This is a genomic window from Algoriphagus aquimarinus, assembly GCF_900112005.1.
Taxonomy (GTDB): Bacteria; Bacteroidota; Bacteroidia; order Cytophagales; family Cyclobacteriaceae; genus Algoriphagus; species Algoriphagus aquimarinus.
The window spans coordinates 307,311-364,981 of record NZ_FOKK01000004.1 but is presented as its reverse complement, the minus strand read 5'-3'; the positions used below and the strand labels follow the sequence as shown (position 1 = coordinate 364,981).

Sequence of the window (57,671 nt, the reverse complement as noted above, 5' to 3'; positions counted from 1 at the left end):
GCTAAGGCATAGCCGAAGAGAATTGAGGTTACTAACATGATCACTACAACCTGGAAGTAATACTGTTCATATTTCTGCTCTACTATCATCATATATAGTACAGCCATTTGCAGTAAGCTACCTACAGCGGAAAGTAAGAGAGTTACTAAAGCAGGCTTATACTCTTTATAATTAAAATACTTTGACAGAATGGCTACTCCAGCAAAATAGATGACATTTAGAAGTATTAGCCAGGGAATGAAAAAGTCTTGGAAAAATATGCGGTTCCCAAGCACCAAGTAAACTGTACCCTGAAAAAGACCTGAAATCACGGATAAAACCATGATAAACACAGCAAAATTATAGTCGCTTTTATTCATCGCTTTTTGGCTTTATCGGAATCCAAAATTCCTCTTCAGAATCCGGGTCATTGTTTTTATACTTTTCTCCCATCAATGCAAAATGTGGCCTAAGGTCAAGTTCATAAGAGGAGCTGGGAATCCAGCTTCCAATGATATACTGATACATCGCGGGAGCTTCATTATCAGTTCCAGTAAAAGTGAAAACGGCATAAAGGCCAGATGGAATGATGAGCTTTTCCATTCCATCTGGAATAGTTTCCAGATCAGTCACTTTTACTGCCGCCCATTTATCGAAAACAGTTGCAGGGTTAAAAGAATCGAAATAGGAGAGGGAATCATAAACTTCCACTGAATACAAGTCATTCACAATGCTATTTAGTATTTCCTTTTTCCTTGGCATAAAAGACTTCCAAAGCTGCTGAACCTGGTTGTTCAGGAAATTCATTCTCACTTTTTTGCCAATGAGTTTAGTTTCTGGAAGGGACGTTATGCTTGGAGTCATGGTGTTTTTATTGATTATTAAAGTAGGCCATTGTGTTCTGGGAGGATAACACAGAGAGCGCAGTGTTTAATCTGTAGTAGCTTGTGTAACCTGGCAAATCATCCACGTGATCAGTTTCCACTTCGAATCAAATCATTCTTAAAAAACAAAAACTCATTGAAAAGAAATGGGGGTAGGGGATTTAAACTTGTTCTCCTTATTAATTTCTTCTTCGTTAATTTTCACCCCTAGATTCCTATCTCTACTCCATGCCTAGGCTCTTTTCAAGAAAGCTATTTATGGCTTCACTAAGCTTCTTGTACCCGTCTGCTGAGTAATGAACGTCATTTGATCCTTTACCGTAATCCTTATGAATTTTCACAGACTCTTCGTAGATATCATTTACTAGGACTTTGTGTTTTTCCATAATTGCCTTTGCAGCCTCATTGTACTTTTGCACATCATCTGTGAATCTACCTTCTTCCTCAGGTGGTACATAGGTAGTGGTCACAAAGATTAATTTGGCATCAGTTTTTGCCTTGATAGCAGTTACTAATAAGTCTAGGTTTGCAGCGTACTCATCCACTGTATAGGTCACCTTTCCATTTACTTTATCTCGCATTCCGTATGCTTTGGCATCTGGATGTCTGTAGGCCAGATCCCATAGCCCCCAATTAAATTGAACTACATCCCAATCTTTATTGCCGAGCCATTTATCAATTTGCTTGAGCCCAGTGCCTGTATGTTGGGCATTGCTAGGATTGTGTTTTACCTGTGCTTTACCTTCAAAATGATCTTTGACGAAGGGTGTATAGCCGATCGATATGGAATCGCCTATTATCAATATCCGCGGTTCTCTCAGGCTAAAAGCGCTTGAGAATAAGAATAAAAGCAATACTAAGCCTAAAATAGTCTTGTTCATTCTTGAAGATAATTAGCTGAATTGGTCTTTCCCAATTGCAGTAGAGAGCTTTTGATTCATTTGAAAAATATCAAAATAACTCGTGTTTATGTCTTGGAAATCCCAACTATTTGTGTTTCTGTACAAATCGGGGCTATATTTGGGCTGGCGTAAAAGTTAGCGCCTGCTTTTTACAATACTTCACTCACCACATTTTGGACTTCTCATCATTTAATTTCGAAACCTCGCTTCAGGAAGGACTGGACGCAATGGGTTTTGAAAAACCAACTCCAATCCAAGAAAAGGCCATTCCGGTCATCATGGAAAATAAGGATCTTATCGCTTGTGCCCAGACGGGAACAGGTAAGACCGCCGCTTTTATACTTCCTATACTTAATAAAATAAGCAAGAACGGAACGAGCACTTTGAATACACTTATTCTGGCGCCAACCCGGGAACTTGCTATTCAGATTGATCAACAAATCCAGGGTTTTGCCTATTTCTTAGGTATTAGCTCTATTCCAATTTATGGAGGAGGAGATGGGATCGTCTGGGAGCAACAAAAGAAAGCCCTGGAAACAGGTGCTGAAATCATCGTTGCTACACCGGGACGTCTGATCGCTTTGCTAGCAGGTGGTAAAATCGATCTTTCTACGCTAGAACATTTGATTCTAGATGAGGCTGATCGTATGATGGATATGGGATTCTCGGATGATATTCTTAAAATCGTCAATTACCTTCCTAAGAATCGTCAGACAGTTCTTTTCTCAGCTACCATGCCTCCTAAAATCAGGCAGTTTAGCATGAAGTTTCTCAATAATCCAGCTGAAATATCCATCGCTTTGGGTAAGACTGCTAAAGGAGTAACTCAAGCCATGTATTCTGTGTACGATACGCAGAAGGAAGAATTGGTTAGAAATATACTTTCTCAGAAAGCTTACGAGGCTGTTATCATTTTTGCTTCTACGAAGGATAAAGTGAAATCCCTTTTCAAGGTGTTGAGAAAGCAATTCGATATTGAAGCTTTTCACTCAGATTTGGAGCAAGTAGAGCGTGAGAAGATTATGTCTGCTTTCAAAAATAAATCAGTGAAAATCCTGATAGGTACAGATATCATTTCACGTGGTATAGATGTAGTGGGTATAGAATTGGTAATCAATTATGATACGCCATCTGACCCGGAAGATTATGTCCACAGAGTTGGTCGTACAGCACGTGCAGATGCAAAGGGTGAAGCGATTACTTTCGTGAATCCTAAGGATCAGTATAAGTTTGATAATATAGAGAAGTTGATCGGGATGAAAATCACCCAGAATCCACTTCCAGAAGGTTTTGAAACAGGCCCTACTTACACTGGAACTGCAGAGAAAGGCAAGTCCGACTACGGGTCAAAAAAGAAGCCTTCATTCAATAAGAACAAGAAGCCAAGTTCAGGAGGTAATAGAAAGCCTTTCCCTAAAAGAGAGAATTCTGGAAATGAAGCTCCTAAAGAGGTTCAACAAAAGCCAGTTGAGGTTAAGAAACCTACTGAGGTTAAAGCTCAGTCTGAGCCTAGGGAGGTTAAGCCTAGCAAATATGGTATGCGAAAAAATGTCGTTGATCCTGATTAATTGATCAACTAAGAAATTGCTATTACGAAGTACTTCAATTACATTGAAGTACTTTTTATTTTTAAACCTTTTTAGCAATGCAATACATAAAACTCAGATCAAGAGGTTCATCTGTTTCATTTTTACAGGAACTTCTTGGAAAACTAGGTTACGAAACTCCGTCTTCAGGCTATTTTGGAGTTGAAACCGATGTGGCAGTTAAAGACTTCCAATCGAAAAATCAGCTTGTCGTAGATGGAGAGGTAGGAATTAAAACTTGGACTTTGCTTTTTGACAAAACCAAGCCAGCGGATGTGCTTGGTGATGTGTTTCTCGGTGAGCAAGATCTCATTGATTTTGCCAAAAGGTATCAATTGGACCTTGTTGCGGTAAAAGCAGTAAATGAGGTAGAAAGCTCCGGTAAAGGTTTTTTGATTGATGGAAGACCTAAGATTTTATTTGAAGGCCATGTATTTTGGAGACAATTAAAAGCTAGAGGGATAAATCCTGAGGATTTTTCCAATCCTTCCAATGAAACTGTTTTATACAAGCAATTCAATAAAAAGCACTATTTAGGCGGGACGAGGGAATATGATCGTTTGGAGCAAGCAGCTTCTATCTCTTCCGATCCCAAATTCAGAGAAGCCGCGCTATCCTCAGCTTCTTGGGGAAGCTATCAGGTAATGGGTTTTCATGCAATTCCATTGGGGTATCCCTCTGTACAGCAATTTGTAGAGGAAATGTACAAGCATGAGAGAAATCACTTAGAAGTATTTGGGAGATACATTCTGAAAAACGGTTGTTTAGCCTATTTACAAGCTAAAAACTGGGCAAAATTTGCAGAATGCTACAATGGATCAGGATATGCACAGAATAAGTATGACCAGAAAATGGCTAAAGCTTATTTAAAGTTTTTAAATAATATCGAGTTATGATACTTAATGATTTAATAAGACTTTTTGAAAGGGATATGAAGCGAATGAAAGTGGAGATTGATGCTTATTCCAAAGAACAGAATTTGTGGAAAGTGGATCAAAAAATCACTAATTCAGCAGGGAATTTATGTTTACATCTGATCGGAAACATGTCCCACTTTGTAGGAAAAGAAATAGGCGGGTTTCACTATGTTAGAGATAGGGATTTTGAATTTGCTGGCAAAAATGTGCCCAAGGCTACATTGATTGAAATGATAGAAAAGCTGGAAAATGTGATCACAGCTAGTTTGGAAGGGTTAGATGAGGGTATGCTTGAAAAAGATTATCCTTTAGAGGTTTTTGGTGGCAAGATGTCCCACAATTACTTTCTAATCCATCTCTTGGGTCACTTCAGCTATCATCTAGGGCAAATAAATTACCACAGAAGATTGCTGGATAAATAAAGAAGTACTAAATTATTAGATAAAAATTCTGTGGACTACTTTTCCAGAGACAGGCTTTGTTTAGTCTTTTGGATTGCCCCTATGTTCTTAAGAATCTGTGTGATGTAGGCGAACCAACTATTGAATATTAGGCTCCTTTATCTTGCCGTATCTCTAATTTCTATTATCTAGAATTCCTTTCAATCATGAAAAACTCAGCTGTTTTTGTTTCCTTTTTATTAGCTGTTTTTTCATGTGCTCCTAAGAGCAATACCACTTCAATGGAACTTAATGAAAAGATTACTTTAGAAAAGTTGGACAGTGTTCAAATTAATCATCTAGGTAAGTATCAAGTGCATGATCTAGATCCGGTGTCTCAAACTGTTGTGTTCGTAGATCACTTTGACGTTAGTTCAGAGGATATTTTACTGGCAAAATTCGATGGGTCAATAATCAATTCATTTTCCAAATTAGGTGATGTACCTGATGGTTATGGGGTCTTAATGAGTTCAATAAGGCTTACAGGTGAAAATCAAATTATGGTATTTGGAGGTAAAGGCTTTATAACGTACGATTTTGATGGAAACCTAATAATGCGTGTGAAGGCAATAGATTTCCAACCGCTTAATTCTAAACCATTTGGTATGGGGCTAGGTATTGAAAAAATAGGACAGCGGTATTTATATGTGAATCAAGATCTTCCTGATAATAGGAGTTTTTCGGATAAGGAGATTTATGATGAAATGTATTTATTGAAGTGGTGGTCTCCAACTACAGGAGAGCAAGAGTCCTTTGCCCAATTTCCGGAAAGTAGTATTTACAGAAGTGGAAAATACTTTTACCCCAATTCTTGGGCTCCTGCGTACAGCATTTCTGATGATAAGATCTATGCGGCATTTGGATTGGAACCAGTAATCAATGTTTTCGATACCAATCCACCTTATTCTCTACTTTCCAGTATTCCACTTGATCTTCCAGAATACCGCTACTTTGAAGGGAGGGATAAGTATTCAAGAGACTTAAATTTTTTCTTTTTAAGCGTAGTTACTTCAGGAAGAATATTAAACATTAAGAAAGTTGATGGGTACTTCTTGGTGGCTTATATCCAAGGATATAGCTCTGCAGATATAGAAATGCGAATGGCAAAAAAATCTGAAGAGGAAACTATAGATTTCAATAACAGAATGGATGAGAATTATCCAGTACACCTTGCTATTCTCGATTCACTCGGCAAATTAGTAAATGATATTGTTCCTAATGGTTTAGAGGCTCAAAGTATGTTAATAAGAAATGGCGAACTTTGGATGCAAGAAACTCCAGATAAAGAAGTGGAGCAGGATTACTTTAGACTTTTTCGGGTGGGGTTGAAATTAGATTAAAAAGGTGCTTTAGGTCATTCAATTCTTAATGAACCAAAAAAGTCCCGCATCAACGGGACTTTTTTGGTTCTAGGAATTCTTAATTCCTAATAAAGTACTCTAAAGCGGATAGTGCCTGGAATGTGTTTCAATGCATCAATTGCTTCAGGTGAATATGCTTTATCTATATCAGTGATCACATATCCAATTTTCTCGTTGGTCTTGAGATATTGCCCTACGATGTTGATCTCGAAGTTGGCTAAAATCTGATTAATTTTTGCTAATACTCCAGGTTCATTCATGTGAATGTGAATGAGTCTATGTGCATTCTGCAAGAATGGCAACTGAATATTCGGGAAGTTTACAGAGTTGTAGGTATTGCCTGTATTGATGTATTCCATGATTTTACCAGGAACAAATCGTGCAATGTTCTCTTGTGCTTCGGAGGTGCTACCACCGATATGAGGAGTCAGAATCGTATTTGGAAGTCCAATAAGTTCAGATTCCAAGGGCTCGGTATTGTTCTTCGGTTCTTCAGGAAACACATCCACAGCACAGCCGGCAAGATGTCCGGAAAGGATGGCGTCTCTTAGGGCTGGGATCTCCACCACATGGCCACGGCTTAGATTGAGCAGAATTGCCCCCTTTTTCATCAAGGCAATTTTCGATCTGTCTAATATGTTTTCGTTCTCTTTCCTACCATCCACATGAAGAGTGATGACATCGCAAGTGCTTAGCAGCTCATCCAAACTGTCGATTTTTGTTGCATTTCCAAGTGCCAGACGCTCAATTACATCATAATAGAAAACGTTCATTCCCATGTTTTCAGCAAGAACTGAAAGCTGAGCACCTATATTTCCATATCCAATAATTCCCAATTTTTTGCCTCTGATTTCAAAGCTTCCGCTTGCAGATTTGTCCCATTTGCTCTGGTGCAATGCGGCAGTTTTATCTGCAAAACCTCTCATCAGGAAAATGATCTCAGCGATAGCCATTTCCACCACAGATCTTGTGTTGCTGAAAGGCGCATTGAATACTGCAATGCCTTTTTCCTGACAAGCTTCCAAATCGATCTGATTGGTTCCGATACAAAATGCACCTACCGCGATCAGTCTATTGGCATTATCCAATACCTTCTTAGTGACATTGGTTTTCGAACGAATTCCTAGAATGGAAACAGTTTTGATTTTCTCGCAGAGTTCCTCTTCTGACATGGCAGAGCTTACGACTTCTACTTCGTAGCCTTCTTCATTGAGTAGATCGACACCGATTTGGTGGACGTTTTCAAGGAGCAATACCTTGATTCTGCTTTTCGGGTAAGAGAATTTCGTGTTCAAATTATTGACGTATAGGATTTCATCCAAACTTGGCGCAATATGATCTGCCTCTTTGGTTACTTTAGGACGGTTTACATTTTCAGTAAATGCATAAAACTTATTGGCTAGGCCTGACTTCTTGATTTCATAATCTGTGTAGCCGTCGCCGATCACATAGATTTCGCCTTCAAGATTGATTTTTTTAATTGTTTCCGCTTTGCCATTATTCTGAGAAAGTGGGTTGTCATGATTGAAATCTACAATATTATCCGACTCATCGTACACAAATTCATTTGCAAAGACATTGTGATGATGAATACCATAATCCGCTACGATAGGAATGATGAAATCCTTAAAACCATTGGAGACGATGTAAATATTATCCGCATTGTCTTGAAGGAATTCTTTGTTCCGTTCGAAAGACTTGGAAACTTTTTGCTTCAATGCAGCAATCAGATCAGTAATCTGTCCTTTATTGGCTTTTAGGATAGCTATTCGTTGGATCAAACTGTCACGAAAGGTCACATTGCCTTCCATGCCCTTATCAGTAATATCCTTGATGGCTTTTAATTTTAAGTCTCTTTCTGGATCATTGAGAAGACTGATTTCACCCAGAATATCGAGGGCTTCTACTTGAGTGAACGTACTGTCAAAATCAATAATGAACTTAGTCGGATGAGGCATGTGCAGGGTCAATAGGTTAATTCTTCTGTAAAATTACAGGATTGTTAAAAAAATCGAAGTTTTATTGAAAAAATTGTTTCAATTCTTTTTCGCAATCGATCTTTTCGCAATAAATAGGGGAAATAGGCAGGAATTTCGAATTAGTATAAGTTTGCCAAACATTCAGGGTTTTCTTTTACTCTCCGATTCAAAAGCGTATTTTTGGGCATAAATCTTCATATTCTATGAAAAATTCTCATTTAGTTATACTTGCTCTTGGTGTTGCACTAACTACTGCCTGCCAAAATCAGAAGTCTGAAACAGTTCTGGCAGAAGTAGGAACAGAAGTAAGTGCTTCCGATTCTATTCCTGGTGGTTACGGTGCTAGTCTAGACGTGTCAGGGGTAGTTTCTCCAGCCGAAATGGTTCTTGTGGTAGAGAAGGAAGGGAATTTTGAAGGAAAGATTTCTGGAGAGATTAAAGAAGTATGTACAAAAAAAGGCTGTTGGTTAACCATGGAGCTCCCTAATGGAGAGAACATGCGAGTGACTTTCAAGGATTATGAATTTTTCGTTCCCACGACTTCGCAGGGATATCCTATTATTTTGGAAGGAATAGCTGTTTTGACAGAAACGGATGTAGAAACTCTGAGACATTATGCTGAGGACGGTGGAATGAGCAAAGAGGAAGTTGCTAAAATCACTGAGCCTAAACGAGAGATTACTTTTGAAGCAGTTGGTGTGGTTATTAAAGATAAAGCCTAATATGCCGATAGCGCTTGACAACCTTCGGATAGGGAGAAAATATCAGTTGGTCAACATGGGTGAAATCAGACAGGTGGAGATTATCGACCGTTTGAGAGGTTCCAATTTCAAAGTAAAGGATCTTGATACCCTTGAATTCTACACCATTGAGGAGCTACTTCAGTGGGGCAAAGGCAAGGATTACGATATCGATGAGATTTTTCGATAGAAGTTAAACTCCTACCATTCACTTTTTTTAGGTGCCGTCGTATCCTAGAATTTATTCCTATAAACTAGACGAAATGAGTAATAAAAGTACAGTTAAGGCTATTCTTGGAGCAAAATGTCCTCAGTGTCATGAAGGAGATTTATTTTCAGTTCCTGTAAATAGCTATCGCAAATTATCCGATGTCAATAAATCTTGCTCTGAATGTGGAGCTAATTTTCATGCAGAACCGGATTTCTTCTATGGAGCAATGTACGTCAGCTATGGTTTTTCGGTAGCCTTAGTTATTACGACCATGGTGGCTTTGAATGTGTTGATGGAAAAGCCTGAACTTTGGATGTACCTTACTACTGTAGCGTTGTCGAATATTCTCTTAATGCCTTTGATGCTTCGGTATTCTAAAGTATTGTATCTCTATAATGTGGGCAAATTGAAATATCGAGGTTATTGATTTTTCAAATATTTTTTAGGTGAAATAAGTAGTAAAAGAAGGCATACTGATACTAGAAGTAAGAAAAATAAAGCTGGTAAACCGCCTATTACAGAAAGAATCCGCACCCCATCGATTCCTGAGTAAGTGATCATTATCCAAGAAAGAAAACCGATCAGCACGCCCCAAATTACTTTCAAATTGGTGTCTGAGCGAAAAGGATCTCCATCTTGCTTTTTCATGCTTATGCTTGCCAGCGCATCTGTGCTGGAATCTGCTGCTGTCACATAGGATAAGAAAATGCCAAGAATGAATAGCTGGGCAAATACCTTGAAGTATCCCATATCGTCAAAAACCTTGTAAATAATGGATTCTGGGCCTGAATTTAGAAAAAGGTCTTTGTAGCTATCAGGATTAACTGAGGCAAAATCTAGGGTAGTTCCTCCAAAAATCCCCATCCAAACCAGACAAAAAAGTGCAGGTAAAAACCAGTTTACCAAGAGAAATTCCCGTACTGTTCTGCCCACAGCAATTTTGCCAAGAAACAAGGCCGTCATTGGCGCCCAAGCCATCCACATCGCGAAATTGAATGTAGACCAATCGTAAGTCCAGCTGTTACCTGCACCACTTAGTTGCAGGCTTAGATCTGTGAAATTTGAAAAGTATTGATTGAAACCAGTCAGTATAGAGTCGAGTATTTTCCCTTTTTCTCCTAGTATCACAAATAGAAATGCAATCAGAAAGAAGAAGCCTAGATTGAAAAGTGAGAGATTTTTGATTCCTTTTTCTATTCCCGTAGAAGCTGAGATAATGAAGGTGACCAAGATGCCAAGCGTGATCAATCCTGTGAGAAATGTTGGATTTATATCGGGAAAGAAAGCCAGAAACCCACCAGAAAGACTCAAAATTCCTGCTCCAAGTGCTGCAGCCATACCAGTCACCAAAGCGAAGAGGCTAAACATGTCCAAGCCTGTTTCCCAAAAGCGATGAGGTGTATTGCCTATCATCGGTCTGAGCATGATTCCAAGGCTAAAACGACTTTTTCCAGAATAGTACATCAACGCAAAAACTAAGGCTGGTACGGCATAAATGGCATAAGGAGTAAATCCCCAGTGGAAGTATAGTGCGCCTAAAGCAAAGGACTTAGCCTGCTCTGAATTGGATTCAAAGCCTTTGAATTCTGGAGGAAATAGAAAATGGGAGAGTGGCTCAGCGCTTCCCCAAAACAAGATGCCAACTGCGATAGTTGTACAAAGAACAATCGCAAACCAGCTGATTCTATTTAATCTAGGGAGAGCTGATTCGCCACCGATTCTATAATTACCTAAGGGAGAAAAGAAAACTGCAATAGTAAGCAGGGTCATAGCAAATGACAGCCAGCTAAAGCCAATTGAGAAGTTGGTAAGTATGCTCTGCTGTATATCTCTAATAAAATCTATAAAGGAATCAGGAAAGAAAATACTGCTAAATACAGCTAAAATTAGAAGTATAAATGGTGGCCAGAATACCCAGGGGCGAACATTAAATCTGAAGAATGCAGTGTTTTTTGCCATGGAATGAGTAAGATACCGGAATTTAAAGTTCTTCAAAAGTAGCATTGAAACTCTTTCAAAATATGACTCATACGACCAAGTGATGAAAAAACTTAAAATAGTTGGGCTTTACTTTATGTCAGCATTATACATCCTTGCTGGTATAAATCATTTCATAAGCCCAGAGGGATATCTCCGCCTCATTCCAGAATACTTTCCTGCGCACGAGCTAATAAATATTTTGGCAGGAATTTGCGAAGTAGCATTTGGAATCGCCTTGCTATTTCCAAAGACTAGAGGATTGGCATCATGGGGCATTATATTGATGTTACTAGCTTTTATCCCAGCCCATATTTACTTTATCCAGCTCAATTCTTGCATTGAAAATGGAATTTGTCTACCTCCTTGGACAGGTTGGTTTCGATTGCTAATCATTCATCCAGTTTTGATTGCTTGGGCTTATCTATACACACGTGAAATTTAATTGAAGTATATGCGTGTAGGCCAGAATTATATACTTCTTACTTTCTGTTAGTAATACTAACTATTTGAAGGATTTGTTAACATTTCACTGACTTATGCGTTTCAAAGGAGGTTACAAGACTCTTTTATGGAAAACTTAGTGAATAATATGAAGATGGAGGTGCATGACAACCTTTATCTAAAAGAACCTTTCAGCTCAGAGTTGGGTAGCTCCATAGTACAGAATGGAGCTGTGCTCATTCAGGATTTAGGTATGGAGAATTTTACCTTTAAGAAGCTAGCTGTAACAGTGGGAGTGACTGAAGCGGCAGTTTACCGCTACTTTGAAAACAAACATATGTTATTACTTTATCTTACAGCTTGGTATTGGGCGTGGATGGAAGTAAATTATGTTTATTCTACTGCAAATCTTGAAAGCAGCAAAGCGCGCTTATCCATTGCAATGAGACTCATTGTAAATGGACCAGTATTCACCAAGAATGTTCATATAAGTCCCTCAGATTTGCGAAACATAGTAGTGAATGAATCATTGAAAGGATACCTGACCAAAACCGTAGATACAGAACATAAAAACGGAATTTTTGCTCAAGTATATAGTTTTGGAGAGCGAATTTCTGATTTGATATTTGAAATAAACCCTACTTATCCTTATCCAAAAACCTTGGCATATACTATCATGGAGTCCAGTTTACTTCATGCATTTAATGCTAAGCATCTACCAGATATGACCGAACAATCGCTAGACTCGGAAAATCGTCTCGTCTTTTTCGAAGATCTCATAATAAAGGCAATCTCAAATGCATAATTCCAAGACAATTACTCCAATGAAGCGATTTTTCAATCTGCTGAAAGAGGAAAAGGATCAGGTGTATTCAATCTACTTTTATGCCATTTTAAATGGTTTGGTAGCGTTGTCTCTACCTCTGGGAATACAGGCTATTTTGAATTTCGTCCTAGGAGGTAGGATTACCACTTCTTGGGTGGTTTTAGTTATTATAGTCGCTGCAGGTATTGCTTTTGGTGGTTTTCTTCAGATCTCCCAGTTGCAAATCACAGAAAAACTACAGCAAAGGATATTTGCCAAGGCTGGACTTTCTTTAGCCTACAGACTTCCGAAAATTAAATCTGAGCTATTTCACGGGACCTATGCACCAGAGATTGTCAACCGGTTTTTCGATACTGTAAATCTTCAAAAGGGGGTTTCAAAGATTTTGGTGGAGTACTCCACTGCATTGATTCAGGTGATTTTCGGTTTGATTCTTTTGTCGTTTTATCATGCGACTTTTATCCTCTTTGGGATAGTTCTGGTGCTTATACTAGTGACGATATTCTATTTCACCAGTCCCAAAGGCATGTCCACTGCGATGAAAGAATCTACGCATAAATACGAGACAGCATATTGGTTAGAAGAGATTGGACGTACCATAAATACCTTTAAACTGGTTGGAGGGAATTCAAAACTGCCAATTCTGCGTGTAGACAAACTTCTCACACGCTATGTGGAATTTAGAACACACCACTTTTCAGTACTAGTTTTTCAGTATAAAGTCTTGATTGGCTTTAAGGTATTAATTGTGACCAGTCTTTTGATTGCAGGCAGTTTACTACTGATCAATGGACAAATCAGTATTGGTCAATTTGTAGCTGCAGAAGTAATTATCGTGATGGTGGTGAATGCTGTGGAAAAATTGATCATCTCATTGGAAACTGTATATGATACGCTGGTGGCTTCTGAGAAACTTGGTCAGATCATGGATATGGAGCTTGAGGATCACAATGAATCCGAAAAGGATATCACTAATCAGCAAAAGGGAATTAAACTGGCAATGGAAAATGTCATTTTTCAGCCTAGGGATGTCAGTAAGCCTATTTTGAAAGGAGTGACTCTAACTATTGAACCTGGTTCCAAAGCAGTAATCACAGGGAAAAGTGGAAGTGGGAAAAGTGCTATTCTAGCCCTTTTTTCAGGTTTATATGAAACCTATCAGGGCAAGGTAAAGATCAATGATCTCTCTTTGGAGATGATACACTTGGACAAGTACAGAAGTTCAATAGGGGATTGCATGGAGTTGCAACAGATCTTCCATGGAACCATAGGTGAGAATATTTTGGTGGGTAGAGACATAGAGCCCAAACAAATGGAGTTTCTCCTTGAATTGGTAGGACTCAAGGACTTTGTGTATCAGTTACCGGAGGATTTGAATACCATACTTCTGCCCGAAGGTAGAGGACTTTCAAGAAAGATGGCTCAGGCGATTATGTTGGCCAGAGCTTTTGTGGGTGAACCTCAGGCCATGATCCTAGAGAATTCGCTTCAACACCTTGATAAGGAGATAAAAGATCGAGTTAAGAATTATTTGTTTGGTGGAAAGTGGACACTAGCGATGGTGACTCAAGATGTAGAAGTGATCAAGCAAGCTAGTCAGGTAATCGTGATGGATAATGGCGAGCTTATTTTCCAAGGAGATCAGGCAGGATATCAGAAATTTTTAACGCTCAACTCATAAGACTATGTTAAACATCTCTGAAAATAAAATCAAAGATAGAAGGCCATTTGAGCAATCAGAAAGTCTTAAAATGACCTTGGCGAGTGAGCAGAAGAAAAGACGGGTAAGAATCCTTTTTGTGTCCTGCTGCATTTTATTTTTAATGCTTTTTCTTCCTTGGACACAGTATATACGATCTCAGGGCTATGTCACTATGCTTCAGCCTCAGCACAGAGCACAGACTATTCATTCTGTAATAGCTGGAAGAATTGATAAATGGTATGTGAATGAAGGAGCTTTTGTAAGCAAGGGAGACACTATAGTCAGCATCACAGAAGTGAAAGATGAATACTTTGATTCATTACTGCTTCCAAGAACTCAGCTTCAAGTAGATGCAAAGAATCTATCCGCACTTTCCTACAAGGAAAAAGTAAAGGCCCTGGATAGTCAGATAGCTGCGCTGAAACGAAACAATATCCTGCGGAAGGAGCAAGCTAGAAACAAGCTCCAAATGGCTGAATTGCAGGTTCAGTCTGATAGTATACGATTTGAGCAAGCTAAAGTCAATTATGAAATTGGGATCAAGCAACTCGGAAGAGCAGAAAAGCTCTACGAAGAAGGCTTGCGATCGCTCACCGATTTGGAAACGAGAAGATTAAAGTTTCAAGAGGTACAGGCTAGCGTTATTGGCGCGGAGAATGGCTTGTTGAGTAGTAAAAATTCCTTCGTTTCTGCTCAATTGGAGTTAGATGCGATAGATAATGATTTCAAAGATAAGTTGGCTAAAGCCGAATCGGACATGTACACGGCTCAATCCAGCCAATACGATGCGGAAGGTTCTGCTTCGAAACTTGAGAATCAATACTCCAACTATGAAGCACGAACTGGGTTTAGGCATATTTTGGCTCCACAGGATGGATACATAGCTGAGGCAATTCAAGTAGGATTGGGTGAGACTATCAAGGAAGGTGATCAAATCGTAAATATCGTTCCGTCCAATGGTGAACTGGCTGTAGAGATGTATATCTCACCAGTAGATCTGCCTTTGATGGAAGTAGGCAAAAAGGTTCGATTCATCTTTGATGGATGGCCTGCAATTGTATTCTCAGGTTGGCCAAAGCTATCCAATGGTACATTTGGTGGCGTTATTGTCGCGATCGATCAATTCGCTGGCAAGAGTAATCAATTCAGAGTTTTAGTGGCTGAGGATCCAGAAGAGGCAGCCTGGCCAGAGGTTTTGCGTGTAGGATCTGGAGCTGATGGAATAGCCTTGCTGAATGACGTTCCTGTTTGGTATGAAATCTGGCGTCAGCTGAATGGATTCCCTGCAGATTACTACACTAGGATTCAGAAAGAAGACATAGCAAAAAGTAAGAAATGAAAAGAACTCTCTTTACACTCTTATTAATAGCGAGCGGTCTGAACCTTCAGGCTCAGGTACCAGATACCCTGTCATTTGAGACATATCTGGAATGGGTGAAAGCATATCATCCACTTTCTGCCCAGGCGGATATTATGCTTACCATGGGTGATATGGAAGTTCGCACGGCACGAGGTGGTTTTGATCCCTTACTTTATGGGAATTTGGACAAGAAAAGCTACGATGAAAAGACGTATTACGATAAGCGGGAAGCTGGAATCTCTATCCCAACATGGGCGGGAATCGAACTTAATGGAGCATTTGAGCAGAACTCAGGACAATATCTAAATCCTGAAAACTCGGTGCCATCAGGAGGTCTATTGTCAGCAGGAGCATCTATAAACTTGGGGCAAGGACTGATTTTGGATGATAGAAGAGCAGGACTACGTAAAGCACAGATTTATCAGCAGTCCACGGAATCGGAGCGAAAAAGCATGCTGAATGAATTGTATCTACAGGCAACTGACGCTTATTGGAATTGGTCCCTAGCATATGAAAACAAGTCTCTTTTAGTGGAAGGTGTACTCCTGGCAAAAATGAGATTTCAAGGAGTGAAAACCAGTTACGAGCAAGGAGATTTTCCAGCTATAGATACGGTGGAAGCAGCTTCACAACTGTTAAATAGGGAATACAATCTTCAGAAAGCCGAAAATGAGTTGTTTATTAGAACTCAGAATCTCAACAATTTTCTCTGGGATGAGTCAGGCAATCCTATTGCTTTGAATCAGGAGACTATTCCTGAAAAGTTATACACTGAACAAGCATTGATATTGAATGAGGAAGAATTGAGGGTATTGGTGGGGGGTCATCCTGAGTTAATGTTGGCAGATTATGAATTAGCCAGTCTCAATGTAGACAGGAGGCTCAAGGCTCAGCAGATTATCCCTGTCGTAAAACTCAAGTATAATTTCCTAACTGAGAATCTTAACCAATTTGATCAGGCAAGCTTCTTTGAGAATAATTACAAATGGGGGCTTACCGTTTATACTCCACTGATGTGGCGAAAAGCCAGAGGTGGGATGCGTTTGGCTGAAGCCAAAATTGATTTTAAGCAGAATTCCAGAGATTTGAAGGAACTTCAGCTTCGCACTAAGCTCGAAAATGAATTAAATGGCTGGAGTGCGGTAAATTCTCAGATCAATACGTATACACGAAATGTAGCCGCATTAGAAATGTTGCTACAAGGAGAAATAAGGAAATTTGAAATAGGAGAAAGTAGTTTGTTTTTAGTCAACAGTAGAGAGGTTTCTGTCTTCAGTTCCAAAATCACTTTGAATGAATTGCTTTCTAAGAGAAAGGTTTCCTTTGCCAAAACGAGATTTGCAGCCGGAGTTGGGTTTGATTGATCTCATATTTGATGTAAATTTATCTGTAACCAAAACTAGATTTTATGCCAGCTTTTGTAATAATAGAAGTAGATATCACAGATCAAGAAAAGTACAACGCTTACAAGGAACTGACTCCTGCGACAGTTTCAGCTTATGGCGGTAAGTTCGTGCTGAGAGGTAATCCTGTGAAAGTACTCGAAGGAGAATGGGATCATGAGCGCTTGGTAATGTTGAAATTTCCGACGAAGGAGAAAGCTGAGGCATGGTATAATTCGGAAGGATATCAGCATGCTAAGTCTGTGAGAGGGGGAGCTGCGAAAGCAAAGTTTCTATTGATTGAATCGTAACTAGTTTTAAAAATAGTTCATAAAAAAGGCTTCCAAGTGGAAGCCTTTTTTGATTGGATGTCAGCTAATTATAAATCTGGCTGTGGAGTCATCCTTAAGTATGGTTTGATCACCTTATGCCCTTTAGGGAATTTGGCCGCAATATCCTCTGTCTTGATTCCAGGAGATACGACTACATCTTCACCTTGCTTCCAGTTGGCTGGAGTGGCTACTGAATAATTTGCCGTCAATTGAAGTGAGTCTATTACTCTGAGCAACTCATCAAAGTTCCTTCCTGTGCTTGCTGGATAGGATATAATGAGTTTCACTTTCTTATCATTTCCAATAATAAACACAGAACGAACAGTGAAATTTTCGCTAGAATTAGGATGGATCATATCGTACAATTCTGATACTTTTCTGTCCTCATCACCGATTATTGGGAAATTCACCGTAGTGCCTTGTGTCTCATTGATGTCAGAGATCCAGCCTCTATGGTTTTCTACTCCATCTACACTGAGTGCAAGTACTTTCGTGTTGCGCTTAGCAAATTCATTCTTAAGCTTTGCTACAGCTCCTAGTTCTGTCGTACATACCGGAGTATAATCTGCTGGGTGGGAGAATAGAACTCCCCAGCCATCTCCTAAATACTCGTAAAAATCAATTTTACCTTCTGTGGTGTCGGCCGTAAAATTTGGGGCCGTGTCGCCTAGTCGTAATGCCATCTTGTTAATTGTTTAAAAGTTACTTTTTCAATACGTTGAATATAACGCTCAGCTATCCTTTCCGTTCGTGTTTTTCAAAATCTTTGTAAAAAAAATATGTAACCCAAACTCATCTTGGATAAGTGGAGTTGTAAGTCCATCGATAACTTTTACTTCGTACATAGACTAAAACCAAAGCTCCCATGAAAACATACTATAATCCAGAAGATCTTAAAAACTTCGGAAAGATCGCTGAATTTCAAAAACCACTTGCTGACAAGTTTTTTGATTATTACGGAGAAGTCTTTGCCGAAGGCGCACTTACAGCAAGGGAAAAATCCCTAATAGCCCTTGCAGTAGCCCATACGATTCAATGCCCATATTGCATAGATGCTTATACCACAGATACAATGGAGAAAGGTTGCGATGAGGAGCAGATGATGGAGGCCGTTCATGTGGCAGCTGCTATCAGAGGAGGTGCATCGCTGGTGCATGCTACTCAGATGATGAATAAAGCCAAAGAAATATCCATGTGATGAAATCACTAAAAGCGCAACATCATCGATTATCAAGTGCAAAAGAAGAAATTGGCATCTTAGAAAACCCAATACCTGGTTCAAAAGGGGATGGCTTTTCTACTTATCTAGATGAAATTGGTCTTTTTCCCCTGAAACCAACCCAATTGGACATTCTCCAGCTTAATCTGGGTAAAATGTGTAATCAGGTGTGTCAGCACTGCCATGTGGACGCTGGCCCAGATCGTAAGGAGATTATGACCAGAGATATCATGCAGCTATGTCTTGAGGTCATTAGGAATCATGAAATCAAGACTGTTGATCTGACAGGCGGAGCACCTGAAATGAACCCAGATTTCCGCTGGTTTGTAGAAGAGATACGCTCTATTGATCCTGAAGTGACTATTATCGTGCGTTGCAACCTCACTATTATTTTGGCTAATCCTAAGTACCATGATTTGCCAGAGTTTTTCAAAAAGCATAGAATTGAAATAGCATCCTCTTTACCGTACTTCACATCAGCGAAAACTGATTCTCAGCGTGGAGATGGAGTTTTTGACAAATCAATCAAAGCCCTGAAGTTGCTTAACGAACAGGGATATGGAATGGAGGGATCTGGCTTAATTTTAAACTTAGTATATAATCCATCGGGTGCTTTTATGCCCGCAGCCCAAAGTGGTTTAGAATTGGAGTTTAAAAAGCGGCTTGCTGATAAATTTGGGATTACTTTCAATTCCTTGTTCACCATTACCAATCTTCCGATTAGTCGATTCCTTGAGTACTTGCTGAGAAGTGATAATTATGAAGCGTACATGGAAAAGCTGATCGCCAGTTTCAATCCTGTGGCAGCTGCCGGTGTAATGTGTAGAAACACGATATCTGTTGGATGGGATGGGTATTTATATGATTGTGATTTCAATCAAATGTTGGAACTAAAGGTGGCCACAAAAGATTCTCAGCATATTAAAGATTGGAATAAGGCTTCGCTACTGGGCAGAGAGATCATAGTGAAAAATCATTGCTTTGGTTGCACTGCAGGAGCTGGATCAAGTTGCGGAGGTACTACTATATAACATGAAATTCGGAATACTAATTTTTCAGAAAAATGCTGAGCTAGGTAAGGTAAAAACCAGACTTGCAGCTACTATTGGTGATCAAGGTGCTTTTGAGGCATATCAGCTATTGGTGAATTACACCCATAAAGTAGTGTCCCAATCGCCTTTTGAGAAAATCCTTTTTTATTCAAATCATCTCGAAGAAGATCGAGCTAAATATCCTGAAAACTATAGGTTTGAATTACAGTCAGGGGATGGTTTGGGTGATAAAATGGGCAATGCTTTTCAGCGTCTTTTCGAGGATAAATTTGATAGCCTGATAATAATAGGAACGGATTGTGCAGAGATATCACCGGAACTCATCGCAGAAGCATTTGAAAGATTAAAAGATAGCGACGTGGTCATAGGACCTGCTCATGATGGGGGATATTACCTGCTAGGTATGCGTAAGTTTATCCCCGGATTATTTGAGGGTATTCCTTGGAGTACTGATCAAGTGGCAACTTTGACCATGAACTATTTGGAGAAGCATCAGATCTCGTTTGATTTACTGCCTACACTTTCAGATGTGGATTTTGAAGAAGATTGGAATAAGTTTAAGCATAAACTTTAACCTTAATATTTCCTCTTTTCTTGGGTAAACTAAGGGAAACTCCCATCTTACTTCAGATTTGTTCGTTGAGAAAAAATATTAAATCATCCCCATTACTTCTTGCTAGAGATATATGTTGATAAAATTCTTAAAACCAGTTAGTTCGACCTTGATTGTCTTTTTGCTAGTGCTTGGGTCTAGCTTAAATAGCTTTGCTCAAACCAAAACTAATAACTATGACATTGTGCTTGCCGGGTTTACAATTGGCAGCATGCAGGCAGATAGGACTATTTCGCCAAAGGCTGAAGATTATCAGCTCCATAGTAAAGTGGAATTTTGGTTCTTCGGTAAAATCCATGTGGAATTTCTTCAAAACGTAAATTTTCAAAATGGCCAATTGATTAAGGCTACGACTAAGTCGGATTCTAATCGAGGTAACTTTGTGACTACGGTAAATTGGAACAAAGATCATTACGACGTAAATGCCAATTCCTATAAATTTCATAATGAGGAGTCTATTAAGCAGGCTATTTTTAGCACCCCCGCCAAACTATATTTCCATGAACCTAAACATGGTGACGAACTGATTTCTGAGAATTTCGGTATGCTCACTAAGGTGATAGAGCTAGAGAAAGGCGTGTATGAAATCGATGTGAATGGTAATACAAATACTTTTTATTATGAGGGAGGGGTTTTGCAAAAAGTAGTGCTAGAAAACAACCTCAAAAATTACTCGATAAAACGAAGAGTTGACTGAATCAAATAGGATTTCTGTAATAATCCCTTGTGTAGACGAGGAAGATAATTTGAAGGAACTAATACCCTATCTAGTAAAACATGGTGGTGGGTTAGTTTCAGAAATCATACTAGTTGACGGCGGCTCTATAGATAATTCTATTTCCCTTGCTAATTCCTTCGGAGCTCGAGTCCTACACTCATCGGTACGTAATAGAGCTAATCAATTAAATTTAGGTGCTCAAAGTGCAAAAGGCAATGTATTTTACTTTGTCCATGCCGATACTAGACCAATTAGAGATTTCGCCCAAGTGATACTGACCAATATGGCTGAGGGGAAACAAGTGGGATGCTTTCGCTATAAATTTGATATAGAAAATAGGCTTTTGAAATTCAACTCTTGGTTTACCCGTTTCAATGGCGTTTTATCAGGAGGAGGTGATCAAAGCCTATTTATAAAAAAAACATTTTTTGACTCCTTGGGAGGTTTTGATGAGTCCTTCTGCATAATGGAAGACTTTGAGCTGGTGAGGAGAATCCGACAAAATTCTGATTTTCATGTCCTTCCAGAGGAAATGACCGTTTCCTCTCGCAAGTATATAGAAAACAGTTGGGTGAAAGTGCAGCTGGCTAATCTTACGGCTTTTTCTCTTTTTTTGTTAAAAGTGAAGCCATCAAGGATCAAAAGTTTATATTTAAATTTTTTAAACAAAAGAACTAAAAGCATAACTGTAGTTGAATGAATCAAGCGACAATTAATGGTATCCAGCAAATAGGTATAGGAGTGAAAGATGCAAACCAGGCTTGGGCTTGGTACAGGAAAGCATTCAAGATGGATGTGCCAATCTTTCAGGATAGTGCTGAAGCTAAATTGATGATTCGCTATACTTCTGGAAAAGTAGAAAGCAGACACGCAATACTAGCCTTGAATATGCAAGGTGGTGGTGGATTTGAAATTTGGCAATACACGTCGAAGGTTCCTCTGGTAGCTGAGCAAGAACTTACCTGGAAAGACTTAGGCATTTTGGCTGTAAAAATGCGCTGTCATGATATCCAAAAGACCTACGATCACCTAAAAAGCGTAGGAGCTATTATGCTGGGTGAACCTGTGAAAAACCCATTGGGAATTTGGCATTTTTATGTGAAAGATCCTTACGGGAATACTTTTGAGCTGATTGAAAATGGCTCTTGGTTTAGTAAAAACAAAGATCTTACAGGAGGAGTATTAGGTGTAGTAATTGGCGTGTCATCCGTGGATGATGCACTGCCTGTTTACCAAAAGCACTTACTGCAAACTGACATTCTGTGCGATAAAACTGGCGTTTGGGAAGACTTTGTTCAGGTGGGAGAAGGAGCTACCGCATATCGAAGAGCAATCCTTCAAAGTTCATCTGAATTGACTGGAGCTTTTGGGAAATTGTTTTGCCAAACTCAGATCGAACTGATAGAAACACAAAGTCAACCAAGAAATAAAGCATTCGAAAATAGAAATTGGGGTGACTTGGGCTTTATTCACGTATGCTTTGATGTCAATGGAATGGGAGCAATCAAAGACAATCTTGCAAAAGATGGTATTCCATTGACAGTAGATAGTGGAAATGAGTTTGATATGGGTAAAGCCGCCGGTAGATTCTCTTACTTAGAAGATCCTGATGGCACGCTTATCGAAATGGTAGAGACTTTCAAGGTTCCTATCATGGAGAAATTAGGATGGTATTTGAACCTAGACAAAAGAAAAAGCACTAAAAACCTTCCGAACTTTATAGTTAAGCTTCTTTCTCTTAATCGGGTTAAAGGTTAATCACAATTTATTTTATAGAAATCAAGCGGGCTAGGTCGACCAAACGGTTGGCGTAGCCCGCTTCGTTGTCATACCAACCTACAAGTTTGATCATTTTTCCTTTTGCTGAAGTTAAAGCAGAATCAATGATACAGGAATGCGGATTTCCAATGATATCTATGGATACGATAGGAGAGTCCTCGACTTCGAGAAGTCCTTTTAAATAACCTGTACTAGCTTCTCTGAAGGCTGTGTTTATCTGATCTTCGGTAGCATCTAGCTTAAGTTCGACAATCATGTCAGTTAAGGAACCGTTTGGAACTGGTACTCTCATCGCAGAGGCTTCGATTTTTCCTGCCAACTCAGGCAAAATCTCATCTAAAGCTTTTCCAGCATTAGTCGTAGTGGGGATAATTGAATAGGCGGCTGCTCTAGCTCTTCTAAGGTCACGGTGAGGGGCGTCATGAAGGTTTTGGTCATTGGTATAAGAATGGACGGTTGAGGCAAAGCCTTTGACCACTCCGAAATTATCATCCAGAACTTTGACCATAGGGGCTAGGCAATTTGTAGTGCAGGAAGCATTGGAGACAATCTTCTCTTCGCCTGTCAAAATAGAGTCATTGACTCCCAAAACCACCATTTTGATAGTTGGATCTAGTGAAGGTGCAGAAATGATAACTTTTTTTGCGCCAGCAGTTAGATGTTTTTCAGCTCCTTTTCGATCTGTGAATCTCCCCGTACATTCGATTACTAAATCAATGTCTAAACTTTCCCAAGGAAGTTTCTCGGGGTCAGACTGCCCATAAAGTTGAATTTCGTGTGTATTGACTTTCAAGATCGAATCCTCAAGCCCAATTTTGCTTTCAGATTTACCATGAATGGAATCGTACTTGAGAAGGTGAGCTATTGACACTGGATCAGCCAAATCATTAATAGCCACGAGGGTTAATCCTTTATTTTCCAGAATAAGTTTAGCGGTATATCTTCCTATCCGCCCAAAACCGTTTATTGCAATTCTGATGTCTTTGGTTGGTTCCATGGGTAGTTTTCAAATTCGAAGTCAAAAATAGGAAAATCAGCTACAAACCTGCCAAAGAAAATTTTATTCCTTTTGGTTCAGCTTTTTAGCTCAAATAAAAAGAAATTTTCGAAGCCAAATTGGTTTTAAAAACTTAACCCTCTATATTTGCACAACCATTCAGAAAAGCAAGTTTTCTAAGGGTAATAATGGTCGGTTCGTCTAGGGGTTAGGACGTATCCCTTTCACGGATAAAACACGGGTTCGATTCCCGTACCGACTACTATCTTGCTGTTGTCCAGCGAGTTGCTTATTGATTCAAAAATTATTTCCCTATGGTCGGTTCGTCTAGGGGTTAGGACGTATCCCTTTCACGGATAAAACACGGGTTCGATTCCCGTACCGACTACTAAGACACTAAAGCTCAATCCCCGCTTTGTCTTAACAAATTTTTGTTTTATGGTTGTTAGTGGTTAAAGTGAACAAAATCCCGATCTGTGATCGGGTTTTTTGTTTTACAACCCTTTTTGATTAATGGCGGGAAAAGGCATTTTTAATTTTGTTAATTTCAAGATTGGAATAATAAAATAAACCTATGCCTCAACCCAAAATTAAACGACACTATGCCAAAATCATTTTGGCAGCAGCGATTCCGCTACTATTTTCTTGTTCTAAACAAGAGAAGGTAGATCTCCGGGAGCGCAATCTATCCCAAGAAGAAATTGCACCAATGGTTCAAGCTGCCGAAAGTCAGGTTAACCCCACGTTAAGCCCTGGGTTCAAACTTTCACTTTGGGCAGTAGATTCCTTAGTATATGATCCAATTTCTATTCAGATTACCGATGATGGTAGTTTGTATTACTCACGCACTAATCGTCAGAAAAACTCTGAATTTGACATTAGATCACACCAAGACTGGGAAATAGAATCCATAAGTCTTCAAACCATCGAGGAAAAAAGAGCTTTCCTTCAAAAGACGCTTTCGCCTGAGATGTCTGATAAAAACACTTGGCTTGCTGATGTGAACGGAGATGGTTCACACGATTGGCGGGACATGACTGTGGAAAGAGAAGAAATTTACAGACTGGAAGATAGAGACGGTGATGGCCGTGCGGACTATTCTCAAATGATGGTTCAGGATTTCAATGACGTGACTACCGATGTAGCAGGTGCTTTATTGAAGCTGGATAATAACTTATTTGTGGGTGTAGGTCCAGATGTATGGAGACTTACCGACAAAAATGGTGATGGCATAATGGACGAGAAAGAATCAATTTCTCATGGATATGGTGTGCATATAGGATTTGGCGGACATGGTATGTCAGGCCTTGAAATTGGCCCTGATGGTAGAATATACTGGGGTATTGGCGATATAGGTTTCAATGGCAAAGGACCGGATGGTACGGAGTGGAAATATCCTAACAGAGGAGTAGTAGCTCGTGCAAATCCTGATGGAAGTGATTTTGAGATCTTCGCCATGGGTGTAAGAAATACGCATGAGTTTACCTTTGATGCTCATAATAACCTGATCTCAGTAGATAATGATGGTGATCATGGAGGGGAAAGTGAAAGACTTGTGTACCTAGTTAATGGTTCAGATACTGGCTGGAGAACAAACTGGCAATTTGGTAAATACCGTGATCCAGATAATAATACCTATAAAGTATGGATGGATGAGCGGCTTTTTGTACCAAGACATGAAGGTCAGGCGGCATATATCACACCGCCAATTCAGAATTATATCAATGGTCCTACAGGCATGGCTTATAATCCTGGGACTGCTTTAGCAGAAAAGTGGAAAAACACCTTTTTCGTAGCTTCTTTTGTAGGGAACCCAGCCAGATCAGGAATCCACGCATTCAAATTGGAGCAAGATGGAGCATCTTTCAAGATGTCCCAGACTGAAAATATAATGTCAGGAATATTGGCAACTGGTTTGGACTTTGGACCCGATGGTTCGCTTTATTTTGCAGACTGGATAGAAGGTTGGAATACGAAAAATTACGGTAGAGTATGGAAACTTGATGACGAGGGTGGAGCTAGCTGGGAAGCTAGGAAAATCACCGCTCAGGTCATGAAAACTGATTTCAAAACTTTAACAGATGATGCGCTTAGCGGTTATCTGAGTGATGAGGATATGAGAATCAGAAGAAAAGCTCAGTTCGAATTAGCAAAAAGAGGAGCTGATGGAGCGAAAGTTTTTCAAGCTATTATCAACAAAAAAGGTAATCAGTATGCTAGAATTCACGCAATCGTGGGTATTAGCCAGTTGGCTAGAATGGACAAAATGGACTATGCGGATGCTTTGATCCCATTATTGAAAGATCAAGACTCTGAGATCCGTGCTCAAGCTGCTAAATGGCTTGGTGATATTAAGTATGCGAAAGCAGGTGAAGCACTTATGCCCTTGCTGAAAGACAGTGAAATCCGTGTGAGATTCTTTGCGTCCGAAGCTTTAGGAAGAATCGCTTACGAGCCTGCTATAAACGGTTTGATTGGCGTATTGGAAGCTAATAACGATGAGGATGCCTTTTTGCGTCATGCGGCAAGTTTAGCTTTGGCTAGAATCAACAAGAAAGATCCTATAATCAAGTTAGCATCTCATCCTTCTAATGCAGTTCGTCTTGGAGCTGTTTTGGCACTACGTAGAATGGCCGATCCAGGAATCGTAGCATTCTTAGCAGATAAAGATGAATACATCGTAACGGAAGCTGCAAGAGCTATCAACGATGATTTCTCAATCGAAGGTGCTTTACCAGCACTGGGTGATCTATTGGTCACTACAGGCTTTGAAAATGAGCCTTTGATCAGAAGAGCGATCGGGGCCAATCTTCGGGTGGGAACTCAGAAGTCCATGGATAATTTGAAAACTTATATTGCCAAGCCTGGTGTGAATACAATTCTGAAAGCTGAAGCTATTGCCACTTTGGGAACCTGGGCTAAGCCTTCGGTTCTTGATCGAGTGGATGGTAGAAATAGGGGAGCTGTAGAAAGAGATTTAGCTCCAATTCAAGCTTCTGTAAAAGAGACGCTAATAGGGGCGTTGAATGATAAAAATGAAGTAATCAGAGAAGCTGGAGTAAAAGCGATAGGGAAGTTGAAGATTGCTGATGCTGAAGCTAAACTCATTGCTCTTCTAAAAAGTGATCAATCAGAAAATGTACGTGTAGCTGCAATTATGGCTCTTTCCAATGCGAATCCAGGATCTATTTCTGGGCCTATTGAAATAGCTATGAAAGATAAGTCAAGAGCGGTAAGAGTAGTAGGATTAGATCTATTGACCAAGACTGATATCTCTCAGGACTTGATGGTGAATTTACTTCAGGATGTAATTCAAAACAGAACTACTGCTGAAAAACAAGCAGCATTGCTAAGTCTGGGTAACCTTGACAAGTCTGCTGAGCTTCCTCTGTGGAATACGCTTCTAGATGATTTGTCGAAGGATAAATTGCCAAATGAAGTGATGATCGAATTGGAAGAAGCGATAGATGCTACCAAATCGACTGATTTGAGAGCAAAATATGACAAAGTTCAAGAGTCGCGAACTCATGGTGATCTGGTAGCGCTTTACAGTGGTGCTCTGGAGGGAGGTAGCGTAAGAGTAGGTAGAAATATCTTCTTCCAGAATCAAACTGCTCAATGTATCCGCTGCCATGGCTACGATGATATGGGTGGAGTGGCAGGACCTCATCTAAATGGTGTGGCTAATAGAGCTACTAAAACAGAACTCTTAGAGGCTTTAATTGACCCAAGTAAGAGATTAGCACCTGGTTTCGGATTTGTTCAACTAGAATTGAAAAATGGAAGCTCTGTGAGCGGAACTCTGATGGAGGAAAAAGCTGACGGGTTAGTTTTGAAAGTTGGTTCTAAGCCAGATACCTTAATCATGAATACTAGTATAGCTGAGCGTAAAAACTCACCGTCTAGTATGCCAGATATGAAAGAATTACTTACCAAAAGAGAAATTAGAGACTTATTAAGCTTCCTAAGCACTATGACTAAGGAGTGGGAATAAGAAACTGAAAGTAGTTTAGTAATTATGGGATCATCACTTTTGTGGTGATCCCTTTTTTTATTTAAAAATGAGGGAGAATATTCTTTAGGAGAAGTTGATTACAGTATTCTGCTTAGCTCTATCGCCGTGGTATCTAAACCACCAAAAGGTTATCATATGGTTCTTCCAAAAGTAATGCATGGATACATCCTAAGTTAGACTCGTAGTCTGATACGATAATCACATGCTAGATGTGATTTAACTACTATGAGTAATTAGAGAAGGGGTTTCGGGTTTCCGTAGTTATTTCACCAGGAATTTTGATGAAGGATATTTTCATGGGATAAAATCAAAAGAGCCATCCCGGAATTCCAGAATGGCTCTTAAGTAGATTGGGTTACGGTAATTGTTAATTCAAGAACTCATCAAATGTAAGGCTTACGAAATACGTGGTTCCGATAGTTGGGTTACCCCAAGCCTGAGTATATCCTTTGCTGAATAGGTTAGAACCACCGATCTTCAGGATTGACTTCATGCTTTTGATTTTATAGCTCACCTGTGCATCCAAAGTACCATAGGCTGGTACTACTGATAACTGTTGGCTGGAAACTGAAGGATTGACAAAAGAAGATTGCCAAGCAAATTCACCTTGCCATCTGTAAGCAACTGCGAACCCAAGGTTGTCTACAACTTCTCTATTTGCGAAGTTCAATACATAACGATATTCAGGAGTATTGAAGCTAGGCTGGAATCCAGTTTCAGCTAACTCATCTAAGTTAGAAAGCGTATTGAAAGACACGTTGCCTCCTACAGTGTAGCCTTTTGGCAACTTGTAGTCCATACTTGCTGCCCAACCCCAAGATTTTATTATCTCAGTTCTGTTTACTGGCATAGAAAATACATTTCTACCACCTGGACCTGCACCAATAAGGTTAAGTCCTGTTAGTGGGTTAGGTCCTGCAAGTCCTGAGTCAGAAGCATCTTGAATTAATACTTGGCTACCATTGAAGTTTTCGAATCTATTGAAATATGCATAAGCATCAACCAATAGTTTATTTCCCCAAATTCCTTTGTAACCCACTTCGAAAGACTTCACTCGCTCTGGCTTGAACTCTTTTATTTCATATGGTTGAAGCTGAGCAATATTTGCAGCTGCTGATAAAAAACCTACAGTTTGAACTATTGCTGCTTGAGCTCCTGAAGGAGGTATTATTCCTGCTTCTACCTGCTGAGTAACTATTGCAATTGCTTGCTGTTGGATAGCTGGATTTTGAGTGGACTGTTGAACCGCTCCACCATAACTAGTTACATTAGCTAACGTGTAACCTGGATTTGTATTCAAATTATACCGATTTGTAAAGAAAGGTAAGCCACCGATCAAGCGAGCTTGTGGTGTATTCAAATCGATGTACTGATCCTGGTTAGTAGGGATACGGAAACCAGTCTGGTAAGAAGCTCGGAAATTATGATTTCCTTCAGTGAAAACTCCGGAAATTCTTGGAGACCATTGACCAGCAAAGTTTTCATTTTTGTCATAACGAGCAGAAGCTGTCAATTTAAATTTATCATTGAGAAACTTTTTTGAGCCCTGAATATATCCACCAAACTCCTTGATATTGTATTCATCGCCATTTTCATCTAAAGCGAAAATAGTCCCGTTTGAATTCAAATCATACATTCTATAGTTAGCACCGACTACAACCTCAGCAAATTTGATTTGCTCTGAGAAATTGTAAGATCCTTCAAAGTGGTACAAATTACTGCTGTCAACGAACTTTGCGCCAACTCCATTTTGATTACCAGGGATAGGTCTTGAAGTTACACCGTTCAATGCATTTTGGAATTCTGGAGATCCAGGTATGTATCGACCTTGGTCAGCAAATTGTCTAGCTAAACCATGGGCTGTATTGCTGTCTGCACCTTGACCTATAGCATTTGCATATGCTCCTACATATTCAGGAAACCATTGTGTACTTGCTTTCCAAGCTTCATTGATGCCCTGTGCGGCAGTTCCTACAGCAAAAGCATCACCAGACCTTTCTTGAGTAGTATATGCTCTTACATACCAGTTAGAAGCTCTTAATTCAGCTTTGTATTGTCCCATCATGAAATCCTTCAGGGAGTATCTATCTGCACCAGTATAGACTGTGGTACCAAAACCTAGGTTCCCTTGAAGGACTGCTTCGATGTTGTCATTGATTCTATAGTGTAGAGCAGCATTGAATTTTACGGACTTAGTGCCATAATCAGCTATGTCTCTTTCCATGTAGCCAGTTCTTGAAACTGCAGAATTAGGGATTAATCCCAATGCTGCTGAAGGAAGGACTCCAGCTTGAACCATAGACTGGGCTACTGAGAGCATGTTTACGTTAGTTTCATCACCATAAATATTCACACCATTGTATGCTGGATTATTTTGAGTGTTTCCAGATTCAATAGTTGACCCATTTAAAAGAGATTGATCTCTGAAGTCATTTGCTTGCCAATCATCAGCTTTTAGGTATTCCATGTTTACTTTAAAAGCAAACTTGTCGCTGATAGCTTTTGCATATCTAGCACTGAAGTTATAGAAACCTGTAGCTGCTTGTGATCTACCACTTTCATTCATGATGCCTGTTTTTACACTGGCAGAAAGTCCTTGGTAAAGGAAAGGACTTTTAGAGTTCATCAGCAAAATACCATTAATGGCATTAGGCCCGTAAAGGGCTGAAGATGCACCTGGAAGAAGTTCCACACTTTCAAGGTCAAGTTCTGAAATACCTACAATGTTACCTATAGAGAAATTCAATCCTGGAGCCTGATTGTCCATGCCATCGATCAGTTGCACCGTTCTTACGTTTCCGTTAGCATTGAATCCTCGTGTATTGAAGGACTTAAATAGGAGAGACTGTGTGCTCATTTCCACTCCTTTCAAGTTGTTAATCGCATCGTAGAAACTTGCTTGAGGAGCATCACGAATAGCGATGATATCCATTTTTTCTACTGATACAGGTGATTGAAGTACGCTTTCTTCAACTCTGGAAGCAGAGACTACCACTTCTTGACCAAGAATGGTAGTTTCAGCTAATTGAATGTTAAGATTACTCTGTGATCCATTGATTTCTACCTCTTGTGGTGTGTAGCCAATCATAGAAAAGACCAATGTAAATGGAGGTTCTTGGTTAACATTCAGAGAATATTTACCAGAAAGGTCAGAAATGGTCCCGATTACCTTTCCTTTTACCAAAATATTGACACCGACTAAGGTCTCTTTGGTATCTGCATCTGTTAATGTTCCAGAGATTGTTGTCTGGCCAAATACATTTGCTGCAGTGAGGGAAACTAGCAGTGTCATAAGAAACACTGAGCCCCTGATTTTGAATGTAAAATTACTCATAGGCTGTATTGTTAAATATTAGGGTTTATAGCATTTAGGGTGAAAATGCTTTATGTAATACGCGAAAATTAGCCTAAAAAATGAATAATTGGCAGATTCATTATAAAATTTAATGTCCCTTCAAAAATTCTAGATAGTGGAATAATTGGAAACTAAGGCATTCACTTAAAAAATTAATAATTAAAGACTCCTTTATTGCTAATCCTTAATTAAGTCAACGGTTTTGTTAACGATTCTTAAAACAATATTATTTTTTAAAAAATAGAGGTAAAAGAAAAAAAGCCCGATTACAGTCGGGCTTTTTTGAGGATAAATGGAGGGATTAACCTTCCTTATTTTCTTCATTTACATGCTTTACTAGTCTATCACAGAGTTCTTTTATCTCCTCAGACATGTACTCATCAGCAGTACTATTTAGGATAGTTTGTGCCATTCCTCCTAAGATATCGATATAAAAACGTTTCATTTCTACTACTGACATTTCCTCTGTCCATAGGTCGATTCGAAGTGTACTATGATTCTGATTGTCCCATACATTTAAGCTAATGCTTTTGGTGTCTTCCATACCTGCTCCTTCTTTATCGGAAGCGTCCCACTTGATGGATTTTGGGAAACTGTTTTCATCTAAGTCGACTTGGAATTTGATCTCTGAATTTTTCATGTGTTATAGTTTGATTCCACTGGAATCCCTGTGATGATTCTGCAAAATTAATCAGGTTAACTTCATGAGCATCGCCTGAGTTCATTTTTGCTGATTTTATTAGAAAATCATCTCGGGTATTTCACCTTCAATGATCAATTTACCAGCGGTCATCTGCTTAATTTCTTCTACTGTAACTCCTGGGGCTCTTTCTTTCAAGATAAAACCACCAGCTGGGGAGATTTCTAAAACGGCCAGATCGGTCACTATCTTCTTAACACAACGTATCCCTGTAATAGGAAGTGAGCACTCTGGAAGAAGCTTGGACTCACCTGATCTGGAGCAATGCTGCATAGCCACGATGATATTGTCTGCTGAAGCAACTAGGTCCATCGCTCCGCCCATTCCTTTGACCATTTTCCCAGGGATCTTCCAGTTTGAGATGTCTCCATTTTCAGAAACTTCCATTGCGCCAAGAATAGTCAAGTGCACGTGTCCACCTCGGATCATTCCAAAGGATTCAGCTGAGTTAAAGAGTGAAGATCCTTTAGCCATGGTCACTGTTTGTTTACCGGCATTGATTAAGTCTGGATCGATTTGATCTTCAGTAGGGAAGGGGCCAATTCCTAACAGTCCATTTTCCGATTGGAGTACGACTTCTAAGTTATCAGGAATATAATTGGCTACTAAAGTGGGTATTCCAATTCCTAAGTTTATGTATTGCCCATTCTTCACCTCTTTGGCGATTCGCTGAGCTATTTGATCTTTTGTTAGCATTTTGGGTTTGTTTTTGAAGTCGAAGAATGTTTGAGAAATAATAATCAACCTTTCAAACTACTTTGAGACTGTTCTTTGCTCAATTCGTTTTTCATAATTCACACCTTGAAATATACGCTGAACATAAATTCCTGGAGTATGAATTTGATTCGGGTCGAGTTCGCCTGCCTCTACTAATTCTTCAACTTCAGCGATACAAATTTTACCAGCTGCAGCCATAATTGGATTGAAGTTTCTAGCCGTTCCCTTGAAAATCAAATTCCCGGCTGTGTCACCTTTCCAAGCTTTAACGATAGAAAAATCAGCTTTCAGCCAGCTTTCCAACAGATACATTTTGCCATCAAATTCTCGGGATTCTTTTCCTTCAGCTACTTCTGTACCTACTCCAGCAGGGGTAAAGAATGCTGGGATACCAGCTCCTCCTGCACGTACACGCTCTGCAAGTGTTCCTTGTGGGATCAAATCGACTTCAAGTTCTCCACTGAGTAACTGACGCTCAAACTCGGCATTTTCGCCAACGTAGCTTGAAATCATCTTTTTGACCATTCGCTTTTTTAGCAAAAGACCAATGCCAAAATCATCTACTCCCGCATTATTTGACACGATAGTCAAACCGGTAATATCTTTTTCTAAAAGTGCTGAAATACAGTTTTCGGGTATGCCAGTAAGTCCAAAGCCTCCCATCATCAGCATGCAATTGCTGGGAATGTCTGCTACTGCTTCACGGGCATTTTTTACAGTTTTGTTGATCATATATTTTGGGTTTATAGCAAGTTCTTAGCACTCTTCTGATCTAAAAATAATTGTTCTTTCAGAGCTTCTAATCCATCAAATTTCCTTTCTTCTCGGAGAAATGCTTTGATGTATATCGTAATTTGTTTGTCATACAAATCTCCTTGAAAATCGAATAAATTGGCTTCTACAGTCTTTTGAGTGCCATTGACCGTAGGACGATTCCCTATATTCAGCATGGCTTTGTAAAGCGCACCATTTACCAAAGCCTCTACAGCGTAAACGCCATCTTTGGGGATAAGTTTGTAATCGTTTGGGATATGGACATTAGCAGTTGGGAAGCCTATGGATCTGCCTATCTGCTGCCCTTTGATTACAATACCATTCAATTCATAAGGTCTCCCCAGGTAATTAATGGCTGTTTCAATATCGCTAGTTTCTAAAGCATGGCGAATTTTGGTACTCGATACGCCAATATCTTCTACATCTTGCCTAGAAATTTCCTCTAGATCAAATCCGTATTCTTTATGATGTGCCTGAAGGTATTCGAAGCTTCCTTCGCGGTTTTTACCAAAACGATGATCATATCCTATTACTAGTTTTTTGGTTTGGATAGTATCGACCAATACATTTTCAATAAATTCCTTTGAAGTTAATTGGGAAAATTCTTTGGTAAAAGGAATAGTAACTAGGTGATCAATACCCAACTGACGAAGAAGCTTAGCCTTTTCCTCAAAAGTACTTAAGAGTCTAAGATTATGCTCGTCTGGATATAGGACTAGCCGTGGATGCGGCCAAAAAGTAATCAAAACCGTCTCGCCATTTATTGATCGAGCTATTTCACGGATTCGCTGAAGGATTTTCTGATGCCCAAGATGTACTCCGTCAAATGTACCGCTGGTTACTACCGCATTGGAGAGTTTTGGGAAATCACTTAGGCCTTCATAGATTTTCATATGTTTATGATTGTTTATCAACGGTCACATTGCCAGTCCCGAACCGGTAGCCATCGAGATCCATTCGGGAGAATCTCACATTCATTATAATCATATCTCTGTACCACCTTTTTCATCATACCTGTCTGCCTCAGGTAGGCTCGATTTCATTTGTCCTTGCTTTGATTTCTTCTACTAAAGCTAAAAGCTCATGAGCTTCTGAGTTTTTGAAATTACCAATTCTTGTTCGGCAAAGCGAACTCATGTAAGCGCCCACATTAAGTTTTTCTCCAAGATCTCTAGCCAAGCTACGGATATATGTGCCTTTGGAACAAACTATTCTAAACTCAACGACAGGATTTTCAAACTTGGTGATTTCGAATTCACTGACCGTGACAGGCCTAGGTTCCATTTTTACATCCACACCTTTACGAGCAGATTCATACACTCTTTTGCCATCTACTTTGATAGCAGAGTGCATAGGAGGGATTTGCAAGATATCACCGGTAAGCTCAGCTACTGCAGCTATTACTTGTTCCAAAGTAATATGAGAAGGATCGGCTACAGGAATAATTGGTTGTTCGAGGTCAAAGGAATCTGTGGTAGCACCAATAACAAAGGTGCCTGTGTATTCCTTTTCTTGACCCATGAAGGTGTCAATTTGCTTGGTCATCTTACCTGCGCATACGATGAGAAGGCCAGTAGCTAAAGGATCAAGTGTTCCTGCATGGCCTACTTTCTTTATTCGGAGGGCGTTTCGAACTTTTTTTACTACATCAAAAGATGTCCATTCGAGAGGTTTATTGATTAGAAAAACTTCTCCGTAAGGCTCTTGCTGCATTTTATAGGGGATAAAGAGGCTAGAGTACTAAGTGTAATCTAGTCCAGATAATAAATCAGGAATTTGGCTCAGACTTCGCGAAAATCGCATAAAACTCGAATATAAAGCCCGCCAAGGTCACAATTGGACCTATAGTCAAACCTAAAACGCCATTGCCGTGTGGCTCGCTGTCCATTCCTATAATGACGAATCCAAGAATGATCAGACCGATGCCAATAAACATCAGTTTGTAGTTTTTGCGGGAAAAAGGAAAAGAAGATTTGCTCATTATCTTAATAGAGTTCGTCCAAAGACATATTTAAATACTTATTCACTGCACGTAAGGTACTCAAGACTGATAGGATTCCTCCCACGGTGATCAAAATACCAAAAAGCACTAATAATAATTGTTGATTTTGAAGCATTGCAAATCCCTCAATGTTTGCTTGGGTGTATTTCACTAGGGCGAAAAGAATCACTGAAGCAAAAGCCCCCGCCATCATGCCAAATAGAAATGCCCTGGAAAGAAAAGGCTTTCTGATAAACCCTCGAGTAGCGCCCACTAACTGCATAGAGCGAATCAGAAAACGCTGAGAGAATAAGGCTAATCGAATGGTATTATTAATCAACATAACCACAGTAATGATCAGAATTAGAATAAAGCCTCCAAGTACCAAACTTACTTTGAGTAGGTTCTTGTTGATAGAATCAACCAGATCAGTCATATAGGAAACTTCAAATACGCCCGGGATTTCCTGGATTTCTGCAACGATTGCTTCAAGCTGCTCCGAAGTCTGAAATTCCTCAGCGATGGTCAAAACAAAACTGTCTCGTAGTGGATTGTCCTCTAAGAACTGAGTGAAATCTTCTCCAGTACTTTCTATAAATGTAGCTGCAGCTTCTTCGTCTGGCACAAACTTAAGGTTGAGTGTATCTCCTTTTTGAAGAATAAAAGACCGCTGTGCAAGGTTGTCATGTATAGCATCCAAGTCTTTCTGTTCTAGGTTTTTTTCCAGGAATACCTGTACCTCGATATTCTCACGGATCATGCTTGTCAGCGTTTTAGCCTGAATCAAGATCACTCCGAAAAGACCTACGATGAAAAGTGAGAGGGTAGTGCTGAAAAGTACACTTCCAAATTTGAAGTGCCCTAATGTCTTTTTCTTGCGTGGATAGTTGGCCATAGATTATGATTTCTGCTCAAAAGTAACTTTCCCCAAGGATATTGCCAATCTATTCCTGATAAAGGATTTCAGTGATTTTTTCTTCACTTATTTCAAAAACTGCCTCATTTAGCTTTGATATTTCTAATATGCTGGAAAAATCAGCTTAAAACGAATAACTAATTTGAAGTGAATAATTTGGTGAAGGAGATACTATTTTAGCGTCATTTTATGATTTCATAGCTTTGTTTTCAATTGTTGAATTTCCTTGAAAGGAGTATGAATGAGAAATATATTCCCCAATGCGACTGGCTATTCATTAGTTTGAATAATGGAGTTGCTAGAAGCTATCTGCGAAAGGCAGGAGAGATATTAATTGAATTAATGAGGGGGATAGCTGAGCATAAACAACGGATTATAACTTTCGATTTTTATATTTTCCTGTAAATCAAAATACTCAAAGTATGGATTTTCAAAGACAAGAAATCTTTTTAATTGTATTGTAATAAACTGTAAATCAAAATAATACGATCTTTTTGGATTAAGCTTTTCACAGGGATCGAGGATCTGATTTTAGAAAAAAAAGGAAGCCGGTATAAAATAAAGTTAAACTTATTGACATCCAACTAGCTTTCATATCTAGTATATAGATCGTAGATCTTACTACCTGCTTTTGGATTGCTTTTCTAATTAGGTATGGTTTTAGGGTCTAACATTTAGTAATCACTTATAGCTTATTCTAATTACACTAAACTTATTTTTTATGAAAACTTATCAATACACATTAGTATGCATTTTCTTCTTGCTGTTGGGAGCTGGAAATGTACACGCGCAGTCTAAGTCAAAGATTGTTGGCGTTTGGTTCAATACTGATAAGACAGCTCAGATTGAGATCATGGAAAATAACGATGAAATGATCGGTAAACTCATTTGGATACAGCGTGAGGAAGGCGATTTGGAAGCATTCACAGATACCGTCAATTCTGATAGTAGTTTAAGAGAAAGACCTTTGATGGGCCTTACGATTTTGGAAGGACTAAAATATAAAGATGGGATTTGGTCTGATGGGAAAATTTATGATCCTAAATCTGGAATAACTTATACTTGTGATTTACAGCTCAAGAAGAAGGATATTTTGGAGATCAAAGGTTATCTAGGCGACTCATGGGTGAGTCGGACAGTAGAATGGAATAGGGTAAAAAAATAAGGCAGGAATCCCTGCCTTATTTTTTTACCCTATTCAAATACCTTCTTTTAGTTTTTTTGCTGAAGGTAAAATGACTTCAGAATATAAGAAAGCTGTTCAAATTCAATGAGAAATGCATCATGCCCAGCGGTTGAAGTGATTTCCTTATAGGTTCCTTTTGTTACTTTTTGGCTGATGTACTGAGATTCCTCTGGTAGAAACAGCAAATCAGAATTGACACCAATGGCCAACACATTCGCTTCAATTTTCCCTAAAGCTTCATCTAATCCTCCGCGATTTCTTCCCAAATCATGAGAATCCATGGTTTTACTCAGAGTCCAATAAGAGAGTGCATTAAATCGTTTGGCTAACTTCTGTCCCTGATATCTTAGATAAGATGCCGCACGGTAATCATCCAACTTATTTTCTGAATCAGCTTGCTTAGTCGCCAAGTCAAGTGGGTGCCGGTAGGTTAGCATAGCAATAGCACGAGCAGTTTCCAGTCCTTTTTGACCAGCGGCGTCATGAAATTCTCCCCAGGTACAATCCGACTCTATAGCCATACGTTGGGTTTCATTGAAGCCTATTACCCAAGGTCTAGTTTTAGGAGTAGACGCTAAAATAATCGCATTCTTAAGTTTATTGCCTAAGACATACGCCCATTCTAAACCTACTTGCCCTCCCAAAGACCCTCCAATAAGGCTATGAATTGATTCTATTTCCAAATGAATCCTCAAGCGTTCCAATCCCTCTGCGAGGTCTCTTGTAGTCATCTGAGGGAAATCGTAATAATACGGCTTACCAGTGTTGAGGTCTGTACTAAAAGGCTGCGTAGAGCCATAGCAAGAACCCAAAAGATTAGCACAAATGATGAAATGATCTGCTGGATCAAAGAACTTGTCTTCTCCGATCAGACCATTCCACCATTCAGATGCATTAGAATCTCCTGTAAGCGCATGTATAACCCAGATTACATTTGATTTGGAGGCATTGAGTTGACCATACGTGGTATAGCCAAGATCAAATTCAGGGAGTGATTCTCCTGATTCCAGCTGTAAAGGCAAATTTGAATGAAATATTTCCTGGGTCATGGTAATCGAAGCGTACTGACTTTTAAGATTCATTTGTTGTGTTAGATTTTATCGAAAGCTTGCTGCAAATCCGACTTGATGTCTTCTATGTGTTCGATCCCACATGAGATTCTCAATAATGTAGGAGTGACTCCAGCTGCTAGTTGTTCCTCGTCGGATAACTGCTGATGAGTGGTTGCTGCTGGTTGGATGATTAATGTCTTCGCATCACCCACATTGGCTAAGTGAGAAATTAATTCCAAATTATTAATCAGGGAAGAAGCTTGCTCTTTGTCGCCTTTCAATTCAAAACTCAATACCCCACCAAAGCCATTAGTCAAGTATTTTTTAGCCAACTCATGGTATGGAGAGGATTTCAACCCAGGGTAATTCACTTTCTGAACAGAAGGATGGGCTTCCAGCCATTGTGCTAATGCCAGCGTATTTTCCACTGTTTTCTTAACTCGAAGAGAAAGCGTTTCTATCCCTTGAAGTAAAAGGAAAGAGTTGAATGGGCTGATAGCAGGTCCAAAATCACGAAGACCTTCCACTCTTGCGCGAATTGCAAAAGCTATGTTAGGAAGTCCCAATGGATTATTTTCTCCAAATACTTCCCAGAAATTCAATCCATGATACCCTTCAGAAGGCTCAGAGAATTGCTTGAATTTCCCGTTACCCCAGTTGAAGTTTCCGCCATCAACGATGATACCACCGATAGAAGTACCATGACCGCCGATCCATTTGGTAGCTGATGAGGTGACAATATTTGCACCGTGAGCGATAGGCTGACATAAATATCCTCCAGCTCCGAATGTATTATCTACTACCAATGGAATTTCATGCTTCTTAGCGACAGCTGCGATAGCTTCGAAATCAGGAATGTTGAATTCAGGATTTCCAATGGTTTCCAGGTAGATCGCCTTTGTTTTATCATCTATAAGTGCTTCGAAATCTTCAGCATTTTTCCCTTTGGCAAAACGGGCATCTATACCAATTCGCTTAAATGAAACTTTAAATTGATTGAAAGTACCACCGTATAGAAATGGGCTTGAGATAAAGTTGTCACCAGCCTCCATGATATTATTTAAGGCTAGAAACTGAGCTGCTTGACCAGAACTGGTAGCGACTGCGGCAACTCCGCCTTCTAGTGCTGCAAGTCTTTTCTCAAATACATCCGTAGTAGGATTCATGATCCTAGTGTAAATATTCCCAAATTCCTTTAGGCCAAAAAGATTTGCACCATGCTCAGCTGAATTGAATACGTAAGATGTTGTTTGATAAATTGGTACCGCGCGAGAATTTGTAGTTGGATCAGGTTCTTGTCCTGCGTGAACTTGGAGCGTGTCGAAGTGAAGGTTTTTTGACATGATTTTATGGATTTATTGGTTTGAAAAATTATGAACATTAAAAAGCCTATGACGAATTCCTCCGAAATAGGCAGTAATAGAATCAACACATGAATAAAGCATGCTGCTTTACCACAAATGATGTTGAAAGTGAGAGAAGTGAATTGTATCCTGAGTGCATTTTACATTGAACTTATAGGTCCAAATAAGATTATCTCATTTGGCAGGAATTGGCACCTTGGACTTTCCAGGTTGCCAGAGGGTCGATGAGCCTGTCTCTCGCCTCTTCTATATAAATCCGAGCACTTAAAAGTGAAAGGATGATGCAAATAAAGGGTCAGCGAGTGGGAAATCAAAATATATTACCAGCCGCTGACCAAAAAAACTTGAAATTATTTATCTAATTCCTCCAATTCAAATCTGAATATTGGGTTAATATTCTGAAAATCAGGCTCAATGTTGAGTAATTCTTTTATCAGTCCATCTTTCAATCCATAAGCCCATCCATGAATAGTTGGAGCTGATCTATCTCTCCATGCTTTCTGTATGATTGAGGTCTTGATTAGATCTTGACATTGCTCAATCACATTGAATTCGACAAGTGCATTGACTTTATCGTCGTGATTTTCGATGGCATCTATTTCTTTTTGGTATAGCTTATAGACTTCTTTGATGTTTAAAAGCCATTTGTTAATTAGTCCAAAGCTTTTGTTTCCAAGTGCAGCTTCTATACCTCCGCATCCATAGTGGCCACATACGATGATGTGTTCTACCTTAAGTACCGCCACAGCATATTCCAACACACTTAGTAAATTAAGATCAGTATGCACCACCATATTCGCGATGTTGCGATGCACAAATATTTCGCCTGGATCCGTTCCTGTGATCTGATTGGCTGGTACTCTACTATCCGAGCATCCTATCCAAAGGAACTTTGGAGACTGCTGCTTTTCTAGTCTACCAAAAAAGTTCTCGTCGGCCTGTTTTTGATCGGCAGACCATGCTTTGTTTTGAATTAATAATTTCTCGTAGGGGCTCATATGTTTTCGTGAATTTTATACTTAAATCCTTCTACTGTAATACTAATATTTTTATCGGAGCAAGAAGCTATAAAATCATTTAAAACCTCCTGAATATCATGGTCAATAAACTGAGCTTTTTGAGCATTGATGATGACTTTGCTACCTGAAGGTATTCTAGATAAATTTTTCATCAATAGCGCCTTATTAAGGAAAGAAACATCTTTTTGGAGCTTTAAGAGATAATTGCCATTCATTTCTGTTAAAGTTACAGAGCGAACAAAATTTGTTTTTATCACAAAGAATAACCCGAAAACCATTCCAATACCTATACCTACCAAAAGATCAGTAAATAAAATGGCAACTACAGTGACTATAAAGGGGATAAACTGGTCCCAGCCATTTTTGTAAATACTTATGAAAATAGATGGTTTTGCTAGTTTGTATCCTACTAAGAATAGAACTGCTGCAAGACAACTGAGCGGTATCAAATTAAGGATAGTTGGAATACTCAATACTAGAATCATCAGTAGTACTCCATGGAGTACAGCAGACATTTTGGTCTTGGCTCCTGAAGCGACATTCGCTGAACTTCTTACAATCACAGCGGTGACAGGAAGGCCGCCAATCAAACCTGATATCGAATTACCAATTCCTTGCGCTACAAGTTCTTTGCTCGGAGGAGTTGTTCTTTTATGAGGATCTAATTTATCTGCTGCATCTATACTCAGGAGTGTTTCGAGGCTACCTATTATTGCAATCGTAGCTGCAACTATCCAAAAGGTACTTTCTCCAATCATAGAGAAATCAGGAAATGTCAGCAAATTTCCTATTTGTCCCAAATTATCCAAAACCGGAATGTTCACTAGATGATCACCACCAAGTTGCCATTCTGGCTTCCATACGCCATACGCAAGGTTGATGATAATTCCAGACAATACAGCCCATAGAGCGCCAGGAACGACACCAAGTATTTTATGATTTTTAATTTTTGGTCTTTCAAAAAGAATCAAAATCCCCATGGCAACAAGTACAATAGGAATTGCTCCTATGCTGTAATATTGGATAGCGTACCAAATTTCAGAAAAGGTATTATGATTATCAGTCTGCAAAAATGCCTGATCACCCATCAAATCCACATCGTATCCAAGTGCGTGTGGGATTTGCTTCAGAATTAAAATTAAGCCTATGGCTGTCAACATTCCCTTAATGACAGCGTGAGGAAAGTAATAACCGATCACACCTGCTTTGGCAATACCCAAAGCGAGCTGAATCAAACCTGCAATTACCAGAGTAGCTAGGAAGAGAGGGAAAGTGCCCATGCTGTTGATTGAATCAAGTACGATTACAGTCAAGCCAGCTGCCGGTCCACTCACACTTACATTAGAACCAGATAAAGCTCCGACTACTATTCCTCCAACAATTCCTGCAATAAGTCCGGACATAGGAGGTGCTCCACTTGCTATTGCTATCCCTAAACAAAGCGGTAGCGCAACCAAAAAAACCACTAAACTAGCTTTTAAATCATATTTAAGATTACTTCCAAATAGGGTGTTCATTCTAGCAGTCGGTTTTTTATGAAGGGAAGAATTTTCTTCTTGATTTCGAATAAAAATAAATTATTGTACGGAATGATTCAAATAAAATGCATAAAACCTACATCAAGTCTTTTTTTAGAAGATCTTCTATGGAATGCTCTACGTCTTTAAAATTAAACTGTTGGATAGACATTTTCATTTTTTTCTCTATTTCTTCCAGATTTAAGTTTCCAATACTTCCTTCATGGGAATGATTAAGCTTGCTTTGGTCTGGATTGAAATTACCAGATTCTATATCCATTCCGACTTGTTTATAAGCATCTCTAAAGGGGATTCCTTTTAATACAAGGTCGTTAACTACTTCTACTGAGAATAGATGCTTGTAAAATGGATCTGACAAAATATTCTCTTTTACCTTGATAGATTTAAGCATGAATGTGCTCATGCTCAGACAAGATTTTAGACTTTCCAATGCAGGGAAAATTTCCTCCTTAAGTAACTGCAGATCTCTGTGGTATCCAGTGGTAGTATTGGTTAGAATCATGGAAACCGCATTTGGTACCGACTGAATCTGATTTGTTTTGGCTCTGATCAACTCGAATACATCCGGGTTTTTCTTGTGAGGCATAATGCTGCTTCCCGTCGTCAAATCATCTGGAAAGCTGATAAATGCAAAATGCTGATTCATAAAAATACACACGTCGGAAGCCATTCGATTCAGAGTTCCTGCCATTCCTGCCATGGCAAAAGACAAAGTACGCTCAGTTTTCCCTCTGCTGTTTTGTGCATTCAATACGTTGTGATGTAGATCCGCAAAACCAAGAAGCTTGGTCGTCATCGTTCTGTTTAGAGGGAAGCTAGAACCATATCCAGCAGCAGAACCTAACGGATTTTTGTTTGCTAGGTCAAATGCAGCCTTTAGCATGCCCAAATCTTCACTTATGCCTTCGGCAAAAGAACTAAACCAAAGCCCAAAGGAGGAAGGCATAGCTAGCTGTGTATGCGTATAACCTGGCATCAGGTCATCTTTATGCTTTTTAGCTAATTCTATCAATTGCTCGAAAAGTACAGAGCTTTCTTCTACCAATTCATGAATCGCAGCTCTATAGTAAAGTTTCAAGTCAACCAAAACTTGATCATTTCTGCTTCTTCCACTGTGAAGTTTCTTGCCTACATCGCCAAATCGTTCTGTAAGTAAAAACTCAACCTGAGAATGCACATCTTCCACACCTGGAGCTATTTCAAATTCGCCTTTCTGGATTTCAGCATAGATATCCTTTAGTCCTTGCTGGAGTATATCGTTTTCTTCGACTGTAAGAAGTCCAATAGTAGAAAGCATCTGGGCATGAGCCATAGATCCTAGCACATCAAAGGGTGCCAAAAGTATATCAAATTCAGGATCGCGACCAATAGTGAAAGATTCCACTTCCTTTTTGCTTCCTGTTTCTTTTTGCCAAAGTTTCATTTCTATGTAGTTTGAGTAAGCATAGTAGCGTAGGTTTCAAGTATCTTGATATAGCCAATTATGCCGTTCTGAATTTCGTTCAAATAAATATATTCGTCTGCTGAATGTGACCTTGTTGAATCGCCTGGGCCGATTTTGACAGATGGGTAGGGGATTAATGCCTGATCAGATAGGGTAGGACTTCCGTAAGTTTTTAGTCCTAGTTGTTCACCGACTTTCAAGATCAGATGACCCTCTGGTACATGTGAAGATTGCAGTCTTAGTGATCGTGGAGTTAGCTCTGCATTAATAGAGCTTTTCAATTCATCTAAAGCTTCTTCCAATGAATATGCATCAGTGACGCGAACGTCTAATACAAATTCGCAGAGATCTGGAACTACGTTATGCTGTTGTCCAGAGTGTATGACTGTTGCTGATACTTTCGTCTTTCCCAGGAATTGAGAAGTCCTAGTGAATTCGAAATCTCGAATCGCTTTTAGGTCATCTAAGGCTTCATAAATGGCATTTACACCTTCTTCTCGTGCTGCATGTCCTGCTTTTCCGTAAACTTTTGCATCGATCACCATCAAGCCTTTTTCTGCAACGGCCATGTCCATCAAGGTAGGTTCTCCCACAATAGCCAAATCACAGGGAGGAAGCTGAGCTATAACTGAAGCAATTCCATTTTTACCTGAAATTTCTTCCTCAGCAGAAGCAATCATGATTAGATTGAAAGGAAGCTCTTGTCCGTAAAAATGTGAAAAAGCTGCCATAAGGCTAACAAGTGGTCCACCAGCATCATTGCTACCTAGTCCAAATAATTTACCATCTTCAGTAATAGCCTGAAAAGGATCCTTAGTATATCCAGTATTTGGTTTTACCGTATCGTGGTGCGAGTTTAACCAAATAGTAGGTTTATTTTTATCAAAAGGATTTGCAAAAGCCCAAATGTTGTAGCCTGATTTATGGACTTCTATATCACGTGCAGTGAAAAATTCTTCAATAACTTCAGCTGTAGAGCTTTCTTCCCTAGAATAGGATGGAATTTCTATTAACTGAGTAAGAAGTTGAACTGCATCATCATATAATCCCATCGTTGTATTCAAATTTTTGTCTTAGTAAAGGTCGTATCGACTTCTCTCTATGGTAGTTCCAGAGAGTTTGCCTTTCGCTGCTAAAGAGAGATTTTCTGCTTTTCCTATCCACACATGATTAACACCTTTTTCTAATGCTTCGAAGGCATTATCCAACTTAGGTATCATGCCAGAGTGAATTACATTTTCTTTGCGGAGCTCAGCATAAATATCCTCATTGATTAGTGGAATGATAGAGTTTTCATTTTTCTCATCGATCAAAACTCCGCTCTTATTAAAACAGAAATATAGATTGACCTGATGTTCTTTTGCAAGACTAGTAGCTAGGGCAGAGGCAATACTATCAGCGTTAGTATTGAGCAATTGACCTTTAGCATCATGCGTGATCGCATTCACTACAGGAAGTAAATTTCCTGAAAGTAAAAGATCAATCAGTTTGGTATTAACTTCTTGAATATCACCTACAAAACCGTAGTCAATATCCTTAACAGGACGCTTAATGGATCTGATTATATTTCCATCGGCACCAGTCATTCCAATCGCGTTAACTTTCAGCGCTTGAAGTTTTGCTACCAAGTTTTTGTTGATTAAGCCGGCATAGACCATTGTCACCACATCCAGTGTATCCTGATCAGTGATTCTTCTCCCATCTACCATTTCAGGCATTACACCTAGAGATTCACCAAAGCGAGATGCCATAATTCCGCCACCATGGACAAGTATTTTATGTCCAGGAAATTTGGCAAAAATAGCTAAGAATTCATTTAGCTTCTCAGGAAAGTCGATGACATTACCACCGATTTTAATAATACTAATTTTCATTGGGCGTAAGTCGTTATTTATTTCCTAGCAGATGGCTAATGGCTGCCTGAGCGGCAAAAATTCTATTTTTTGCCTGCTGCTGTACTAAAGAGCGCTCTCCATCCAAGATCTCATCGGATAATTCTAGGTTTCTTCTGACTGGTAAGCAATGCATTACTTTGGCATTTTCAGCATTCTCAAAATGATTTTCAGTAAGCATCCAAGAGGCATCAGTAGAAATGATTTTTCCATAATCATTGAAAGATGACCAGTTTTTAACATAAACAAAATCAGCTCCTTCCAATGCTTTACTTTGATTGTATTCTATTGTAGCACCTTTAGAAAATTGCTCATCTAATTCATAACCCACAGGATGAGTAATTGTTAGATCATGATCCATACCAAGGGTCCATTCTGCAAAGGAATTAGCCACTGCATGTGGAATAGCCTTAATATGTGGGCCCCAAGTCAGTACGACCTTTGGCTTCTTTTTACCTGCCCAATTCTCTCTAATCGTGATCTGATCCGCTAGACTTTGAAGTGGGTGACGAGTGGCAGATTCCAAACTCACTACAGGAACTCCTGAATATTTAACAAACTGAGAAAACACAAAATCAGATGTGTCCTCTTCTTTATTTGTCAAAGAAGGAAATGCACGGATCGCAAGAATATCAAAATATGAACCTAATACTGCAGCAGCGTCTTTGATGTGCTCTACCGTGCCACGATTCATGACTGCTCCATCTTGCATCTCCAGCGCCCAACCTTCCTTGTCCATATTCAGTACAATTGGCTCCATACCCAAATTCATAGCTGCTAGCTGAGTAGAAACACGTGTTCTCAGAGAAGGATTTAGGAAAATACATCCTATGCGCTTCCCTGCACCTTTTGCCTTATCAAGAGCTGGGTTGGCTTTGTATAGAAGTGCTTTTTCGATTAACTGGTTGCCCAGATCGAAGGATTCAAATTTTGTAAAATGCTGTAGTGGCTGGATAATATTGGCCATTGCTTAACTGGAAGGGGATTGACTTAAGATTTCTTTTAATGCGGTTAAAAACGAATTTAACTGATTCCACTCGATATTTAAAGGAGGCAGGAGTCTTATCGTGTTCTTACCAGCAGCGCTTCCTGTGAACATGTGGTATTTTTTTACCAATTCAGAACGAACAGGACCAGCTTCCCGATCAAGGTCAATACCTATAATCAGTCCAGTACCACGAATAGCTGTGATTCCCGGGACTTCTTTCAATTCAGCTAAAAGCTTTTCACCAAGTTTTGTGGCGTTTTCGAGAAGGTTTTCGTTTTCAATAACTTCTAACACTGCCAAACCTGCGGCGCAGGCTAGGTGATTGCCTCCGAAAGTAGTTCCGAGTAATCCGTAGGTAGCTTTGAACTCAGGTGAGATCAAGATTCCACCAATAGGAAATCCATTACCCATTCCCTTTGCCATACTGATGATATCTGGCTTCACACCATCTACTAATTGATGGGCAAAGAACTTACCGGTGCGTCCAAAACCAGATTGTACCTCATCAAGAATCAATTTGACCCCATAAGATTTAGCAATTCCTGCCAAACCTGTTAGAAACTTAGAAGAAGGAACCTGAATTCCATTCACTCCTTGTATGCCTTCTATGATAATTCCTGCAATATTCCCATCTTTCACACGCTTCTCTACAGCTTCCAAATCACCCCATGGAAGAATCTGAAAATCCTCTCTCTCATTACAGGGAGCAACGATTTTTGGATTATCTGTCAAAGCTACTGCACCTGAAGTTCTACCGTGAAAACCTCCAGAAAAAGCAATAAAGCCAGATTTTCCAGTTGCGAAGGAAGCAAGCTTAATCGCATTCTCATTAGCTTCAGCTCCTGAGTTACACAGGAAAAGCTCATACTCAGGATAGCCTGAAAGCTCTCCAAGCTTTTCAGCATACTCCTTTTGTACAGGGATTTGTATGGAATTGGAATAAAAAGCGATCTGATCCAGTTGATCCTTGATTCGCTTAACGTAATGTGGATGGGTGTGACCAATGGAAATCACTGCGTGACCACCGTATAAATCTATATATTCTTGTCCTTGATCGTCCCAAAGTTTGCAGCCTTCAGCTTTTGTGATGGTCACTGGGATCAGGGGATATACATCAAATAATTTCATGAGGATTTACGAATTACGATTTTTGATTTACGGAGTTCTTATGAACCTCGCAAATCAATTTCAAGGTTGGAGAATAATGAATGCTGAATGATGAACACTTAATATTGAAGTGACCATCATTCAGTCTTAAATCTTGTGTCTAGCTTCTAATATCTTAGAACCCTAAACTTTTCAGATTCAAGCCCATCCTCTCTTCAAGTCCAAATGCCAAATTGTAATTTTGAACTGCCTGTCCAGAAGCTCCTTTGAGTAGGTTGTCAATAGCAGAGTAAATCACCAATTGACCAGCTTCTTTCTGCACGTAAACGATGCCCTTGTTTGTGTTCACTGCTTGCTTCATATCGATATCGATATCAGAAACGTGAGTAAATGCTGCGTCTTTATAGAATTCTTTGTAGGCAGCTACAGCCTCCTCTTGAGTTCCTTCAAAAGGGAAATAAGCTGTAATCCAGATCCCTCTAGGGAAATTGCCACGGTAAGGAACAAAGAGCATTTCAGATGAAAAGCTAGCATTTAGCTGCTTGAAAGTCTGATTAATCTCCTTTAGATGCTGGTGTGTAAAAAGCTTATAGACAGACATATTTGAAGATCTGTAACTGAAGTGTGATGTCTCAGCTAGTTTCTTGCCTGCCCCGGTACTTCCTGTGACTCCAGAGATATTGATCGTGTCTTTCACCCAGCCTTTTGCGATAGCAGGAAGTAGTGCTAATTGAATGCCTGTAGCAAAGCAGCCTGGATTTGCGATTTTCTTAGCAGTTTTGATTTTGCCAGCATTTACTTCAGGAAGACCATAGGTAAAGCCATTCGACTCGTCTCGGAAATCAGTGGACAAATCGATCAAAACTGTCTCAGGAGAGAAGGAGTGTTGATCCAAAAACCCTTTGGTTTGGCCATGTGGCAATCCCAAGAACACAGCTTCTATCCCTTCTGTCTGTACTTCGTCAGTAAAAATGAGATCACAATCTCCGATCAGATCCGGATGAACCTCTGATACTTTTTTGCCTTTCTGGCTATTGCTATGTACGTAGACCAATTCGCAAGCAGGATGATGAACCAGAAGACGAAGTAATTCGCCTCCAGTATATCCCGCTGCGCCTATGATCGCTGTCTTGATTTTAGTCATTGTCAGAGTTTACCTTATGGAAAATTGAGGTTTGGTTACCCAAAATTCGGGTGAAACCTTTTACGTCTTCTGCTGTATAGCCTTTGTTCATTTCTCCGTAGCTACCAAATTTGTTGGACATCAGATCATGATTAGAAGTGATTCCAAGTAAAGTGAATCGGAATGGCTGAAGTAAAACCCGAACTTCACCAGTCACATAAGTCTGTGTGCTAGCCATGAATTCTTCCATGTTTCTCATCACTGGATCAAGGTAATGCCCCTCGTGCAGGTGATTACCGTAGAATTCAGCCAATTGATTTTTCCAGAAAAGCTGCCACTTGGTAAGTGTGTGCTTCTCTAGCAACTGATGGCCTTTGATGATAATCAATGGAGCAGCAGCTTCGAAACCAACTCGGCCTTTGATACCGATAATAGTATCACCAACGTGAATGTCACGACCGATACCATAGGGCGCAGCCAAAGCCTGAAGAGCTTGAATTGCTTCTACTGAATCATCATATTTTTTACCATCAACCCCTTTAAGTTCGCCTTGCTCGAAAGAAAGTATCAATTCCAAAGGCTCAGATTCTGTAGCTTGAGTCGGCCAGGCTTCTTCAGGAAGGTAATCGGAAGATGTAAGCGTCTCTTTTCCTCCTACAGAAGTTCCCCAGATTCCTTTATTGATAGAATAAGCGGCTTTCTCGAAATTCATCGAGACGCCATGCTTTTTCAAGTATTCGATTTCTTCAGCACGACTCAATTTCAAGTCACGAATAGGAGTGACGATCTCGATGTCTGGCACAATGGTTTGGAAGATCATATCAAATCGAACCTGATCATTTCCAGCTCCAGTAGAACCGTGAGCTACTGCTTTTGCACCGATAGACTTGGCGTACTCAGCTAATGATTTCGCCTGAAGGATGCGCTCTGCAGATACAGATAGTGGATAAGTTTGGTTTTTAAGGACATTTCCAAACACGAGGTATTTGATCACTTCATTGTAATAAGTGTCCATTACGTGAAGTGTTTTGAAAGAAGCTACGCCTAAGCCTTTTGCCCTTTCCTCTATGTCTGTCAATTCTTCTTCGGAAAATCCGCCTGTGTTTACCAAAACTGCATGCACTTCATATCCTAGTTCTTTGGACAGGTGCAAGGCACAAAATGTGGTATCCAAGCCTCCACTGTAGGCTAAAACTATTTTTTTCATAAGAGTCTAATTTTCTTTCTATTGTAATCTCGCTATGTGAATAATCAACTCATAATCAGTCGATCTTCATTTAGGTCGATTCTATCGAAATAGGATTTTGCTTCCGAAAAGGAAGAAATGATTTATAAAAAGATGCTTGTAAGAGTGTCCTTCGACTTATTCAATTTAAGCATCACGTATTTCTTTAATCTAACCCAACGATCAAATAATTTAAGATCTTTCTTGAAATCATCACGAAGTGCTAATTCTTGTGTGTGATTTCTCTTTGAGTTGGGATCATAGAGCATAGCTGTGCACAGACAGTTTTGCCTATTTTTACTCATTAATATCTCGTAGTTGATACAACTTTGGCAGCCTTTCCAGAATTCATTATCATCTGTAAGGTCTGAGTAAGAAACAGGAATGTAACCTAATTCAGAGTTGATTTTCATTACTGCAGCACCTGTTGTCAATCCGAATATGTTTGAATCTGGGTACTTCAAACGGCTAAGTTTGAATACTTCATTCTTGATTTTTCGGGCAAGTCCGTATTTTCTGTATTCAGGAGAAACGATCAAACCAGAGTTTGCAACATATTTACCATGACCCCAAGCTTCAATGTAGCAGAAACCTGCCCATTTGCCGTCAGAGGTCAATGCGATTACTGCTTTTCCTTCTTCCATCTTGGTTTCCACATAAGCTGGGCTACGCTTGGCTATACCAGTTCCACGAGCTTTAGCGGAGTTTTCCATCTCATCGGTGATCTGAGTGGAGTAGTCCTTGTGAGAAGCATTTGCTACAATAATCTGGAAAGAAATGTTATCCATTAGGGATTGCATGTGTTAATTCCGACGGAATCGGAAGATTGGTAAATAAATCAAAATGTAAAAGGGCGGGCAAGTACTCCACGTAGGAATACAACTATTCATCGAAGGGTTAAACCCTATAGAAAAATCTACACGTCCTTAACGGAGTGAAAAAAGCAATAGCATCAGCGTTCACGACTACTGAAGTAGTATGAATAAATGTTGGCGCTATTTGATTTACTTGTGTCATGCGTAATAGGGTGGCAAAATTCATTCCTTAGGAAGGAAAATGCAAGAGTTTTTAAGAATAATTTAAGGTTTAACCCTGATTTTTACAGATTTGAGAAAATTGAAGGGTCTATTTTGCTTAAATAAGCATCTTCAGAATATAATTTGGCGTCTAATTGTCAAATAGGCAATTGAGTATAGAGGATTGCAGTTATGCATTCCCTGACATTTCCTTCAAAGCAGTGACAAATTTGTCCATTTCAGCTTCTGATGTATATACATTGGGAGTGATTCTGCAACCATTCACTCCGCCAGCACCATTTATTGCAACGGTAAATATCTGATACTTTTCAATTAAAGTCTTAGCCATATCTGCTGGACTCATTGCATCAAGGCCCACATTTGCAATGGCACAAGAGCGGTGAGGATCTTTAGGTGTATTGACATTTACTCCTGGCAAATCACGAACCTGGTCAGACCAATAGCGCTGTATGTATCTCAATCGCTCTTCTTTTCGTTTGCTGCCCATTTTATTTAAGAAGTTGACCGCATCGATCACCGACAAATCTGTGGAAACGGCATGTGTACCTGTGTGATTCAGGTTAAGAAGTGTCTTTTGATCCAATTCATAAGGAGCAAGAAGAGGCCGGATTTGCTGGCTCTTTCCTTTTTTGACATAAAGCATTCCGCAACCAAGAGGGACACTCAACCACTTGTGTAAGCTACACCCGTAATAATCACAATTCAATTCTGATATATTGAAATCAAAATGTCCTACTGCGTGAGCTCCGTCTAACATTATTTCTACACCATGTCCATGGGCCATATCAGCAATTTTCCTCACGGGCAAAATATGGCCTGTGATATTGACAATATGAGGGACCATCATCAGTTTGGTTTTGGGGGTGATCGCTTTCTCATAGACGGCTACTATTTCTGCATCATCTTTTGGATGCATGGGTATGTCTATTCTTTTGACTTTGATTCCATAGCGCCTTTCTGCCAACTCAAACATATTGAGCAAACTTTCATAGTCTTGATTGGATACAATTGCTTCATCGCCTGCTTTCCATGGGTAGCCAGAGATTATTATGTCAATAGATTCTGTCGTGTTTCGGGTAAGCACAACTTCTTCTGATGAAGCACCAATTAATTCTGCAACCATCGCTGCACTTTTGGCTTTGTTGTCCCACTGTACCGTACGCATATAGCTTGAAGCTTGATAATTGACTTCTCTGAGATGCTTGATGTAGTTTTCTAGGGTTTCTTCTGGCAAAAAGCAGTAATAACCATTCTCGAGATTAATGTAATCGGGCTTCAATTTGTAAGCAGCGCGGATTTGATCCCAAAAGTCAGCCGCATTAGGATCTATCTCAGCTATAGTTTTAGCAGTGGCATTTTTCGCAGAGAAAAATGATCCTGTGCCGATTCCAAGGAAGGTCAAAGACTTTAAAAATTTACGCTTATTCATAGATGTAGATGTGTTTATTAAAGTATATGTCTCTCCAGTTTTTTGCCAGCATTAGAGACCAAAGTATAATATGATTTGGTTAACACTATCACTGAGGCCGCTTCGGTCACCCGTCTTCCGTCAACTGGCCGGAAGAGCAAAGGGATTTTGGCTACTGGCATCTTTGTGGATTTTCAGATTAAAGTATATAGCTGAAGATCCAAACTATCAATAAGATAATAGCTAACCAAGTGATCCAAGGGGATCGCTGAGGAAATTCAAACTTGCAGATTGGGCAAATCTTCGCTTTGGAATCTATTTCCATCGCGCAGGAAGGACATTCTTTGGTTTTCAAAATTGGCTGAACTCTTTTGGCTTAATTTCTATTTCATCATAAGTTAATTAAAGAATCTAGCTATGAAAATAGAAATATGGTCAGATGTAGTTTGCCCTTTCTGCTACATCGGTAAAAGAAAAATGGAAAAGGCGATCAATAATTCGCCTTTCAAAGATAAAATCGAGATTGAATGGAAAAGCTTTCAGCTTAATCCGGATCAGGTTACAGACCCTTCGTTAAATACGCTGGAGCATCTTTCCAAGTCTAAAGGCTGGTCAATGGAGCAAACTTTAGAAATCACGGATAACGTGGTGAACATGGCTGCAGCAGAAGGTTTGGACTTTCAGATGGGAAAAACGGTCGTTGCAAATACGATGAATTCACATCGGTTGATCCATTTAGCCAAAGAATCAGGCAAAGGAGGAGAGATGAAAGAGATTTTACTGAAATCTTATTTTACGGATGGGTTGAATGTTGACGATGTTGACACGCTTGTTTCTTTGGGAAAAGAAGTTGGTTTAGAAGAAGAGGTAATCAGACAAATGTTAGCCTCTGAACAATTCAAAGATGCAGTAGAACAAGATATCTACGAATCCCGAACAATAGGAGTGAAGGGAGTTCCTTTCTTCGTATTAGATAGGAAATTCGGGATATCAGGGGCACAACCGGATGAGGTTTTTGATCAGACTTTGTCAAAAGCCTGGAATGAATTTGCTAAAACCCTTCCAAGTCTTGAAATCGCCGAAGGTGATGGGGAAGCTTGTGATGTAGATGGAAATGATTGCAACTAAGTAATACTTCTAATTCGGCTATCAGAAGTAGGATTCTGCTAGTCGAATTTATTTTTCTAATTTTTTATTTAGATTATTTACAAATAACTAATCGTGTGAAATACAGTGAGCTATCCTCGTTTTGAGAATGTAGCCTTAGGATAGAGACAAGTTTTTTACAATCCTTATTTAGATTAATTATAATTAAACTCTAATTTTGCTGTCAGATTCACCTCAGGCGGCACATGAAAACAAGTTTTACTCTATTATTTTTTACGTTGAACGTTTTAATTTCTGATTTGGCTTTTTCCCAAACCGGGAAAATCTCAGGAACTTTGACTTTCGATGATGGCGCCCCTGTTGCCTATGCATCTGTATTTATTCAGTCCATTAAAAAACATACCCTTTCTGATGAAAGAGGTAGATATGAGCTCACGGATATTCCTTTTGGACCATATCAGGTCAATGTGAGTAGCATAGAAATCCAAAAACATGATTTTAGTATACATATAGATAAGACAAACCTAAAGCTTTCAACTACACTCAAGCGCGCTGAGGATAGTGAGTTGGACGAGGTAATTGTAGAAGGAGAGTCTCACAAAAGTGAAATTGAAGCAACAGGTTTTGCAGTAAACGTGATAGAAACGAAGAAGGCATCTCTTCAATCACTACAAACCAATGATTTACTGAATAGATCAGTAGGAGTTCGAGTTCGCCAAAATGGCGGTTTGGGTTCGCAAGTTTCCTATAATCTGAATGGTATGTCTGGTAATTCTGTCCGAATATTTATAGACGGAGTACCCATCTCCACTTATGGTGGATCCTTTAGTCTAAATAGCATTCCTCCGGCTTTGATAGAGCGAATTGAGGTCTACAAAGGAGTGATTCCAGCTCATTTGGCTGATGATGCTTTGGGTGGAGCGATCAATGTAATACTGAAAAAAGGAGCGATGAACAATCTGACAGCTTCTCTGTCCTATGGTTCATTCAATACGCTGCAAGCCAATATGAGTGGATCATTCCGCAATTCCAATTCAGGTTTTACAGTAAAAGGTTCTGGGTTTTATAACTACTCAGACAATGATTACGAGGTCTGGGGGAAATTCGTAAGAAATATTCTTCCTAACGGTCGCTATGAATATGTCAGAGCCAAGCGTTTCAACGATGCTTACAAATCAATTGGTGCCAATATCCAAGTAGGATTTACTGATGTCAAATGGGCTGATCAATTTTTAATTGGATACAATGTCTCGGATGATTACAACGAGATTCAGCATGGGACATACATGACTATACCTTACAAAGGTCGCTTCACGGAGTCTCAGGCAAATGTTGTAAGTGTTGCCTATTCTAAATCTAACTTTCTGACCAAGGGACTTGAAGTGAATTTCAATGGAATGATTTCAGATAGAAAGGAAGTTGTGAATGACACGGTGCGTTGGAATTATGATTGGTTTGGCGAGCAGAGTATTGGTCTCAATGGAGATCCAATTTTGAGACCAAGCGGTGCACAGCAAGGGGCACCAACAATTAATCATATTAATAGAAGTATCTCCACTTTTAGAGGAGGAGCTATTTATGATTTTTCTGAAAAACATAGATTAGTTTTCAATCACATGTACTATACAATCGATAGAACGGAGCGTGACGATTTGAAATCAGCTATTGAAAGAGAATTTATAGGTACACGTGACTTAACGAAAAATGTCTCTGCGCTGGCTTATGAGGCGACGCTTTTTGAATCTCGGTTTAAAGCCAATCTTTTTGGGAAATACTATCAACAGAAAATTGATCGGATGGATCCTATTCTGATTACTTCAAATGGAGAGCAGATTAAAGGTGAAGATCGTGTGTCTAGTAACAATTCAACTCCAGGCTATGGATTAGCGACTTCCTATAAATTGAAGCAAAATTTAACGTTCCTTGTTTCAGCTGAAAAAGCTGTAAGAATGCCTTCCGAAAATGAAATTTTTGGTAGTCCTAGTGAAAATATTATTGAGAACATAAATATACGCCCTGAGGTAAGCAACAACTTGAATATTGGTTTACGAAGTGGCACCTATAGCTTAAATCCTACCAACAAATTTTCATTCTACGTTTCGGGCTTCTTAAGGGATACTAAGGATAAGATTGTAAGGAAAATCAACCCACGCTTGAACGATGCAGTTCAAACTGACCCCTTTGAGAATTTAGGGAAAACAAAGTCAATCGGCTTTGAGGGTGAGATCAACTACACTTGGAAAGATAATCTGGATGTATTGCTAAACTTCTCTAAGTTCAATTCGGTGTTCAACATTCAATATGATCCGAACGGAAAAGAGTACACTTACTACAACCAGCAATTACCTAATGAGCCATTTTTCACTATCAATACAACGGTTCAGTATGCTTTCAAAAATGTACTTCAAAAACGCTCATCACTGAATTTGTACTACAGCGCAGGTTTTGTAGATAGATTCTATACCACCTGGTTGGAAATCGAAGACTTTAGAACCCCTCGCCAATTCATCCAAGACATCGGGATGAATTATATTTTCCCTAACCAAAAACTAGTAGTGAGTGCAGATTTGAGAAACATTTTCGATCAGCAAGCCTTCGACAACTTTGCTGTTCAAAAGCCTGGAAGAGGCTTTTATTTGAAAGTCAATTATACCATTAACAAATTCTAATTCAACCAACAATTAATTTTAATCAACCAGAAGTAAATTATGAAAAAGCAATTTTTAAACTTTTTAACACTGAGCGCATTAATGGGCACAATTGTGCTTTCAAGCTGCAGTGATGACAATGGGGGTGATCCTATTGAACCGCCTGTAGAGCAAGAGGATAGATTCATCACCGTAGCAGGAGCTTTGATGGCTGATAACCCAGGTGATGGTAATGGTGGAACTATGGTTTACTCTGTGTCCATAGAAGAAGCAAAAGATCCAGAAACTCAGATCAGCGTATATACGGAAGGTTTTGGAGTGAAGTCTAATAGAACTGCACGTCTTCAATCATCCGAAGATGGAAGTACACTTTTCAATATTGCCTACACAGGTGACAATGGAGGTGAGTTCTCTAAATACACCGTGAATGGTGGGGATAGCTTCGTTCAATCTGATGTTTCTGTTAATATTTCACAGTACGCAGGAACTTCACCGCGTTGGTTGAAATTGAATGATGGAGACAAAACTGGTATTGCATTAAATATGGCTAACATAGCAGCCAACAATGCGCCAGCGGGAAATACTCCAGATGCAGCTTTTGCTTATTACAGAGGAGTTGCTACAGTACTTGCGCTAGATTTACAGGAATCTCTTATTAGAAGTTATGTACAATACGAAATCCCACTTACTGAAGAAGAAGAGGCGGAAGGTCATACTATTTTTAGATTGGACGGTTCTGTATTGAACAAAGCTGGCGATAAGCTGATCATTGGTACCTGGATGAGAAAATACAATGTGGCTACAGGTGAAACTGAAGGTGACTACGAGAGATTGGGTTCTAAGTCTGTGGTAGTAGATTATCCGTCTTTTGCCAACCCTTCTGTAATCAACTCAACAGTCGGACATGGTGACAATAGTGGCTACAGAAGTCACTACAGCTACTTAGGTGATGATGGGAATATTTACCAAGCTACTGAAAGAGATCCTGCGGGTTCGTATATCCTAAGAATCAATCAGAGCAATGTATATGATGATTCTTATGTATTTAGCTTGAACCATGCTTTAGGTTTAAGTGGGGTAACTATCGAAGCGTGGCAATATGCTCAAGATGGAAAAGCATTTGCGCTTATCTCTCATGATGGAGCAGAAAATGGTTTTGTGGTATGGATGGATTTAGATGCTAGAACTGCTTCTATTGTTGACATGCCATATGATGCTGATTTGGAATTCAACCAGTACCAAGGTTTTGTAGTGGATGGTATAGACGTGTATATGGCTGTAACTCCTGTAGGTAAGGATGGTAATATTTATATCCTTAATAGTAATACCGGTGTGGCTACTAAAGGTGCTACTTTGGTAAATCAGCCAGGAAATCACTACATCGGTATTTTCTAATTTTTTTTAATTCTTTGTAATCCCTTGGTTCATTTAAAAAGAGAATCTTTTAGGATTGTATAAAAATAAATCCCGGAGAAGAGGCTGAGTAAAAGCTTCCTTTCCGGGATTTCTATTTTTTGGTAAATAGGGAAGTTAGTAAACAGTAGTTAATACTTTCCTGGGCTTATTTTACCAAACTCCTCTAGTTTTCATCTGAAGAGTATAGACGGCATCCATGGCCGTAATAAAGAGTGTTTTTCTGTCAAGTGCACCAAATACGACATTGGCAGTCCACTTA

The 57,671-nt window shown here is 39.4% G+C and carries 54 protein-coding genes, 2 tRNA genes and 1 riboswitch (2 of these 57 cut by a window edge); of the genes, 26 read left to right on the top strand and 30 right to left on the bottom strand.

What is annotated here, in order from left to right:
* From BM291_RS07490 to BM291_RS07480, 3 genes are all read right to left on the bottom strand, one after another.
* Nucleotides 1–359: the 5' end (the start) of a carboxylesterase family protein gene (locus BM291_RS07490; RefSeq protein ID WP_092895882.1), read on the bottom strand. It extends 1,018 nt beyond the left edge of the window; 359 of the gene's 1,377 nt are visible here — the first part of the coding sequence; it begins with the start codon at nucleotides 357–359; its stop codon lies beyond the left edge, outside the window.
* Nucleotides 352–843: a GyrI-like domain-containing protein gene (locus BM291_RS07485; RefSeq protein WP_092895880.1), complete on the bottom strand. Its 492-nt coding sequence runs from the start codon at nucleotides 841–843 to the stop codon at nucleotides 352–354. Before BM291_RS07485 ends, BM291_RS07490 begins: the two co-directional genes overlap by 8 nt.
* A 241-nt stretch (nucleotides 844–1,084) precedes the next feature.
* Complete coding sequence (locus BM291_RS07480) at nucleotides 1,085–1,744, bottom strand: SGNH/GDSL hydrolase family protein (RefSeq protein WP_092895878.1); 660 nt, start codon at nucleotides 1,742–1,744, stop codon at nucleotides 1,085–1,087.
* Nucleotides 1,745–1,938: 194 nt separating this feature from the next.
* On the opposite strand from BM291_RS07480, the gene BM291_RS07475 reads away from it, so the two are divergent.
* The 3 genes from BM291_RS07475 to BM291_RS07465 all read left to right on the top strand — a co-directional run bounded on the left by BM291_RS07475 (nucleotide 1,939) and on the right by BM291_RS07465 (nucleotide 4,690).
* Nucleotides 1,939–3,333: a DEAD/DEAH box helicase gene (locus BM291_RS07475; RefSeq protein ID WP_092895876.1), complete on the top strand. Its 1,395-nt coding sequence runs from the start codon at nucleotides 1,939–1,941 to the stop codon at nucleotides 3,331–3,333.
* 77 nt (nucleotides 3,334–3,410) lie between these two features.
* Nucleotides 3,411–4,247, top strand: a complete 837-nt coding sequence (locus BM291_RS07470) for an N-acetylmuramidase domain-containing protein (protein ID WP_092895874.1) — start codon at nucleotides 3,411–3,413, stop codon at nucleotides 4,245–4,247.
* A complete protein-coding gene (locus BM291_RS07465) occupies nucleotides 4,244–4,690 on the top strand; it encodes a DinB family protein (RefSeq protein WP_092895872.1) in 447 nt (148 codons plus the stop codon). Before BM291_RS07470 ends, BM291_RS07465 begins: the two co-directional genes overlap by 4 nt.
* A gap of 35 nt (nucleotides 4,691–4,725) precedes the next feature.
* On the opposite strand, the gene BM291_RS22500 is transcribed toward BM291_RS07465, so the two are convergent.
* Nucleotides 4,726–4,818 (bottom strand): hypothetical protein, encoded by a 93-nt coding sequence (locus BM291_RS22500; protein WP_139229061.1) that lies wholly within the window; start codon nucleotides 4,816–4,818, stop codon nucleotides 4,726–4,728.
* A 57-nt stretch (nucleotides 4,819–4,875) separates the two neighbouring features.
* Between BM291_RS22500 and BM291_RS07460 the strand changes: the two genes are divergently transcribed.
* Nucleotides 4,876–6,048, top strand: coding sequence for a hypothetical protein (locus BM291_RS07460; RefSeq protein WP_092895870.1), 1,173 nt, complete (start codon nucleotides 4,876–4,878; stop codon nucleotides 6,046–6,048).
* A gap of 86 nt (nucleotides 6,049–6,134) precedes the next feature.
* Here BM291_RS07460 and serA read toward each other — a convergent pair whose 3' ends face one another.
* On the bottom strand, nucleotides 6,135–8,027 hold the full coding sequence (gene serA, locus BM291_RS07455) for a phosphoglycerate dehydrogenase (protein ID WP_092895868.1): 1,893 nt from the start codon (nucleotides 8,025–8,027) through the stop codon (nucleotides 6,135–6,137).
* A 224-nt stretch (nucleotides 8,028–8,251) separates the two neighbouring features.
* Here serA and BM291_RS07450 point away from each other — a divergent pair, with 224 nt between their 5' ends.
* From BM291_RS07450 to BM291_RS07440, 3 genes are all read left to right on the top strand, one after another.
* A complete protein-coding gene (locus BM291_RS07450; RefSeq protein ID WP_092895866.1) occupies nucleotides 8,252–8,770 on the top strand; it encodes a DUF4920 domain-containing protein in 519 nt (172 codons plus the stop codon).
* A 1-nt stretch (nucleotide 8,771) separates the two neighbouring features.
* On the top strand, nucleotides 8,772–8,978 hold the full coding sequence (locus BM291_RS07445) for a hypothetical protein (RefSeq protein ID WP_092895864.1): 207 nt from the start codon (nucleotides 8,772–8,774) through the stop codon (nucleotides 8,976–8,978).
* Nucleotides 8,979–9,051: 73 nt separating this feature from the next.
* Nucleotides 9,052–9,426 (top strand): DUF983 domain-containing protein, encoded by a 375-nt coding sequence (locus BM291_RS07440; protein WP_092895862.1) that lies wholly within the window; start codon nucleotides 9,052–9,054, stop codon nucleotides 9,424–9,426.
* Here BM291_RS07440 and BM291_RS07435 read toward each other — a convergent pair.
* A complete protein-coding gene (locus BM291_RS07435; RefSeq protein WP_092895860.1) occupies nucleotides 9,420–10,958 on the bottom strand; it encodes a BCCT family transporter in 1,539 nt (512 codons plus the stop codon). The genes BM291_RS07440 and BM291_RS07435 overlap by 7 nt on opposite strands.
* 82 nt (nucleotides 10,959–11,040) lie before the next feature.
* Here BM291_RS07435 and BM291_RS07430 point away from each other — a divergent pair, with 82 nt between their 5' ends.
* The 6 genes from BM291_RS07430 (at nucleotide 11,041) to BM291_RS07405 (ending at nucleotide 17,001) form a co-directional block, all read left to right on the top strand.
* Nucleotides 11,041–11,421 carry a DoxX family protein gene (locus tag BM291_RS07430; protein ID WP_092895858.1) on the top strand — a complete coding sequence of 127 codons (381 nt, stop codon included), beginning with the start codon at nucleotides 11,041–11,043 and terminating at the stop codon, nucleotides 11,419–11,421.
* A gap of 126 nt (nucleotides 11,422–11,547) precedes the next feature.
* Nucleotides 11,548–12,225, top strand: coding sequence for a TetR/AcrR family transcriptional regulator (locus BM291_RS07425; RefSeq protein WP_092895857.1), 678 nt, complete (start codon nucleotides 11,548–11,550; stop codon nucleotides 12,223–12,225).
* A gap of 19 nt (nucleotides 12,226–12,244) precedes the next feature.
* On the top strand, nucleotides 12,245–13,927 hold the full coding sequence (locus tag BM291_RS07420) for a peptidase domain-containing ABC transporter (RefSeq protein WP_092895970.1): 1,683 nt from the start codon (nucleotides 12,245–12,247) through the stop codon (nucleotides 13,925–13,927).
* Nucleotides 13,928–13,931: 4 nt separating this feature from the next.
* Complete coding sequence (locus tag BM291_RS07415) at nucleotides 13,932–15,287, top strand: HlyD family secretion protein (protein WP_092895856.1); 1,356 nt, start codon at nucleotides 13,932–13,934, stop codon at nucleotides 15,285–15,287.
* Nucleotides 15,284–16,672, top strand: a complete 1,389-nt coding sequence (locus BM291_RS07410) for a TolC family protein (RefSeq protein ID WP_092895854.1) — start codon at nucleotides 15,284–15,286, stop codon at nucleotides 16,670–16,672. The genes BM291_RS07415 and BM291_RS07410 overlap by 4 nt, the downstream gene beginning before the upstream one ends.
* 44 nt (nucleotides 16,673–16,716) lie before the next feature.
* Nucleotides 16,717–17,001, top strand: coding sequence for a DUF1330 domain-containing protein (locus BM291_RS07405; protein WP_092895852.1), 285 nt, complete (start codon nucleotides 16,717–16,719; stop codon nucleotides 16,999–17,001).
* A gap of 68 nt (nucleotides 17,002–17,069) precedes the next feature.
* Here the strand turns inward: BM291_RS07405 and BM291_RS07400 are convergent, their stop codons facing one another.
* A complete protein-coding gene (locus tag BM291_RS07400) occupies nucleotides 17,070–17,705 on the bottom strand; it encodes a peroxiredoxin (RefSeq protein ID WP_092895850.1) in 636 nt (211 codons plus the stop codon).
* Between the two features lie 182 nt (nucleotides 17,706–17,887).
* Between BM291_RS07400 and BM291_RS07395 the strand changes: the two genes are divergently transcribed.
* The 6 genes from BM291_RS07395 (at nucleotide 17,888) to BM291_RS07370 (ending at nucleotide 22,382) form a co-directional block, all read left to right on the top strand.
* The gene (locus BM291_RS07395; RefSeq protein WP_092895848.1) at nucleotides 17,888–18,220 is read left to right on the top strand and encodes an arsenosugar biosynthesis-associated peroxidase-like protein; all 333 of its coding nucleotides are present in this window, start codon (nucleotides 17,888–17,890) and stop codon (nucleotides 18,218–18,220) included.
* Nucleotides 18,220–19,272 (top strand): arsenosugar biosynthesis radical SAM (seleno)protein ArsS, encoded by a 1,053-nt coding sequence (gene arsS, locus BM291_RS07390; RefSeq protein WP_092895846.1) that lies wholly within the window; start codon nucleotides 18,220–18,222, stop codon nucleotides 19,270–19,272. Before BM291_RS07395 ends, arsS begins: the two co-directional genes overlap by 1 nt.
* 1 nt (nucleotide 19,273) lies before the next feature.
* On the top strand, nucleotides 19,274–19,867 hold the full coding sequence (locus tag BM291_RS07385; RefSeq protein WP_092895844.1) for a TIGR04282 family arsenosugar biosynthesis glycosyltransferase: 594 nt from the start codon (nucleotides 19,274–19,276) through the stop codon (nucleotides 19,865–19,867).
* 148 nt (nucleotides 19,868–20,015) lie between these two features.
* Complete coding sequence (locus tag BM291_RS07380) at nucleotides 20,016–20,603, top strand: DUF6134 family protein (RefSeq protein ID WP_139229059.1); 588 nt, start codon at nucleotides 20,016–20,018, stop codon at nucleotides 20,601–20,603.
* A complete protein-coding gene (locus BM291_RS07375; RefSeq protein WP_092895840.1) occupies nucleotides 20,596–21,324 on the top strand; it encodes a TIGR04283 family arsenosugar biosynthesis glycosyltransferase in 729 nt (242 codons plus the stop codon). The genes BM291_RS07380 and BM291_RS07375 overlap by 8 nt, the downstream gene beginning before the upstream one ends.
* Nucleotides 21,321–22,382 (top strand): VOC family protein, encoded by a 1,062-nt coding sequence (locus tag BM291_RS07370; protein WP_092895838.1) that lies wholly within the window; start codon nucleotides 21,321–21,323, stop codon nucleotides 22,380–22,382. Before BM291_RS07375 ends, BM291_RS07370 begins: the two co-directional genes overlap by 4 nt.
* A 7-nt stretch (nucleotides 22,383–22,389) precedes the next feature.
* On the opposite strand, the gene gap is transcribed toward BM291_RS07370, so the two are convergent.
* Nucleotides 22,390–23,400, bottom strand: a complete 1,011-nt coding sequence (gene gap / locus BM291_RS07365) for a type I glyceraldehyde-3-phosphate dehydrogenase (protein ID WP_092895836.1) — start codon at nucleotides 23,398–23,400, stop codon at nucleotides 22,390–22,392.
* 190 nt (nucleotides 23,401–23,590) lie between these two features.
* Between gap and BM291_RS07360 the strand changes: the two genes are divergently transcribed.
* The 3 genes from BM291_RS07360 (at nucleotide 23,591) to BM291_RS07350 (ending at nucleotide 27,394) form a co-directional block, all read left to right on the top strand.
* A tRNA-Glu gene (locus BM291_RS07360) sits at nucleotides 23,591–23,662 on the top strand.
* Between the two features lie 54 nt (nucleotides 23,663–23,716).
* Nucleotides 23,717–23,788 (top strand) — tRNA-Glu (locus tag BM291_RS07355).
* Nucleotides 23,789–23,974: 186 nt separating this feature from the next.
* Complete coding sequence (locus tag BM291_RS07350; protein ID WP_175499664.1) at nucleotides 23,975–27,394, top strand: HEAT repeat domain-containing protein; 3,420 nt, start codon at nucleotides 23,975–23,977, stop codon at nucleotides 27,392–27,394.
* Between the two features lie 388 nt (nucleotides 27,395–27,782).
* Here the strand turns inward: BM291_RS07350 and BM291_RS07345 are convergent, their stop codons facing one another.
* From BM291_RS07345 to BM291_RS07310, 8 genes are all read right to left on the bottom strand, one after another.
* Nucleotides 27,783–30,749: a TonB-dependent receptor gene (locus BM291_RS07345; protein WP_092895834.1), complete on the bottom strand. Its 2,967-nt coding sequence runs from the start codon at nucleotides 30,747–30,749 to the stop codon at nucleotides 27,783–27,785.
* A gap of 322 nt (nucleotides 30,750–31,071) precedes the next feature.
* On the bottom strand, nucleotides 31,072–31,410 hold the full coding sequence (gene gldC, locus BM291_RS07340) for a gliding motility protein GldC (protein WP_092895831.1): 339 nt from the start codon (nucleotides 31,408–31,410) through the stop codon (nucleotides 31,072–31,074).
* A 99-nt stretch (nucleotides 31,411–31,509) separates the two neighbouring features.
* On the bottom strand, nucleotides 31,510–32,166 hold the full coding sequence (locus BM291_RS07335) for a 3-oxoacid CoA-transferase subunit B (RefSeq protein ID WP_092895829.1): 657 nt from the start codon (nucleotides 32,164–32,166) through the stop codon (nucleotides 31,510–31,512).
* Between the two features lie 57 nt (nucleotides 32,167–32,223).
* Entirely contained in the window at nucleotides 32,224–32,919 is a 696-nt protein-coding gene (locus BM291_RS07330; protein ID WP_092895827.1) for a CoA transferase subunit A, read from the bottom strand.
* Between the two features lie 11 nt (nucleotides 32,920–32,930).
* Nucleotides 32,931–33,854, bottom strand: coding sequence for a bifunctional riboflavin kinase/FAD synthetase (locus BM291_RS07325; RefSeq protein ID WP_092895825.1), 924 nt, complete (start codon nucleotides 33,852–33,854; stop codon nucleotides 32,931–32,933).
* Nucleotides 33,855–33,984: 130 nt separating this feature from the next.
* A complete protein-coding gene (gene truB, locus BM291_RS07320) occupies nucleotides 33,985–34,674 on the bottom strand; it encodes a tRNA pseudouridine(55) synthase TruB (protein WP_092895823.1) in 690 nt (229 codons plus the stop codon).
* Between the two features lie 55 nt (nucleotides 34,675–34,729).
* Nucleotides 34,730–34,942, bottom strand: coding sequence for a DUF3098 domain-containing protein (locus BM291_RS07315; RefSeq protein ID WP_092895821.1), 213 nt, complete (start codon nucleotides 34,940–34,942; stop codon nucleotides 34,730–34,732).
* 4 nt (nucleotides 34,943–34,946) lie between these two features.
* Complete coding sequence (locus BM291_RS07310; RefSeq protein WP_092895819.1) at nucleotides 34,947–35,837, bottom strand: cell division protein FtsX; 891 nt, start codon at nucleotides 35,835–35,837, stop codon at nucleotides 34,947–34,949.
* A gap of 742 nt (nucleotides 35,838–36,579) precedes the next feature.
* Between BM291_RS07310 and BM291_RS07305 the strand changes: the two genes are divergently transcribed.
* Nucleotides 36,580–37,023 (top strand): DUF2147 domain-containing protein, encoded by a 444-nt coding sequence (locus BM291_RS07305; RefSeq protein ID WP_092895817.1) that lies wholly within the window; start codon nucleotides 36,580–36,582, stop codon nucleotides 37,021–37,023.
* 47 nt (nucleotides 37,024–37,070) lie between these two features.
* On the opposite strand, the gene BM291_RS07300 is transcribed toward BM291_RS07305, so the two are convergent.
* The 13 genes from BM291_RS07300 to BM291_RS07240 form a co-directional block, all read right to left on the bottom strand.
* Nucleotides 37,071–38,126, bottom strand: coding sequence for a homoserine O-acetyltransferase family protein (locus BM291_RS07300; RefSeq protein WP_092895815.1), 1,056 nt, complete (start codon nucleotides 38,124–38,126; stop codon nucleotides 37,071–37,073).
* An 8-nt stretch (nucleotides 38,127–38,134) separates the two neighbouring features.
* Nucleotides 38,135–39,439, bottom strand: coding sequence for an O-acetylhomoserine aminocarboxypropyltransferase/cysteine synthase family protein (locus BM291_RS07295; RefSeq protein ID WP_092895813.1), 1,305 nt, complete (start codon nucleotides 39,437–39,439; stop codon nucleotides 38,135–38,137).
* 169 nt (nucleotides 39,440–39,608) lie between these two features.
* A riboswitch (SAM riboswitch) is annotated at nucleotides 39,609–39,717 on the bottom strand.
* Nucleotides 39,718–39,810: 93 nt separating this feature from the next.
* On the bottom strand, nucleotides 39,811–40,458 hold the full coding sequence (locus BM291_RS07290) for a carbonic anhydrase (RefSeq protein ID WP_092895811.1): 648 nt from the start codon (nucleotides 40,456–40,458) through the stop codon (nucleotides 39,811–39,813).
* Nucleotides 40,455–41,996, bottom strand: coding sequence for a SulP family inorganic anion transporter (locus tag BM291_RS07285; protein ID WP_092895809.1), 1,542 nt, complete (start codon nucleotides 41,994–41,996; stop codon nucleotides 40,455–40,457). The genes BM291_RS07290 and BM291_RS07285 overlap by 4 nt, the downstream gene beginning before the upstream one ends.
* A gap of 97 nt (nucleotides 41,997–42,093) precedes the next feature.
* Nucleotides 42,094–43,440: an argininosuccinate lyase gene (gene argH, locus BM291_RS07280; protein WP_092895807.1), complete on the bottom strand. Its 1,347-nt coding sequence runs from the start codon at nucleotides 43,438–43,440 to the stop codon at nucleotides 42,094–42,096.
* Nucleotides 43,441–43,442: 2 nt separating this feature from the next.
* The gene (locus BM291_RS07275) at nucleotides 43,443–44,513 is read right to left on the bottom strand and encodes a M20 family metallo-hydrolase (RefSeq protein ID WP_092895805.1); all 1,071 of its coding nucleotides are present in this window, start codon (nucleotides 44,511–44,513) and stop codon (nucleotides 43,443–43,445) included.
* Between the two features lie 21 nt (nucleotides 44,514–44,534).
* On the bottom strand, nucleotides 44,535–45,335 hold the full coding sequence (gene argB / locus BM291_RS07270) for an acetylglutamate kinase (RefSeq protein WP_092895803.1): 801 nt from the start codon (nucleotides 45,333–45,335) through the stop codon (nucleotides 44,535–44,537).
* Nucleotides 45,336–45,348: 13 nt separating this feature from the next.
* Nucleotides 45,349–46,320 carry a Rossmann-fold NAD(P)-binding domain-containing protein gene (locus tag BM291_RS07265; RefSeq protein ID WP_092895801.1) on the bottom strand — a complete coding sequence of 324 codons (972 nt, stop codon included), beginning with the start codon at nucleotides 46,318–46,320 and terminating at the stop codon, nucleotides 45,349–45,351.
* 3 nt (nucleotides 46,321–46,323) lie between these two features.
* Nucleotides 46,324–47,469 (bottom strand): aspartate aminotransferase family protein, encoded by a 1,146-nt coding sequence (locus tag BM291_RS07260; protein WP_092895799.1) that lies wholly within the window; start codon nucleotides 47,467–47,469, stop codon nucleotides 46,324–46,326.
* A gap of 154 nt (nucleotides 47,470–47,623) precedes the next feature.
* On the bottom strand, nucleotides 47,624–48,592 hold the full coding sequence (gene argC, locus BM291_RS07255; RefSeq protein ID WP_092895797.1) for an N-acetyl-gamma-glutamyl-phosphate reductase: 969 nt from the start codon (nucleotides 48,590–48,592) through the stop codon (nucleotides 47,624–47,626).
* A complete protein-coding gene (locus BM291_RS07250; RefSeq protein ID WP_092895795.1) occupies nucleotides 48,585–49,778 on the bottom strand; it encodes an argininosuccinate synthase in 1,194 nt (397 codons plus the stop codon). The genes argC and BM291_RS07250 overlap by 8 nt, the downstream gene beginning before the upstream one ends.
* A gap of 122 nt (nucleotides 49,779–49,900) precedes the next feature.
* The gene (locus tag BM291_RS07245) at nucleotides 49,901–50,584 is read right to left on the bottom strand and encodes a GNAT family N-acetyltransferase (RefSeq protein ID WP_092895966.1); all 684 of its coding nucleotides are present in this window, start codon (nucleotides 50,582–50,584) and stop codon (nucleotides 49,901–49,903) included.
* 418 nt (nucleotides 50,585–51,002) lie between these two features.
* Nucleotides 51,003–52,262 carry an aminotransferase class V-fold PLP-dependent enzyme gene (locus BM291_RS07240; protein WP_092895793.1) on the bottom strand — a complete coding sequence of 420 codons (1,260 nt, stop codon included), beginning with the start codon at nucleotides 52,260–52,262 and terminating at the stop codon, nucleotides 51,003–51,005.
* 396 nt (nucleotides 52,263–52,658) lie between these two features.
* Between BM291_RS07240 and BM291_RS07235 the strand changes: the two genes are divergently transcribed.
* The 3 genes from BM291_RS07235 to BM291_RS07225 all read left to right on the top strand — a co-directional run bounded on the left by BM291_RS07235 (nucleotide 52,659) and on the right by BM291_RS07225 (nucleotide 57,391).
* Nucleotides 52,659–53,369, top strand: coding sequence for a DsbA family oxidoreductase (locus tag BM291_RS07235; protein ID WP_092895791.1), 711 nt, complete (start codon nucleotides 52,659–52,661; stop codon nucleotides 53,367–53,369).
* A gap of 224 nt (nucleotides 53,370–53,593) precedes the next feature.
* The gene (locus BM291_RS07230; protein WP_092895789.1) at nucleotides 53,594–56,017 is read left to right on the top strand and encodes a TonB-dependent receptor; all 2,424 of its coding nucleotides are present in this window, start codon (nucleotides 53,594–53,596) and stop codon (nucleotides 56,015–56,017) included.
* Between the two features lie 39 nt (nucleotides 56,018–56,056).
* On the top strand, nucleotides 56,057–57,391 hold the full coding sequence (locus BM291_RS07225; protein ID WP_092895787.1) for a hypothetical protein: 1,335 nt from the start codon (nucleotides 56,057–56,059) through the stop codon (nucleotides 57,389–57,391).
* A gap of 171 nt (nucleotides 57,392–57,562) precedes the next feature.
* On the opposite strand, the gene BM291_RS07220 is transcribed toward BM291_RS07225, so the two are convergent.
* On the bottom strand, nucleotides 57,563–57,671 hold the 3' end of the coding sequence (locus BM291_RS07220; RefSeq protein WP_092895785.1) for an SMP-30/gluconolactonase/LRE family protein. 806 nt of this gene lie beyond the right edge of the window; the window shows 109 of its 915 coding nt (coding positions 807–915); the start codon falls outside the window, past its right edge — the gene reads right to left on this strand; the stop codon is at nucleotides 57,563–57,565.

Bases quoted from the DNA above. Each gene is read 5' to 3' on its own strand.
- BM291_RS07400 (WP_092895850.1), bottom strand. From the start codon at position 17,705: ATGGCATTACGACTAGGCGACACGGCCCCAAATTTTACGGCCGACACC.
- BM291_RS07250 (WP_092895795.1), bottom strand. From the start codon at position 49,778: ATGAAAAAAATAGTTTTAGCCTACAGTGGAGGCTTGGATACCACATTT.
- gldC (WP_092895831.1), bottom strand. From the start codon at position 31,410: ATGAAAAATTCAGAGATCAAATTCCAAGTCGACTTAGATGAAAACAGT.
- BM291_RS07485 (WP_092895880.1), bottom strand. From the start codon at position 843: ATGACTCCAAGCATAACGTCCCTTCCAGAAACTAAACTCATTGGCAAA.
- BM291_RS07240 (WP_092895793.1), bottom strand. From the start codon at position 52,262: ATGAATAAGCGTAAATTTTTAAAGTCTTTGACCTTCCTTGGAATCGGC.
- BM291_RS07420 (WP_092895970.1), top strand. From the start codon at position 12,245: ATGAAGCGATTTTTCAATCTGCTGAAAGAGGAAAAGGATCAGGTGTAT.
- BM291_RS07435 (WP_092895860.1), bottom strand. From the start codon at position 10,958: ATGGCAAAAAACACTGCATTCTTCAGATTTAATGTTCGCCCCTGGGTA.
- BM291_RS07440 (WP_092895862.1), top strand. From the start codon at position 9,052: ATGAGTAATAAAAGTACAGTTAAGGCTATTCTTGGAGCAAAATGTCCT.
- BM291_RS07225 (WP_092895787.1), top strand. From the start codon at position 56,057: ATGAAAAAGCAATTTTTAAACTTTTTAACACTGAGCGCATTAATGGGC.
- BM291_RS07450 (WP_092895866.1), top strand. From the start codon at position 8,252: ATGAAAAATTCTCATTTAGTTATACTTGCTCTTGGTGTTGCACTAACT.
- arsS (WP_092895846.1), top strand. From the start codon at position 18,220: ATGAAATCACTAAAAGCGCAACATCATCGATTATCAAGTGCAAAAGAA.
- BM291_RS07445 (WP_092895864.1), top strand. From the start codon at position 8,772: ATGCCGATAGCGCTTGACAACCTTCGGATAGGGAGAAAATATCAGTTG.
- argH (WP_092895807.1), bottom strand. From the start codon at position 43,440: ATGAAACTTTGGCAAAAAGAAACAGGAAGCAAAAAGGAAGTGGAATCT.
- BM291_RS07460 (WP_092895870.1), top strand. From the start codon at position 4,876: ATGAAAAACTCAGCTGTTTTTGTTTCCTTTTTATTAGCTGTTTTTTCA.
- BM291_RS07295 (WP_092895813.1), bottom strand. From the start codon at position 39,439: ATGTCAAAAAACCTTCACTTCGACACGCTCCAAGTTCACGCAGGACAA.
- BM291_RS07370 (WP_092895838.1), top strand. From the start codon at position 21,321: ATGAATCAAGCGACAATTAATGGTATCCAGCAAATAGGTATAGGAGTG.
- BM291_RS07245 (WP_092895966.1), bottom strand. From the start codon at position 50,584: ATGGATAACATTTCTTTCCAGATTATTGTAGCAAATGCTTCTCACAAG.
- argC (WP_092895797.1), bottom strand. From the start codon at position 48,592: ATGACTAAAATCAAGACAGCGATCATAGGCGCAGCGGGATATACTGGA.
- BM291_RS07265 (WP_092895801.1), bottom strand. From the start codon at position 46,320: ATGGCCAATATTATCCAGCCACTACAGCATTTTACAAAATTTGAATCC.
- BM291_RS07395 (WP_092895848.1), top strand. From the start codon at position 17,888: ATGAAAACATACTATAATCCAGAAGATCTTAAAAACTTCGGAAAGATC.
- BM291_RS07330 (WP_092895827.1), bottom strand. From the start codon at position 32,919: ATGATCAACAAAACTGTAAAAAATGCCCGTGAAGCAGTAGCAGACATT.
- BM291_RS07470 (WP_092895874.1), top strand. From the start codon at position 3,411: ATGCAATACATAAAACTCAGATCAAGAGGTTCATCTGTTTCATTTTTA.
- BM291_RS07345 (WP_092895834.1), bottom strand. From the start codon at position 30,749: ATGAGTAATTTTACATTCAAAATCAGGGGCTCAGTGTTTCTTATGACA.
- BM291_RS07480 (WP_092895878.1), bottom strand. From the start codon at position 1,744: ATGAACAAGACTATTTTAGGCTTAGTATTGCTTTTATTCTTATTCTCA.
- BM291_RS07285 (WP_092895809.1), bottom strand. From the start codon at position 41,996: ATGAACACCCTATTTGGAAGTAATCTTAAATATGATTTAAAAGCTAGT.
- BM291_RS07385 (WP_092895844.1), top strand. From the start codon at position 19,274: ATGAAATTCGGAATACTAATTTTTCAGAAAAATGCTGAGCTAGGTAAG.
- BM291_RS07350 (WP_175499664.1), top strand. From the start codon at position 23,975: ATGCCTCAACCCAAAATTAAACGACACTATGCCAAAATCATTTTGGCA.
- BM291_RS07415 (WP_092895856.1), top strand. From the start codon at position 13,932: ATGTTAAACATCTCTGAAAATAAAATCAAAGATAGAAGGCCATTTGAG.
- BM291_RS07315 (WP_092895821.1), bottom strand. From the start codon at position 34,942: ATGAGCAAATCTTCTTTTCCTTTTTCCCGCAAAAACTACAAACTGATG.
- BM291_RS07410 (WP_092895854.1), top strand. From the start codon at position 15,284: ATGAAAAGAACTCTCTTTACACTCTTATTAATAGCGAGCGGTCTGAAC.
- BM291_RS07405 (WP_092895852.1), top strand. From the start codon at position 16,717: ATGCCAGCTTTTGTAATAATAGAAGTAGATATCACAGATCAAGAAAAG.
- BM291_RS07430 (WP_092895858.1), top strand. From the start codon at position 11,041: ATGAAAAAACTTAAAATAGTTGGGCTTTACTTTATGTCAGCATTATAC.
- BM291_RS07325 (WP_092895825.1), bottom strand. From the start codon at position 33,854: ATGAAAATCTATGAAGGCCTAAGTGATTTCCCAAAACTCTCCAATGCG.
- truB (WP_092895823.1), bottom strand. From the start codon at position 34,674: ATGCAGCAAGAGCCTTACGGAGAAGTTTTTCTAATCAATAAACCTCTC.
- BM291_RS07310 (WP_092895819.1), bottom strand. From the start codon at position 35,837: ATGGCCAACTATCCACGCAAGAAAAAGACATTAGGGCACTTCAAATTT.
- BM291_RS07260 (WP_092895799.1), bottom strand. From the start codon at position 47,469: ATGAAATTATTTGATGTATATCCCCTGATCCCAGTGACCATCACAAAA.
- gap (WP_092895836.1), bottom strand. From the start codon at position 23,400: ATGGAACCAACCAAAGACATCAGAATTGCAATAAACGGTTTTGGGCGG.
- BM291_RS07235 (WP_092895791.1), top strand. From the start codon at position 52,659: ATGAAAATAGAAATATGGTCAGATGTAGTTTGCCCTTTCTGCTACATC.
- BM291_RS07230 (WP_092895789.1), top strand. From the start codon at position 53,594: ATGAAAACAAGTTTTACTCTATTATTTTTTACGTTGAACGTTTTAATT.
- BM291_RS07275 (WP_092895805.1), bottom strand. From the start codon at position 44,513: ATGGGATTATATGATGATGCAGTTCAACTTCTTACTCAGTTAATAGAA.
- BM291_RS07465 (WP_092895872.1), top strand. From the start codon at position 4,244: ATGATACTTAATGATTTAATAAGACTTTTTGAAAGGGATATGAAGCGA.
- BM291_RS07425 (WP_092895857.1), top strand. From the start codon at position 11,548: ATGGAAAACTTAGTGAATAATATGAAGATGGAGGTGCATGACAACCTT.
- BM291_RS07335 (WP_092895829.1), bottom strand. From the start codon at position 32,166: ATGCTAACAAAAGATCAAATAGCTCAGCGAATCGCCAAAGAGGTGAAG.
- BM291_RS07290 (WP_092895811.1), bottom strand. From the start codon at position 40,458: ATGAGCCCCTACGAGAAATTATTAATTCAAAACAAAGCATGGTCTGCC.
- argB (WP_092895803.1), bottom strand. From the start codon at position 45,335: ATGAAAATTAGTATTATTAAAATCGGTGGTAATGTCATCGACTTTCCT.
- BM291_RS07305 (WP_092895817.1), top strand. From the start codon at position 36,580: ATGAAAACTTATCAATACACATTAGTATGCATTTTCTTCTTGCTGTTG.
- serA (WP_092895868.1), bottom strand. From the start codon at position 8,027: ATGCCTCATCCGACTAAGTTCATTATTGATTTTGACAGTACGTTCACT.
- BM291_RS07300 (WP_092895815.1), bottom strand. From the start codon at position 38,126: ATGAATCTTAAAAGTCAGTACGCTTCGATTACCATGACCCAGGAAATA.